The sequence below is a fragment of the Akkermansia sp. NBRC 115031 genome (genome assembly GCF_030268505.1).
GTDB classification, from domain to species: domain Bacteria; phylum Verrucomicrobiota; class Verrucomicrobiia; order Verrucomicrobiales; family Akkermansiaceae; genus Akkermansia; species Akkermansia massiliensis.
In genome coordinates this window covers 57,672-115,342 of sequence record NZ_BSQU01000001.1, presented here as the reverse complement: position 1 = coordinate 115,342, position 57,671 = coordinate 57,672, and the positions used below count along the sequence as shown (strand labels likewise).

Below are 57,671 nucleotides of genomic sequence, written 5' to 3'. Positions count from 1 at the left end.
TCCCGGCGCTTTTCCTGGTTGTTTCGTCATGCTGCATGATGAAGGCAAAAGAAACCCAGGGCAGCACTCTGATGCGCCCCCCCTGATGACTCGGACGGAGCCCCCTCCCTTGTCCTGCCGCGGGTCCGGCGCCTGCTTCGATTACTTCTCCACGCCGCTCTGCAAATACAAAATCCGCAGGGCGGAAGAAATCATGCCCGACTCCTGCCGGGCCCCTTCACTTCATGGAAGGAAGACGGAAAAAAGCGGAGACCGGGATTTTCCATCAACAAACAGGGAACCCCGGCCATCATGCTGTTCCCCGCAGCGGAACCTATTCCATCCCTGAAACACGCTCCCGGCAGGCAGCCGGGGCCGGGAAAAGTAAGCGGTTCCCCAGGCGGGGAAAAACAGGCCGTCCTTACGGATTCCCTTCCCCGCTCTCTTCCCGGGGAAACCTCAAATCATGGCGCAAAGGCAACGTATTAGGCTTGCCGCATTCCTCCCGGCAATGCTATTCTGCCACCTGCGGTTCCCACGTTTGGCACAGTTCCATCCGGGGGAACCGTTCAAGCATTTGTTCTGTTATGGATGAGAAGAGATTAGCCGGCGTAGTTCTGCCATTGTTCTCCCTGCGCCGCAACAACGACCACGGCATCGGGGATCTGACGGCTCTGCGCCAGTGGATTGACTGGGCGGCGGATGCCCATGTGGGATTTCTCCAATTGCTGCCCGTCAACGCCCTGGGCCGGGACGAAAACCCTTCCCCCTATTCCGCCATCAGCTCCGTGGCTCTGGAACCCCTGTACCTTTCCCTGGAACCCTGGACCATCCCCGGCCTGGAAGAACGCGTATTCAATGAAACCGGGGACACGCTCCCGTGGGAACAACCCTCCGGCCCGAATCTGGTAGACTACCCCAAGGTCAGGTTCTGGAAAATGTGGATTCTGCGGGGCGCATGGAACAACTTTAAAACCAAGCCGGAATATGAGGGCATCATGCCCAAGTTCAGGGAATGGGTGAAGGAACAGGGAAGCTGGCTGGAAGACTTTGTCTGCTTCCAGGTTCTCTGCGACCTGTTCGGCACGGAAATCTGGTGGCACTGGCCGGAGCAGGACCCGGCCCGGGCCAAAACCATCGCCGCCGATTACGAGGAAGAAAAGGACTTTGCCCGCTGGCTCCAGTGGCTCTGTGAAAAGCAATGGGAATTCATCCGGATTTATGCGGACGAACGCAACGTGAAACTGATGGGGGACATCCCCATCGGCGTTTCCCTGTGCAGTGCGGACGTCTTTTTTGAACGCTACCTGTTTGATACGGACTGGTGCGGAGGCGCTCCTGCGGAAGGCAACTACGCGGAAGACCCCTTCACGGGCAAATGGGGGCAAAACTGGGGCATTCCCCTGTACAAATGGGAAGTCATGGCCCAGGACAACTTCGCCTGGTGGCGGCGCCGGGTAAAATACTGCACCAAGATTTTCAGCATGTACAGGATTGACCATATCCTGGGCTTTTACCGCATTTACTCCTTCCCGTGGAAGCCTACGGAAAACGAGGTCTTCCTGCCGCTCACGCTGGAGCAGGCGGCCCAGAGAACGGGCGGCAGGCTGCCCGGCTTCAAGCCCCGCGGGGATGACAACGCCGTGGACCGCAACCTGAACCTGACGGACGGAGACCTGTACCTTCGCCTCCTGATCTCTGCCGCCCCCGGCGTCAGCGTGGTGGGGGAAGACCTGGGCTGTGTGCCGGAATACGTGCGCCCGAACATGCGCCAATTGGACATTCCCGGCTTCAAGATTCCCCATTGGGAAATCAAACCGGACGGCAACATCATCCCCGGAAAGGAATATCACGAATGCTCCTTCGCGGCATTCGGCACGCATGATTTTGAAACCATCATGCAGACCTGGAACGACAGCTACGCCAAAATCGAGCGTGCCCGCAAGCTGGGTCTGTGGGAGGGAATCTCTCCCAAAACGCCGTCCAACCCGGAACAGGAAAACATCGTGCGCCAGGCGGAGGACGGAGCGCGCCTGCTGAAATGGTTTGCGGACTTCGCCGGGATGCAGCCGGACACTTGGCTCTCCTACTGGAACCTGGAAATCAAGACGGCCATGTACAATGCCCTGTTCCGTTCCAACTCCCGTTACGCGGCCATTCTCTGGCCTGCCCTCTTTGACGTCAACAAGCGCCTGAACATCCCCGGCACCACGGGAGGCACCAACTGGAGGGAACGCATGCCCTTCAAGGCCGTGGAAGCTTATGACATGCCCCAGACCGCATGGCTGCGCACCGTCATCAGCGGTTCGGACCGCGCGCCGCTGCAGGGAGAAGACGCCATCAGGGCGCTCAAGGAATCCAGCAGGCGCCTCTTCCCGAAGGTCACCGTCAACAACGAACGCTTCCTGAAACGGATGCTGATGTGGCCCAACGGGAAAACATTGTAACGGCAACAAAGGAATGGCGAATTGAGCCGGGGCATGCCAACGCCTTTCTCCCGGGTGCGGTGATATTGCCATCATCAGGACTTGTCCAATTTATAGAATAAGCCTAGCAAGCCATTCTTTTTACCTGTGAAATTCGGGTACCAGTAATGTTCGGGATGATACATGGTATTTCCCCAGCCGTCTTGATACCTCATATGAGGAAAACACGTTTTCCCGCGAAGCAGCAATTTGACGGATGAATCGGGGAGAAAACCATACAGCCTGTCTTGAATACTTAAAAACAGGGGGGTGCATGAAGCGTAAATTCCCAGTGGGCAAGAGACAAGCGCTCCCCCAAAAATCAGACAGGCCATATACCATATTTTTTTGCGGGGACGGCGTACAACGCTCCTGAGAACGAACATCAATATAACGAATGTTCCAATGATGCTGCTCTTGCATGCAAAATCGTTGATATCATTTCCGATATAGAAACAAGGAAGCGCCAGAGACACCGCCAGTACGGTGTAAAACATAATATCCTTTTTGTATTCCTCCATACAGAACAGGCAGTAAAAAACAAAAGAAGTCATAATATAAATCCAAAAAACAACGTCGGAATAGGGAAACAAAAAATAACTTTTCCGGGAAACGGAAATATTACAGGACATAAATAAAACAATTAAAATGCCCGTCGCCCCGCTTATGATATTGCCATAGGAAAACAACTGTTTCCATTCTCCGGATTTGCCAATCTTCTCCTGAACCAGAAAGGCTAAAAATATAAACAACATAAAAAATGCGCACAAAGGGGAATACAAAGCGGTAGCCGCAAGCAGGAACACCGACTGTTCCACTTTCACTCTTCCCGCTACAATCAGGCAAAGAATCAGCATGACTGGCACTGCCTGATGCGCCGTTAAGGTAATTTGCTGAGCAATAGAAATAAACGGAAGCCCGTATTCCAGGCCTGGAAGGAACACTTTAAATAACAGCCGGACGGAAGTAAGGGAACCGAATAAGATTAATGAACTCAACACCATGAAGGAAAAAGAGCCGCAATATTCACACATCCACAACCATACCAGATACAATCCCAAGGAAAACCAAAGCACCAAAATTATCTTGGCTGCTGCCAAGCCGAATATTTTCCCGCACAGTGCCGCTGGCAAATAACTGGCAAAGTAATAGCAAAAATAGGTATCTTCCGAATATTTGACGGGCCAGGATTCCAACGAAAGGGCGCCCAGCATGGAATTCCGGACGATGAAATCAGGATGCTGCCACACCACTCCCCCCCAGCCGGATAATATAAGCCATAACAACAGAATGATTCCCGTTATAAGTCTTTTGACAGAACAATTTTCTTTTATAAATAAGCGCCAGCAGAAACAGCGCCTGCTTCTTCGATATTCTAAAAACTCTAAATAGCAATAGCTCCCCAACAGGGGCAGAGCGATATACCAATGCATCCATCCTGCAATGAATATCATGACGGGAATCATGAGATAGAGTATGGAAAGCCTGTAAAGAGGAGAATATTTTATGGACAAAGGTAAATCCATTTTTAAAAAGCTCAAATTGATTGGAAAATCATAATTTACGGATTGTTAATCCGTTATAAAATATAAGAAATATGCAGCCCATGACTCTCTTCCGGAACCGGCCAAACCGGAGCCATTGCATGAAAAAACGCAATGTTTCTGATAGCCGGCTGAAGATCCGCAGACCTCCGTAAAATTTAAGTAAAAAACTGATAATTAGGTAATTTACTCTTCTAAAATCCGGCATGTCCGAGGGACGCGGTGAATGCCGATTGCCACAGAGGCCTGCGGCGCTCCAGGTACCGGACAAGCCATTCCAGAAGGGAGAACAGCTTTTAATGATCCGGGAAGGTTTGGCACAAGTTCCTTGTCCTTAAAATCGAAGCTTGACCTCGGATTAACAATCCGCACAAAGGAAATTAACAGCTCATGAAAAATGAATTTCAACCATTTCCTATGGAACTTCATCTGCCTTTTTACTGATATTCCGGGCAGACGTTCCGGCCGATGAATCTTCTCGCCAAACAGGCATATCCATCCTTGCCTACCGCCGGAAAAGCAACCATACTCCCCGCATGATCTGGAGCTGGAACAAACTGTCCCCTGCCAAATGGGAAGACGCCTGGAGCGAACGCATTGCCGGAAATCCCAATGCCTCCATCACCATCATCAAGGGGGGCAAGACCATCAGAATCACCGTCTACTGCGACCATGAGGAAGACGCCCTGACCTTGAAGGAATATTTTGGGGGGACCGTCCGGGAAATCAAAACCCGGGACTGGGTGGCGGCGCAGAGCCGGGAAGAACGCGCTCCGCTTAAAATAAGGGATGCCCTGGTCATTACGGAGCAGAGTTCTCCGGAGAAGCTGGCCGCCCTGCGGAAGCAATTCCCCGCGCGCCATATCCTGAGCGTTCCTGCGGAAATGGCCTTCGGGACCGGAGACCATGCCACTACGTCCACCTGCCTGCGCTTCATCTGTGACGCTGCCAAATCCCGCAGGGGAACCGCCTGGAGCATGACGGACATCGGCTGCGGAACCGCCGTGCTGGCCATTGCGGCGCTGAAGCTGGGAGCGGAACACGCCACGGCCTTCGACTTTGACCCCATGGCCATTGAAGTGGCACGGCACAACATGGAACGCAATGACGTCACCGGCGAAGAGCTTGATTTATTCGTCGGGGACGTCTTTGAATGGACGCCCGCAGCCCGGCAGAAGGGGGATCTGGTCGTCGCCAACCTGTTTTCCACCATCCTTCAAAAAGCCTTCCCGCACATCATCGCCGCCATGAAGAAGGATGCCGTGCTGGTCATTTCCGGGATTCTGGCCTCCCAATGGGAAGAAACGAAATCCGCGGCCGAACGCAACGGACTTTCCTTTGACCGGGTCATCAAACGCGGCAAATGGGTCACAGCCAAGGGCGGCATGGTGAAGTAAGCATTCCTTCACGGGGCATGGAATAACACTTGCCCCGGCATGCCAATCAACATCCAACTGGGAACCAGGGCCTCCCGGCCCTGGTGTTCTTCATCACGGATACCCTCCCGTCATCCAGCGCGTACTCCTTGAACAAGGTTTTTTCAGGGCCGGAAAGCCCTGTTCCCGGCAGGAAGTACCTTCACAAGCCAGCGGAATGCACCGTCCGCCCTGCACAAGCATCAATGCGCCCCGCGGGTTTCACACTTTGCCTCACTCTCCGGAAAGCCTCACCCCGCCGCGTTTTCACGGGCAGTAAACAGCTTTTCCACATACTTGGCCAGCATATCCACTTCCAGATTCACCGGCTGGCCGGAAACGGCGCGCTGCAGGTTCGTGCGTCCGAAGGTATGGGGCGTGATCCAGAATTCAAGCAGGGAGCCGTTCAAATTCGCAATCGTCAAGGAAATGCCGTCAATGGTGATGGAGCCCTTGTCAATGCAGTAGCGGGCCAGTTCATCCGGAATGCGCACTTCCAGGCGGTGGTCCTGCCCCACGGGCTCCAGGGCCGTAATAGTTCCGGTATTGTCCACATGCCCCATCACGAAGTGGCCGCCGAAGCGGTCCATGGCGGACATGGCGCGTTCCAGGTTCACCAGCCCCCCCGGCTGGAGGTTTCCCAGGCTGGTGACGCGGAGGGTCTGGGAAAGCAGGTCAAAGGAGACGCGCTCACCGTCCAGGGCGTCCACCGTCAGGCAGCAGCCGTTGACGGCGACGGAATCCCCCAGGGAAAGTTCATGGCCGAATGGAATAATCAGCGTCAGTCTGGCTCCGCCGTTGATGGGCGTAAACCCTTCCACGGTTCCTGTTGTTTCAACGAGTCCGGTAAACATAAGAGTAAGCTCCGGTTCCGGCCCTTAATGGCCGAAGCAGGTGAAGAAGATGAACACGATGGCGGTGGGAAAAGCCGCCCAGGCAAACAGCCACAGGGGATTGATGCCCTTGAAGTACTTGCCCAGAATGGCCTGCCCCGCCGGGTTGGGGGCGTTGGCGATTACCGTCAGGCCGCCGCCCGTCACGGCGCCGGCCACCACGGAATACTTGACGGCTTCCGGCAGGTTGGGAACCGTGGACGCCAGGAAGGTGACGGCGGCATTGTCGTTGAACGCTGTCAGCAGCGTGGCCCCGATCATGGCGTAGTCCCCCAGCCGCGTCAGCACCGGTTCCAGCCACCAGGCCTGGACGCCGCCCAGAATGACCAGGCCCGCCAGGAAGAAGCCCACCATCATGGGAACGCGCAGGGACATCTGGTTCTGGTACTGCGGGGTAGCCACCGTAAAGCCAATGAAGAAGAGGAAGCTGCCGATGAACATGACCGGCTCATGGGCGAAGAGAACCGTCCAGGTCAGAAAGCAGACGTGCGCCAGCGTCACCCACGCCGGTATCTTGTCATTGCGGTCTTCCCAGGACTGGGGAACGGCGTCGTCAAACTCGTTGAACTCGCGTTGCTGGGCGGCCAGGCGGGCGAATTCCTTGCGGAAGAGGAAAAAGTAGGCCAGGTTGGAAATGATGATGGCTGAAACGGCCTTCCAGCCGAAGTGCTGGATCATGTGCGCAAGACCCCAGTCCCACTTTTCCGCCACCATCACCACGGGGGGGGCGGCAAAATGCGTCAGGGTGCCCCCGATGGAAATATTCACAAAAAGCAGCCCCAGCGTTGCATACATCAGGGTCTTCTTCGGCTTGAGGTCGTAAAACTTCTTGCTCAGGATCAGGGCGCCGATCGTCATGGCGGCAGGTTCCGTAATCAGGGAGCCGAGCAGGGGGGCAAGGGTCATCACGGAAATCCACCAGGCCCCGGGCGAAGATTTTCCAAGTTTGGCGCCGTAGTTGACTACGGATTCCGCCAGCTTGAAGATGGGGCGGGAAGAGGCGATGATCATGATAATCATCACGAACATGGGCTCCGTGAAGGAGCAGTCGTAATTCAAGTAGGCCGAGAAGTCCTCAAAGGAATAATACTTCCAGCACACGAACATGAAGGGGATGATCCAGATGCCGAACACGGCTTCCACTTCCCCCAGGAAATGGAAGATGGCGGACGCGAAGGAGACCGGAAGACGCTCCTCCGGGTGCATCACGCGGAAGTTGGTTTCCTTGAGCTTTTCCTTGTAGCGCAGGGCCAGCTTGTGGGAATAGCGTTCAAACCGCCCGGCCAGGAACGTATGGATAATGGCCCCCAGGAACACGAGCGTCACGGCCAGGTTGAACCCGCCGGACTGCTTGTTGCGCTCCGTGAGCACCTGGGACAGGCTGGCATCCGGCGGCGCGGGCTTGTACTGGTTCAGGGGAATGGGAAAATGGCTGTACTGTGATTCCCCCCCCACTTCCGTAGCGGGATAGGCAGGTTCCGCCGCGCGAGCCGAAGCTTCACCGGCAGGAGCCCCCAGGAAAAAGGCGGCGGCAGCCACGGTAGTGAGCAGACCCGCACGGCGCGCCAGAACTTTGAAGAAATGACAAATACAGCTCATGTCTGCGGACAGACTAAACACCTCCCCTTTCTTCCGCGAGCGGAAAATGAGTCTGTATGCTTTTTAACGGGAATGCGTTCAGGCGGGAAAAGCCCGCACGGACCTGAAAAGGAGCGCGCCCGGCAGGGAAAAGGCTGTCATGCCTGCCTGAGTTTAAGGTTGAACAGGAAACTTAAAAATAGTAGTTGCAGGTATGCGCTCCGCCCCAGGCCTCCTTTCCATTTTCTTGATTGCAGCCGGTGTCGCGTGCGCGGAGCTTCCGCCCGACCTGCCGCCCGCCACGCCCCTTCCCCTCGCGCCCGGACCGGTCATCGGCGGCACCATCAAGGGGGACCCTGCCGCCGGCATTGTCCCTGTCAGGGAACTGATTGAAGCCAACCGCAGGAATGAAAACATTCCCATGGCGGAACCCATTCCCGGAGAAACGGTTTCCTCCATCCCTCAGGCGGAGCCCATCCCGAATGCGGAGCCTATTCCCGGGGAAACGAACCTGCATGCTCCGGTGCAGCTCGCAGGCCTGGTCCCGGTCATTCCTCCCACGGCTTTCTCGCCCGTTCCGGTTCCCCAGCATGAAACCCGCGTAGCCATTCTGGGCTATCATGATTTCAGCCGTACCCTGCCCGCCACGGAAATGCGCATGAATACAGACGTGTTCCGCGCCCAGATGCAGGCCCTGAAGGCCAGCGGCGTGCCCGTCATTTCCATGAAGGAGTTCCTGGAATGGAAACTGGGAAGCAGGCAGCTCCCCGCCAAATGCGTGATGATCACCATTGACGACGGCTGGAAGAGCGTTTACACGGATGCCTACCCCATCCTGAAGGAAACGGGATTCCCGTTCACCGTTTTCCCCTATACCAAATTCATCACGGGCCGCGGCTCCGCCATGAGCCACGACCAGATCCAGGAAATGCTGGATAACGGCGCCACGCTGGGCAGCCACTCCGTCAGCCACCTGTACCCCAGATCATGGCGCGCCGCCCAGCGGAAGGGAACCCAGGCGGTTCTGGACCTGGCAACGGCGGAAATAAGCAATTCCCGGAAAATCCTTCAGGAAAAATTCCCCGGTTCCGCCGTGGAAGCCTACTGCTACCCGGGCGGATTCGTCCTGCCGGACATGATCACCAAGGCGGAGGAAGCCGGATTCCAGGCGGCCTTCACGGTGATTCCCAAGAAAGTAACCAAGGACACGGACCGCTGGCGGGTTCACCGTTACATGGTTTTTGGCAAGGATCCCAAGACATTCACCAGAGCCCTGAATTTCAACGTGCCCACGGCTCCGGAAACGCCGTCGGCCACTCCCGGCAACAATAGCAGCAGCGGGAACAGCCTGAATTCCTATCCGGCCCCGGCCCAGCCTGTCTACCCGGCGGCCAATACCGTGGTGAAAAACCAGAACCCGGACATCTCCATTTCCCTGGCCCGTGAACCAGCCTTCGATCCCAAACAGGTGGAAATGCGCGTTTCCGGCTTCGGCCTGGTGAATGCCCAGTATGACCCCAAGGAAAAAATCCTGAAATGGACGCCTTCCCGCCCCCTGCGCCTCAGCCCCGTAACCGTCCAGGTGCGCTGGAAAAACCTTGCCGCCAACCTGTGGCAGACAGCCACCTGGCAATTCGGCATCGCGGAGCAGGAAATGCACTTCATTCCCCAGAATGTAGTCAAATAATTCCGGCTGCTGTCGCAGCCATCGTCCCTCTGGAGCGCGGGTAAACGGGCAACCGGAAACTTCATACCCGTGTTTTCCGCCATAAACTCCTTCCTGGGAACAAGGGGCTCCGGCCCCTTGTAAAAACTCCGAACGGAAAAAGAGATGGCACTCTCCCTCCGCAATGTGGCGGAAAAAGCTCCTAAAAACCCGCAAGTCTCAAAACCCCTGAGAAACCAGGGCTCTTTCCAGCAAATTGAATGGAGCGCTGCAAGCTCTTGCGGCAGCTGAGAGCATATGCGGCCAGAAGCCGCATCTTTTGCAAAACGTGAGAAAATGGAGAAAATCATTAACACCCTCTCCGTTCTCCTGCGGAAAAGTTTTATGCCGGAAAGTCCGCCGCCCTCTCTTCCCGGACATAGAGTCCTCCGGACAGAAAAAATATCCCCGGTTCATGTTTTTCCTGCCGTTGCAGACGGCATGGGATTCCAAATGCATTCCTCCTCCCATTCCTCCTCTCCCACACGGGGGCTCAATGTTAGAATAGCCTAACATTCATAAGTTGAGGAGACTTCCGCATCAACACGGAAAGCTCCCCCGGAATGCCAAAAAAACTGACATTTGGCTTGCCCGCATGGTGTGAAGTGGCATAATCATTCGGCACCATTATCAGGTTCAGCCAGGCACGGACATCCACATGAAGACGAGCACTAAAACTTTCGCCATTGCAGATACAGCCGCTAACGCAGACTATCTCACCAATACTTCCGAACCGCTCGGAGAAACGATGACCCTGAACGTGGGCCCCTCCCACCCCGCCACCCACGGCGTGCTGCGGCTGGTGCTGGAACTCGATGGTGAAGAGATCATTAGCTGCGATCCGGTGGTGGGCCACCTGCACCGCGGCATGGAAAAGATCGGGGAGACCATCCAGTACAACCAGTTCGTCCCCTACACCGACCGCTTCGACTACCTGGCCCCTCTTTCCAACAACATCGCCTATGCCTGCGCGGTGGAAAAACTGCTGGGCTGGGAGCTGCCGCCCCGCGGGCAGGCCCTGCGCGTGCTGGCCCTGGAGCTTTCCCGTTTTTCCTCCCATATCCTGGGCGTCGGCGTGTACGGCATGGACGTAGGCGCCATGACCGTGTTCCTGTACTGTTATGAGGAACGCGAAAAAATCCATAACTTTTACGAACAGCTCACCGGAGCGCGCTTCACCTCCTCCTACACCCGCATCGGCGGACAGACGCGCGACGTCCCCAATGAAATGCTGAAGGAAGTGCTCGTCTTCTGTGACGAAGCGGGCAAGACCCTGGATGAAACGGAAGCCCTGCTGCTCAAGAACAAAATCTTCATCGACCGCCTTCAGGGCGTGGGCGTCATCAGCCGTGAAAAGGCGCTCTCCTGGGCCATTACCGGAGCCAACCTGCGCGCCAGCGGCGTCAAGCGCGACCTGCGCAAAACCAACCCCTACCTGGGCTACGAGAATTACGAATTCGACGTTCCCGTGGGTGAACACGGCGACTGCTACGACCGCTTTACCGTGCGCATCGAAGAAATGCGCCAGTCCCTGCGCATCATCCGCCAGGTCATTGAAACCATGCCGGACGGCCCCATCAACATGGTGGACACCAAGGGCACGCTGCCTGAAAAGAAAAAGGTCATGACGGACATGGAATCCCTGATCCGCCAGTTCATGGCCACCACCATGGGCGTGAACGCCCCCGCCGGGCAGGTTTACTTTGCCGCGGAAAACCCGAAGGGCGAGCTGGGCTTCTTCCTGGACTCCAAGGGCGGCGGCCTTCCCAACCGCCTGCGCATGCGCTCCCCCTCCTTCTGCAACCTGTCCATCCTGCCGGAACTGCTGAAAGGCCACCTGGTTTCCGACGTTCCGGCCATTCTCGGCTCCTTCGACTTCGTGATGGGCGAATGCGACCGCTAAACACACGCTCCTCTTTTCCTTTCCAACTCAAACACCAAATTTCCTCCCCATGTCCGATTACGCTGAAAACGCCATCGACGCGACTATCGCCCACCAGCCCAGCCCGGGCGAACGGTTCTACCCGGCCTTTGAAGTAACGCCGGAGCTTGACGCCGCCGCCAGCGAATACGTCACGCATTATCCGGAAGGCAAGCAGAAATCCGCCGTGCTCCCCATCCTGCATGAAATCCAGAAAAAATTCGGCTTCATCAGCGCAGACGCCATCACCTGGGTGGGTGAAAAACTGAACATCTCCGCCGCCCACGTGCTGGGCGTGGTCACCTTCTATCCCGGCCTGCGCCAGATGTGCCCCGGCAAGACCCACATCCGCGTGTGCCGCACCCTCTCCTGCGCCATGGCAGGGGCGGACAGCCTCTTTGACACCATCTGCACGCGCCTGGGCATTGACAAGAGCGGCATTGACCACCACCACCCCATCGGCGTCAGCCCGGACGGCCTGTGGAGCGTGGAGGGCGTGGAATGCCTGGCCAACTGCGGATTCGGCCCCAACATGATGGTCAACGATCTCCTGTATGAAAAAGTCACTCCGGAACTGCTGGAGGAAGTGATCGCCAAGCACCAGAACGCCTAACCCTTTCCACCCCGCACCAGATTTTCGCCATGAGCATCACCTATCTTCCCGGTAAAGAACCCCACCCCAGGGAAACGCGCCGCATCCTGAAAAACGTCAACCGCGAAGGATGGAACACTTCCATTGACTGCTATCTGGCCGACGGCGGCTATGAGGAACTGAAAAAGGCGCTCGGCATGGAGCCGAAGGCCGTCATTGACGAGGTGAAGAAATCCGGACTGCGCGGCCGCGGCGGCGCGGGCTTCCCCACCGGCGTGAAGTGGACCTTCATTCCGCCGAACAACACGAAGCCCGTTTATCTGGTCTGCAACTGCGACGAATCCGAACCCGGCACCTTCAAGGACCGCTACATCGTCCACCAGGACCCCCACCAGCTCATTGAAGGGATGGTCATCTCCAGCTACGCGGTAGGCGCACACCTGGCTTACATCTACATGCGGGAAGAATTCCCCATGGCCGCGGAAGTCATGCTCAAGGCCCTTCAGGAAGCGCGCGAACGCGGCTTCCTGGGCAGCAACATCCAGGGTTCCGGCTACGATCTGGAAATCCACGTGCACCGCGGCGCGGGCGCCTACATCTGCGGTGAGGAAACGGCCCTGCTCAACTCCCTGGAAGGCCAGCGCCCCTACCCGCGCATCAAGCCTCCCTTCTTCCCGGCCGCCATCGGCCTGTACGGCTGCCCCACCATCGTGAACAACGTGGAATCCCTCTGTCAGGTGAAGCACGTCATCGCCATGGGCGGAGAAGCCTACAGCCAGGAAGGTGCCCGGCGCTCCCCCGGCACCCGCATCATCGGCGTCTCCGGCGACGTGAAACGCCCGGGGTTCTATGAAATCGTTTCCGGCTCCATGACCTTCGGCGAACTGCTGTATGACGTCTGCGGAGGCCCGCGGGACGGCCGCGAGTTCAAGGCCGTCATTCCCGGCGGCTCCTCCTCCAAGGTCATGCGCACGGACGTGGAATACAAGGTGCAGAACCCGGACGGCACCATGGGCAAAATCTCCTTCTTCGACATTCCGCTGGACCTGGACAGCATCTCCCAGCACGGCTCCATGTCCGGATCCGGCGCGGTCATCGTCATGGACGACTCCCGCTCCATGCCCTGGGCCATGAACAACATCAACCGCTTTTACGCGCATGAATCCTGCGGCCAGTGCACCCCCTGCCGGGAAGGCTGCCCGTGGATGATGAAGCTCAGCACCCGCATTCTGGAAGGCAAGGCCGCCCCGTCAGACGTGGACCTGCTGATTGAAGTGGCCAACCAGATTGAAGGGAAAACGGTCTGCGCCTTCGGTGAAGCCGCCTCCTGGCCCACCCAGGCCATGGTCTCCAAGTTCAAGGAGGAATTCGTGGCCCTGACGAACCCCTTCAACGCCTGCCTGCCCCATACCAGGGAAGGCCGGGAACAAACCCGTTTCCTCACCCGCTAACAGCAGAACGCAACACCACTTTTCAATACCATTTCCCTCCCATCCGTCATCATGAGTGAAGAAGCTTCCAAACTCCCCAAAGACATTGCCGCCGCGGAAGGCAAGGTGAACGTCCAGATCAACGGAACGTGGCACCGGTTCCCGCGCGGCACGCGGATTGCAGACGCCTGCCGTTCCGTAGGCGTTCCCATCCCGTGCTTCTGCTACCACCCCAAGCTGGCCGTCGTCGGCTCCTGCCGCATGTGCATGGTGGAACAGGGGATGCCGCCCAGGCTGGCTCCGGGCCAGACTCCCTCCTATGATGAAAACGGCTACCAGCGCATCCAGTGGATGCCGCGCCCCATCATCTCCTGCGCGAACACGGTGGCGGAAAACATGGGCATCCGTACGGACAGCCCCCTCGCCAGCGAGGCGCGCCGCGGCGTGATGGAATTCCTGCTTACCAGCCATCCGCTGGACTGTCCCATCTGCGACCAGGCCGGGGAATGCAAGCTCCAGGAATACTCCAACGACTACGGCCAGGTGGAAGGCCGCTATGAGGAAAAGAAGACCAAGAAAGGCAAGAACCTGAGCATCGGCCCGCGCGTGAACCTGGACCAGGAGCGCTGCGTGCTCTGCGGCCGCTGCGTGCGTTTCATGCGCGACATCATGCATGACGAAGTGCTCACGATGGCCCAGCGCGGCACCTTCAACGCCATCACGGTCTATCCGGGCCGTGAGCTGGACAGCAACTACTCCCTGAACACCGTGGACCTCTGCCCGGTAGGCGCCCTTACCTCCAAGGACTTCCGCTTCAAGATGCGCGTCTGGTTCCTGAAAGAAACCAAGACCATTGACGTGGACTGCGGCACGGGCACCAACATCATCCTCTGGACGCGTGAAGAAAAGGTGTACCGCATCACCCCGCGCCCGAACGACGCCGTGAACTCCTGCTGGATGCCGGACTCCCACCGCCTGAATTACAAGTACATCAACGCGGAAACGCGCATTCCCCAGCCCGTCATACGCACGGACGCGGGAGCTCCGCACCGCCCGTCCACCTGGGAGCCCGCCCTGGCTTCCGTCACGGAAGCCGTCAAGCGCGTCGCCCCGCACCAGCTCGCCATCATCGCCTCCGGGCGCATGACCAACGAAGAACTTTACATGGTCCGCCACCTGGCCGCGCAAATCGGCACGGACATGGTGGACATCGTCCCCCGCATGGGTGAAAGCGACGGCATGCTGATTGCCGCGGACCGCAACCCGAACACGAACGGGGCCAAACTGGTGCTGGGCATTGAACCCGGCTCCAGGCTGGCCGCCATCCGCGACGGCGTGCGCAACGGCTCCATCAAGGGCATCCTCACGCTGGGGGAAGACCTCACCGCTCCGGAAGCCGGCTTCACCGCGGAAGACCTGAAAAAGCTGGATTACCTGTTCATGACCGCCCACAGCGTGAATGAAACGGCGCGCCACGCGGACCTGGTTCTGCCGGGCGTCACCTTTGCTGAGAAATTCGGCACCATGATCAACGTCACGGGCCGCATCCAGCGCCTGAACCGCGCCATCCAGCCCGTGGGCTACGCCCGGGATGACTGGCAGATTCTCCGGGACATCACCCTTTTGCTGGGCGGCAACCCCGCGCTGAAAGACTTCAACTCCGCCCTGGACATCCTCACCGTCATGAGCACGGAATATGACGCCCTCAACGGCATCACCTGGGGCTCCATCGGAGACGGGGGCCAGCCCATTCTGGAAACCGGCGTCACCATCCCCGTGGTGGAACGCGAAAAAAGCCAGGGCCGCTAATCACACTTCACACGCACACAACCTGTTAATCCGCCATGATTGATTCGATTCTAACCTTTTGCGACGAGGTGCTCAGCAACCCTGTGTGGTTCTACGTCATCACCCTGCTGATCAAAATCGTCATCTGCTTCGCCATTACCATCCTGTTCATTCCGGTCTGCGTGTACATTGAACGCCGAGTGGCCGCCTGGATTCAGGACCGCGTGGGGCCCAACCGCGCCGGCATCCCGCTGAGCATCTTCCGCCGCTTCGGGGCTAAGTCAGACCTGCCGTTCAAAAAGACGCTGGACTACTTCGGCCTTCCCCATGACGGCAAAATCGCCAACCTGTGCCGCTTCTTCCGCCTGGACCGCGACATTCCGATCTTCGGCCTCGTGCAGCCCATGGTGGACGGCGGCAAGCTGTTCCTCAAGCAGGACTTCACGCCTCCCTTCGTGCGCCGCGTGTACTTCTGGATCGCCCCCATCCTGGTGCTGGCCCCCCCGCTGATGACGGCGGCCGTGGTCCCCTTTGCCGGAGACCTCCACACCTCCTACGGCAACGTAAACATGGCGGTGGCCAACCTCAGCGTCGGGCCCCTGTGGATGTTCGCCATCTCCTCCCTCTCCGTATACGGCCTGGTGCTGGCCGGCTGGTCCTCCAACTCCAAATTCCCCTTTCTGGGCGGCGTGCGCTCCTCCGCCCAGATGATCTCCTATGAAATCAGCATGGGCCTGTCCATCATCCCCGTTCTGATGATTTACAGCACGCTGGACCTCTCCAACATCGTGGAATACCAGGCCGCCAACGGCTGGCTCATGCTCCCCGTGTGGGGCGAGGGCCTGAGCTGGCAGCGCTGGATCCTGCTGGTTCCCATCGCCATCAGCTTCATCATCTTCCTGACCTCCATCTTCGCGGAAGCCAACCGCACGCCCTTTGACATGTCCGAATGTGAAACGGACCTCGTGGGCGGCTACCACACGGAATACTCCTCCATGAAATTCGCGCAATTCTTCATGGGTGAATACGCCGCCATGGTGGTGGGCTCCTCCCTGGTCATCACGCTGTTCCTGGGCGGCTGGTCCATCGGCTTCGGCCTGGACGGCTGGCTCAACGAACACGTGGCCAACTGGGTGGCGGTCATCTGCCAGCTCATCGCGTACGTGCTCAAGCTCCTCTTCTTCGTCTTCTTCTTCGTCTGGGTGCGCTGGACGCTCCCCCGCTTCCGTTACGACCAGGTGATGAAGCTCGGCTGGATGGTCTTCTTTGAACTGGCCGTCATCAACATCTTCATCACGGCCGCCATCCTGTACTTCGTCAAGTAATCAACCTTCTTTATCCCGACAACATCACTATTATGGCCTTCAAAACGATCAAGCGCCCGAAGATTTCCCTCGGAGAGCGGTTCTACTTGCAATCCATCCTTGGCGGTCTCTGGATCACCATCAAGCACCTCGTTCTGGCTCTGCTGGGCAAATCCCGCAACAAGAAAGAGCTAGCCGGCTCCGGCATAGGCGTCACGATGCAGTACCCGGAATTCCGGTGGGACAAGCACCTGCCGGAATACTACCGCGGGGCTCCCGTCCTGGTGAAGGGGGAAGACGGCCGCGAACGCTGCGTGTCCTGCCAGCTCTGCGAATTCATCTGCCCTGCCCGCGCCATCACCATCACCCCCGGCGCCATCAAGGAAGGCCCCTGGGGCAAGGTGGAAAAAGCGCCCAAGGAATTCCAGATCGACATGCTCCGCTGCATCTACTGCGGCATGTGTGAGGAAGCCTGCCCGGAACAGGCCATCTTCATGAGCCAGGATTACCTGTTCACCCCCACGGACAAGGCCCAGGCCATCCACAACAAGGCCAAGCTCTACGAAATGGGCGGCACCCGCAAGGGACTGGTCAACAAGTGGAACCAATACAAATAACTTACCCCGAAACACTCACTCCAATTTCCGTACGTTATGAACATTTTTGCCAGTGACATACTCTTTTACATCTTCGGGGCCCTGGCCGTGCTCCTGTCCCTGATGGTCGTCTTCATGCGCAACCCCGTTTCCTCCGCCATGATGATGGCCCTCTCCTTCGGAGCCACGGCCGCCATTATGATCGGGCTGGGCGCCCACTTCCTGGGCATTCTCCAGATTCTGGTATACGCCGGAGCCATCATGGTGCTCTTCGCGTTCATCATCATGCTGCTGAACGTGAAGCGGGAAACCTCCCCCTTCCGGCGGCCCGTCTCCGTCGCCATCGGCGTCATCATTGCCGGCCTCTTCCTGGGCCAGCTCATCGGCATCATCTACTCCCTGCCCGGCGCGAAGGAAACGCACCGCTGCCCGATGGCCACCGCGGAACAGGCGTGGAACGATCTGAAGATCGGCCAGGACAGCGCCAATTCCGGGAAAACGGAAACCAACAACCTTTCCGGGGAATGCGCGCAGAAACCCTGCGTTGCTTCCGGCGGATGCACACGAGGATCGGACTATGCCATCACCAAGGCATCTCTTGACCAATTGCTCCATTCCACCTGCGGCATAGCACCGTCCATCACCCTCCCTCCCCTCTCCCCCCAATGTTCCGCACACCTCTATCCGGAAGGCACCACCATCCGCGCGGAAATAGACAACGGGGAATTCCCGGACACCGCCCTGCTGGGCCGCACCCTGTTTGACAAGTATAACCGCAGCCTGGTCATCGCCGGGCTGGCCCTGCTGGTGGCCTCCATCGGCGTCGTCGTGCTGAGCCGCCGCCCCTCCGGCAAATAACCCGAACCCCTTACCACAGCCATCATCATGATACCTCTTACGCATTACCTGATCCTCTCCGGCGTCCTGTTCGCCATCGGCCTGATGGGGGTGATTGTCCGGCGTGACATCATCGTCATCTTCATGTGCCTGGAAATGATGCTCAGCGCGGCCAACCTGTCACTGGTGGCGTTTTCACGCGCCCAGGGCACCATGGGGCTGCCCAATTACGACGGACAGGCCCTGTCTATCTTCATCCTGACCATCGCCGCGGCGGAAGTAGCCATCGGGCTGGCCCTCATCGTCTCCCTGTACCGGGCCAGGCGCACGGCCAGCACGCAGGACCTCAACACGCTGAAAGACTAAGAGCAACATACCACTTCAAGAACATGTTTAATATTGATATTCAATACACCTGGCTCCTGCTCTTCCTGCCGCTGGTCGTAGCCGCCTTCAACTGGTTCCTGCTGACCCGGCGCCCGAACGTCGCGGCCCTCACCTCCACCTTCTCCTGCCTGGCGACCTTCGTTCTTTCCCTGGGCCTGCTGGACCAGACCGGCTCCGCCTCCTTCTCCTGGCTTCCGATCTCCGACGTCTTTTCCGTTGACCTGGGCTTTGTGCTGGACCCCCTTTCCACCCGCATGATGCTGGTGGTCACGGGCATCGGCCTGCTGGTCCACATCTTCTCCCTGAGCTACATGGCGGACGACAAGGCGAAAACGCGCTACTTCGCGTGCCTGAGCCTCTTCATGTTCTCCATGACGGGCATCGTCCTGGCGAACAACATCGCCATGACCTTCATCTTCTGGGAGCTGGTAGGCCTTTCCTCCTACCTGCTCATCGGCCACTGGTACACCAGGGACGCCGCCGCAAACGCCGCCAAAAAGGCCTTCATCTGCAACCGCGTGGGGGACTTCGGCTTCCTGATCGGCATCCTGACCCTCTGGGCGCTGACCAACACGCTGGACTTCAGCCTGATGGAAATGCCCGCGGGCCTCAGTGAAACCCTGCTGAACATCACGGTGCTGTGCCTCTTCTGCGGGGCGGTGGGCAAATCCGCCCAGTTCCCGCTGCACGTGTGGCTTCCGGACGCCATGGAAGGCCCCACCCCCGTCTCCGCCCTGATCCATGCGGCCACCATGGTGGCCGCCGGGGTGTACATGATGGTGCGCGTCCAGTACTCCATCGGCGTGGAAGCCTTCCCCGCCCTAGCCTGCAACGTCATTGCCGTCATCGGCGCCGTCACGGCCGTCATCGCCGCCTTCATGGCCACCCAGCAGAATGACATCAAGCGCGTGCTGGCCTACTCCACCCTCTCCCAGCTGGGCTACATGGTCATGGCCCTGGGCCTGCTGGCCGGGGAAGCGGCCATGTTCCACCTCTTCACCCATGCCTGGTTCAAGGCCCTGCTCTTCCTGGGCGCGGGCGCCATCATCTTCGCCTGCCACCATGAACAGGACATCTGGAAAATGGGCGGCATCATGAAGCGCATGAAGCTGACCTCCCTTACCTTCATCATCGCGACCATGGCGCTGGTCGCCATTCCGTTCACGTCCGGCTTCTTCTCCAAGGAAGCCATTCTGGAAGCCGCCCTGCACAAAAACCCGGTCTTCTTCTGGATCGGCGCGGGCGTGGCCCTGCTGACCACCTTCTACATGATGCGCGTGATCTTCGTGGTCTTCTTCGGCAAGAGCCGCAGCCACAGCTCGGAACACGCCACGGAAGTGGGCGGCCTCATGCTGGTTCCCCTGCTGATTCTGGCCGTGCTGGCCCTCATCTCCGGCTACGGCTTCATGGCTGACAGGCTGGTGCCCTTCAACGGGTTCGTTTCCGAAAGCTTCCATATCGGCATGCCCTTCTACGTCTCCATGGGCGCGCTGGTGCTCGGCATCCTGCTGGCGGCCGTCTTCTATGCGGGCTCCCCGGCCTCCGACAAGCTCTCCGGCAATGCCGTCTCCCGCGCCCTCGCCAACCGCCTCTACATTGACTGGTTCTATGACAAGGTGCTGGTCAGGGGCATCCAGGGCTCCCTGGCCGCCATCATCGACTTCATGGACCAGTTCATCATCTCCGGCCTCATCGTGGGCGGCCTGGCGCGGCTGACCGCCGCCGTCGGGTCCCTGCTGCGCCGCCTCCAGTCCGGCAGCATGGCCGCCTACACGGCCCTCTTCGGCATCGGCCTGCTCCTGGTCATCTACTTCACCGTCTTCTATTCCTGCTAACCTACCAACCAATCACACACCATGCTTATCTGGCTTGTTCTCATTCCTCTGATTGCCACGGCCCTCATCGGTCTGTGCAAGGCGCCCGCACGCCCGACAGCCCTGCTCAGCGCCGCGCTGACGCTGGCCCTCGGCATCTGGGCCCTGGTTAGCTTTGACGGCTGCTCCTCCTGCTGGTCCCGCTTTGAAGGGATGGACCTCCAGCTCACCTTGGCCCCGGCCCTGGCCAAAGTGATGCTGCTGCTGACCATCCTGGTGACCTTCGCCACCGTGCTGGGAACCAACCCGCCCAAGGGAGGGGAAGCCTCCTGGTACAACTCCGCCCTGCTGATTTCCGCGGGCGCCACCGGGGCCTTCCTGTCCGACAACATCATCTCCTTCTTCGCCTTCCATGAGCTGGCCCTCATCCCCACCTTCGTGATGATCGGCCTGTACGGACGCGGCGACCGCCGCACCACGGCCTGGCGAGCCACGCTTTACCTGGGGCTTGCCTCCATGGTGCTGCTGGCCGCCCTGCTGATGATCGGCACGCAGGCGGGCTTCACCTTCTCCGGATTGAAAGACTTCATGGCCGGCGGCCGTGAGCTCGCCCACGCGGAACTCATCGGCGCCCTGCTGATCGCCGGGTTCGGCACGCTGATTTCCCTCTTCCCCTTCCACTCCTGGGCAGCCCCCGCGTATGCCTCCGCCCCCGCTCCGGTGGCGATGATGCATGCGGGCGTGCTCAAGAAGTTCGGCCTGTACGGACTCTTCATGTTCCAGCCGCTGATGGAAACTGGCTTCCTCCCCTGGACGAACATCCTCCTTGTCCTGCTCGTCTGCAACGTCATCTGGGTAGGCTACGTAACCGTCAACCAGAAGAGGCTGGATCTGCTCCTGGGCAACTCCTCCGTGATGCACATGGGCTACATCTTCCTGGCCTTCGCCGCCCTGGTGGCCTCCGGTTCCGCGGAAGCCAACCCCTGGGCGCTGAAAGGGGCCGCCCTGCTGATGCTGGCCCACGGCCTGACCATCGCCCTGCTCTTCCTGCTCTGCGGACAGATTGAAAAGCAGACCGGCACGCTGGAAATCAACTCCCTGGGCGGCCTGAGCACCAGACTGCCGCGCATGGCCTTCGTCTTCGGCCTGGCGGGCATGGCCTCCATCGGCCTCCCCGGCCTCGCCAACTTCCCGGGGGAATTCATGGTCTTCTTCTCCGGCTTCGCCGGATTTAACGACAGCTTTGGCCCTGTCCAGATCGCCACCATTCTGTGCCTCTGGGGCCTGGTCATCGGCGCGGTGTACATGCTGAGGGCCTACCGCAACATCTTCCAGGGGGACCTCTCCAAGGCCGCAGCCTACGCCACGGAACTGCTGCCTTCCGAACGGGCGGCCAACTACTTCCTGACGATCACCCTGGCGGTCTTCGGCTTCTTCCCCACGCTGGTGCTCCAGTTCTTCTCCTGATTCCCCTTCCGAATACAATCCAAGTTTAACCCGATCTTCTTTTACCCATGCAAGCGTATATTCCGGAATTCATCCTGGCCGGCCTGGCGATGCTTATGCTCCTGGCCGAGACCTTCTGCAAAAAGACGCCCAAATTCGTCTTCGGGCTGATTGGCGCGGCGGGTGCCCTGGCGATGCTCCCCTTCTACATGGGGGGACTCTATGACAACGTCTACATCATCCTGGCGCTTGTCGCCACGGCAGTCACCCTGCTGCTGTCCGTGGACTTCCGGGCCGTCATCAACCTCTCTTCCAACGACTCCAAGTCCCAGGACGGCACGGGGGAATTCTACATCCTTCCCCTGCTGGCCTGCGTGGGCATCACCTCCCTGTGCAAAGCCTCCAACCTGGTGGAACTGTTCGTCTCCCTAGAAGTGCTTACCCTGAGCTCCTTCATCATGGTGGGCTACTTCCGCCGGAACCTGGGCTCCACGGAAGCGGGCATCAAGTACCTGATTCTGGGCGCCGTCAGCACGGGCTTCCTCGTCTTCGGCCTGGCCTGGTACTTCGGCGTCACGGGAACCTTCATCTATGACGGAGCCATCGTCAGCCACGCGCTGGCGGGCCAGACGGCCCCCGCCATGTACCTGGCCCTCGCCATGCTGCTGCTCGGCACGGCCTTCAAAATCGGCGCGGTTCCCATGCAATTGTGGATTCCGGACGTATACCAGGGCGCACCCACTCCGGTGACGGCTTTCCTTTCCGTAGCCTCCAAGGTGGCCGGCTTCGCCCTGCTCAACATCATTCTGGCTCCCTTCGCCGCATTGCCCCCCGTTGAATTCGTCGTGGCCCTGATGGCTGCGGCTACGCTGCTGGTGGGCAACCTGGGCGCCATTCCGCAGACCAACCTGAAGCGCATGATGGGTTATTCCTCCATCGCGCAGGCCGGCTTCATCCTTCCCCTCTTCATCGGCACCGTGGATGGGCGGCTTGCCCCGAACGCCCCGTTCTACCTGGCCGTGTACCTGGTCATGACCTTCGGCGCCTTCTTCGCCCTCGCCATGATCCGCATCCAGCGCGGGAGCGAGGAAATCTCCACCTTCCGCGGCCTGGGCAAGACCAATCCCCGGCTGGCCCTGGCCATCACCATCATGTTCGCCTCCCTGGCGGGCGTGCCTCTGACGGCCGGCTTCTTCGCCAAAATGATCTCCTTCGTGCACGTCATCAACACGGGCCTGTACCTGAGCTGGATGCTCCCCGTCATGATCATCTGCGCGGCCTCCGGCTTCTATTACTACTTCAAGGTCATCCGCTCCATGTACTGGGACAAGCCCGCAGAAGACGCGGACCCCGTACAGGTTCCCGTCATTTCCGGAGTGATGCTGGCGGCCTTCTCCATCTTCATCGTGCTGGGAGGCCTGATGCCCCTCTTCCTGAACCCCATCCGGTAGAACGACACTTCCCGTTCATCATCCCGAAGGCCGTTCCCGCATCCGCGCGGGACGGCCTTCTTCATTCCGGAAGCGCCGCGGGCCTTTGCGGCAGTTAAAGGAATCAATCAGCCGCATTGAACGAAAGCAAACAAATGGAAGACCACATCATGGGGGCGTCCTTCCGGATATGCAATTCCGGTTGCCGTAAAGGCTTGCGGTTCTCCCCCAGTTTCATGAATTTCTCCGGAATGCTCATGCCGAAAAAATCTTGAAAAAAGTGCAGTTTCCATGCGAGATTTCCCACAGGGCAAACGTAATTAGCCCGTACTAATTATTTGCTAGCCTCCATCCCTCCGGACGGAGAGCGGCCAACCATCAATCAATCATTCAAAACCATGCGTCTTTTCTCCGCCACAGCCGTCGTTTGCGCCGCCCTGTTCTCCGGAACCACTCTCCTGCATGCCCAGGAAGACCCGGAACTGCTGGCAAAACGCCAGTGCCGTTCCGTCCATGTCATGCAGCAGGGCCACCCGGCCCAGGCGAGCGCCCTGTACAATGAAGTGAAAGCCAAGACATCCGTTCCGGGCACCTACTTCTGCGCCATGAATTTTGACGACGGCTACATCGGCTTTCAGGAACAGTCCAACGGTAAAAAAGTCATCATCTTTTCCATCTGGGACCCGGTGGCCCATGGGGACAACCCCAACAGCGTGCCGGAAGAAGAGCGCACTAAACTGGTAAAGCTGGGTGAAAACGCGCGCTCCGGCCGCTTCGGCGGCGAAGGAACGGGCGGCCAGAGCTTCGTGGACTATCCCTGGACCGTCGGGGAAAACATGCGTTTCCTCGTCTGCGTCAAAAAGATGGGGAAATTCAAGGAAATCAGCGGCTACTACTTCAACAACAAGGACAAGTCCTGGGACCTCATTTCCAAATGGAAAACGCATTCCTCGGAAAAGGAACTTTCCTTCTCCGTCGGATTCGTGGAAGACTTCATGCGCAACTTTGAATCCGCCAAGAAAGCCCGCGGCGCCTTCTTCGGTCCCAGCTTCGCGTACAAGGACGGCAAATGGCACCCCAACACCAGCGTGACGTTCACCGGCGATCCCACCCCCTCCACCAACGTCATGGCAGACATCCAGCCCAACGGTTCCGTTCTGCTCCAGACGGGCGGAGAAACAAAAATGACGGATTTCAAACTGTTCCAGAACCGTCCCCTGCCCCAGGATGCCAATCCTGTCCAGCCTGATGAAGTCGTCACCAGGCTCGTTCAGGAGAACATCAAATAATCATGTCCCTTACCGGCTGGCTAACCATGATCGTTTCCATCGGCGGCGTATTGACCGCCGCCGCATGGGCGTATTACAAGGTGCTCTCCACTCCCAAGGAGACGGAACACCTGGGCAGCCCCACCCCTCCCATGCCGGAGGACCCGGAGGAATAAGGCTCCGGCCCGGCGCATGAACAATTCCCGGTCCGCGGAAACTGCCCGGATTTGTCCTGCCCATCCGGGGATTGCCGCAGCCCCCCGCGGCCCCCAAGGTAAAACTGAGCGCCAGCGGACTTTTTATCCTGAAAACCAGTACCCCCTGCCGGACGTTTTTCATTTCAGCTGACGCAGGGCTTGCGGCGCTTCCGCAACGCGTGCCAGCCAAAAACCTGGAACAGGATAAATACGCCGTCCATCTGCTCAATAGCCACGCAAACGCACGACGCACGCGCCAGCCATCCCCAGCGCATCCACGCATGCAGTCCGGGCCGTCCGCCATTCAGGCAGTATCCGGTTCACGGATATTCCTTGAACAATTTTCCCTTTTAACCGTCCGACGGGGGAAGGATGAAACCCAGCCGGTCAATGCCGTACCTGGCGCATTCCTGCCACAGGGATTTTTCCAGGGCTTCCGCCGTCCGGCGGCGTTCCTCCTCCGGCATGCTTTCAAAGTACTCCGGCCCCAGGTGTTCGCTGATGGCCTTGTCCGCCATGCGCGTCACCAGGTCCGCCCAGAAAATGTTGTCCCGGTACTCGTCCAGGCAGTCCTGGAAAAAGGCGTTTTCCTCATATTCCCGGGTGAAGGCGTAACCGCCCAGATCGTCCGCGTAGGCAATGCGGCCCTTCAGTTTGGGCGTGGCGGATAGTTCCTCCATCAGCCGGGAGACCAGCTTTCCCCACGCCACCAGGCGTCCTTCCGCCCCATCCTGCTGGTTGGAGGCGGCCACCGTGGCGGCGGTGGAAAGCATTTCCGCCAGATCGCGCGCCTCGTCGTCGGATAATTTCAATGTCACCGGCATGGAGTCAGATCAATCCGAGTTTCATCCTGCCTTCCTCACTGACCATGTCCTGGTTCCAGGGGGGGTCCCACACCATTTCCACATCCGCGGCCTCCACGCCTTCCAGCGCTTCAATGCGGTCCTTGGCCTCCATCACCAGATGGGGTCCCATGCCGCAGCCGGGCGCCGTAAGAGTCATTTTGACCGCCACGTGATGCAGGCCGTTTTCCAGCTCGATGACGGTCACGTCGTAAATCAGGCCCAGGTTGACGATGTCCACGGGGATTTCCGGATCGTACACGCATTTCAGCGTATCCCATACCCGTTCTTCAAGCGTGGCGTTTTCATCCAGTTCAGCCGCCTCCGGGGAGGCTTCCGCCGCTTCCGCTCCCAGGGCGTCCGCATTTTCCCTGGAGATGCGGGCCAGGCCATGGTCCGTAGCCACGGTATAGGAGCCGCCCAGTATCTGGGTGATATACACGCGTTCCCCCTCCGGCAGCGTGAGCACATCCCCGCTGGGGATCTGGACCGCCGTCACTTCTCTTTTGAGTTCTACTACCTGGTTCAGCATAAATCCTTGCGATTAAAGGAACATCCGGCTACGGACATGCGCGGGAGGGAACAGGCCCCACGAGGCCGGACCGCCCTGCGGCATCCGGAACCTTCCGCGCAGGAGCAACATAAGGGGTATTTGCATCACCGTCGAGGTCAAAAACTGTTCTGCCGTGACCGGAAACGCCCTTCATGACAGGAAAGCGCATGCCGCAATGTTTTGGAAAAGCCGCCGGAAGCGGAAAGCTTCGTTCTTGCCTAGCGGCGGGAAAAGGTGTAAAAGGTCCGGGCTGTCCAGGCTGCCGTCAGTCCGGGACCGGCCACACGCGCATCTTCAACTTAACATTCCATGTTAGATTACTTACGTAAACATACAATCGTCATCATGGCAGCCATGGCCCTGGTGTTTGTGGGCCTCATGTTCATCGGCGGGGACGTAAGCGGCGGCTCCCTGACCGGCATGTTCAAGCAAACCTTCGTTTCCGTGGACGGCAAGTCTTACGGAGAAAAGGATTACAACAGCATGGGCAGAACCGGCCTGTCCGTGGCTTTCTCCTTCCCTTCCACCTTCGGCCCGCTGCTCCAGGACAATTTCAGCTCGGAAGAAAGCCTGCGGGAACTCTGCCACCTGCTGAAAACGAATAATCCCAACGCCGCTTTCCTGGCCTACCGCGGCATCATCCGCAGGGAGGCGAGCCGGCTGGGCCTGACGCCCAATACTACGGAGATTGACGACGCCATCTGCAACATTCCCGAATTCCAGGATGAGAAGGGCGTCTTCGACCCCCGGAAGTACGACAATTTCATTTCCATGCGCGGCAACATGGGCAAGAAGCTTCAGGAGGAACTGCTGCGCGGCCTGATGGAAGACACCATCAGCCTGGTGCGCATCAAGGATGTGCTGACCGGCGGCATTTCCGTGGAATCCGGCTTTGCCGAAGCCGTGGCGGAGTCCAACAGCCAGCAGATCACGGTCAACACCGCCTTCCTGGAAAAGAGCGCCTTCCGTCCCAAGACGGACCCGGGAGAAGAGGAAATCAAAACCTTCTGGGACAAGCACAAGGAAAATTACAAGAACGAGGAAGCCCGCTTCTTCACCGTGTACACCTTCACCCCCGCGGGCGATGCCCAGGCTCCCAAGCCCGGCGATATTTCCAACGCCACCATGGAAACCATGAACCTGGTGGAAAATGACATCTGGGAACCGCTGAACGCCACCAACGGCAGGAACATGGACCAGGCCATCAGTGAAGCCCTGGCCAAGACTCCCGACGTCTGCAAGATGGAGAAGAAGTCCTACACGGCCGTGACGCGCAAGAATGCGCCCCAGGAAATCAACCAGCCGATCAACCAGTCCGCCTCCGACGGACGCAGCGCCACCCTGCTGAACGTGGCCTTCTCCCTGACGGGAGCCCCCGCCCTGAATGCGGATGCGGATGCCAAGGCCATTGAAGAAGCGCGCGCCAAGACCGGAGCCGAACAGATCAGCACCATGCAGGTGCTGGAAAACGGACAGGTCGTCCTGGTCCGCCTGGAAGGCGTTACCCCGGTAAAGGCGCTGCCTTATGAAACCGCCCGCAACAGCGCCCGCGCCGACCTGCTGGAAAGCATGACCGTGGAATCCATGAACAAGGCCGCCGCCGAACTCAACACGGAATTGCAGAAGGCTGAAAAGCCCGTGGAACAGTTCAACGCCATCGCCGGGAAGGCCGGGGCCAAGACCGCCGCCTACGGTCCCTTCATCAATCCGAACGCCCTCCTGAGCAGCGTCAACCTCCAAAACGCCAAAAGCCAGGAAGAACTCCAGGCCCTTCTGGACCGCGCCATGAATTCCCGCCTGGCTCCGCCCAAGGAACTCCCGGTCCCTGAAGAAGTATTCCAGGCGGTTTCCGTCATTAACCCCGGCCGGATGGCCCAGCCCATCAACACGGGGGACGGCATCCTGCTGACCCAGCTCGTCAAGCGCGAACTGGAGGATACGCCGGAGTTCCAGATCAAGGCCACCCAGCAGATTGCCCCGGCCCTGACCGCCCAGGCCAAATCCATGATCATGCTGGACTGGCTGAAAGCGTGCATCGCCCAGTACAAGGTGGAGATCGCCCCCATCCTGAACCAGGAACGCTAACACCCTTCCTTTCCATGGCAGCCGTCATTACCCCCGTGTCCCGCCGCACAGGGGCGGAATGCCGCCAAAATACCTTCCTATGATGGCCCCCGCACCGGGGCCATCATTTTTATTGCCCTTGTTCCGCCATCCCTGACCCCCTCCCCCTTCATCATCCATGAGCGCCCTCCCCGCCCAGTCCAGGTACATCATCGGAACGGAAGCCTGCGAACGCTTCAGCTTCTACGGCATGAAGTCCATCCTCATGCTGTACATGACGGGCCACCTGCTGATGAGCGAAAACTGGGCCACCGCCACCCTCCACGTCTTCGCGGGAATGGTTTACCTGCTTCCCCTGGCGGGCGCATGGCTGGCGGACAAGGTATGGGGCCGGTACAAGACCATTCTTTACATTTCCCTGCTTTACTGCGTAGGGCACGGAGTCCTGGCCACGGCGGACCTCTTCCATACCATTGAAGCGCGCCGTTACATCCTGATGACGGGCCTGTTCATCATCGCGCTGGGCGCGGGAGGCATCAAGCCCTGCGTCTCCGCCTTCATGGGGGACCAGATTCCGGACAAATCCCCGCAGTTGATGACCAAGGCCTTCAATGCCTTTTACTGGGCTATCAACCTGGGCTCCTTCTTCTCCTTCCTGGTCATTCCGGCCATGGAACAGCATTACGGGTACAGTTGGGCGTTTGCCGTTCCGGGCATTTTCATGGGCATCGCCACCTTCGTCTTCTGGCTGGGCCGCAAGAAGTACCACAGAACGCCGCCTGAACGCAACAACGGCCGCGCCGGCTTCTGGAAAGTGCTCTTCATCGTCCTGTTCCACGGGGGCTGGAAGAATGCGGAGCAACGCTGCGGAGCTTCCGCCGTGGAGGACGCCCGGCACATCCTGAAAATCCTCTCCATCTTTGTCTTCATCATTCCCTTCTGGTCCATCTTTGAACAGACGGCCTCCTCCTGGGTGGCCCAGGGCAGCAGGATGATTCCCCTTTCCATCCCGCTCCCGGGCGGCGGAGACTGGTCCATCGGGCCGGCGCAAATCCAGGCGGCCAATCCCATTTTCGTGATGGTGTTCATTCCACTGATCACCGTATTCGTCTATCCGAAGGTGGTGACGCTGGCGCGGCCCCTGGTGCGCCTTGGAACGGGGCTGGCCCTGAGCTCTGTGACGTTCTTGATTGTCGCTTTCCTGCAATACAGGCTGGAGGGAGGCGCCTCCATGTCCATCGCGTGGCAATTGATCCCCTACTGCGTGCTCACCATTTCCGAGATCCTGCTCAGCACCACCGGCCTCGAATTCGCCTACACGCAGGCTCCGCTGCATTTGAAAAGCGTCATCACCAGCTTCTGGAACCTCACCATCTTTGCAGGCAACATGCTGGTGGCCGCCATCACCTTTTTCCTGTCCAACGGAGAATCCGCCAACGCCATCTCCACGGACCGCTTCATCCTGTACGCCATACTCGCCGCCGTGGTGGCGGTAGCCTATTCCTTCCGGGCGCGCAGGTACGGAAAGACGGAGTAGAGGAAGCATCCCCGACGCGCGGGAATGACGTTTTTTCCGGCTCCGGAGAACAGCAGACATAATAATGTCTTGAAAAAGACAGCCGGACCGTGCGAAATTCCGGCATGGCCCGCACATCCTGTCCGCGGGCATACTTTCGGGAAAGTATTGGAAATACAAATTACAGAGAAGATATGAGGCGAACGGGGATTTACCCCTGTTCCCCGCCGCACCGGAAAAGTTGCTTCTGAAACAATCTTATCGGCAGCGCATTTCCAGTCCGGCACAAGACGATATATCTTTGCTTCATGTTTAATACTTCATTTAAATCGGCCTCGGCCTTGTAAACAACCGGTACTTTCCGTAGCGGTTGTCCCCTTTTGTTTGCTCCCGGATGATCCCTTCCGGGAGGAAGTTCCGTATTATTGGAATTTCAACGTTAATCTATCTGCCACGATGACGGCGCCGCTGTGCCGTGCCCTCATGGCATACAACATTTACTAAATTAATGAGTAATAAAAACAAAACAATTCACGAATTCGATTTCAATTTCATCTGCGAATATTTCTCGCGCCTGGAACGGCAGGGCCCCGGCAGCCCGGAGGCTACCCTCAAGGCCCTCGGCTTCATTGACAATCTGACCGGACAATCCCGCATCGCCGACCTCGGCTGCGGCACGGGCGGACAGACCAGGACGCTTGCCGCACATGTTCAGGGAAGCGTTACGGGGCTTGACCTGTTCCCGGACTTCATCCGCATCTTCAACCGCCAGGCAACGCAGTCAGGCTTGCAGGACAGGGTAGAAGGCATCGTCGGTTCCATGGACAAACTCCCTTTTGCAGAAGAAGAACTGGACCTGATCTGGTCGGAAGGGGCCATTTACAACATCGGCTTTGAACGGGGGCTGAACGAATGGCGCAAGTTCCTGAAACCGGGAGGCTACCTGGCCGTTTCCGAAAGCTCGTGGTTTACCGCGGAACGTCCGGAAGAGATTCACCGCTTCTGGATGGACATGTATCCGGAGATAGACACCATACCCAATAAGATAGCCCAGATACAGAGGGCCGGGTACGTGCCTGTCGCTTCCTTCATTCTGCCGGAAAGCTGCTGGACGGAGCATTATTACGCCCCGCAGCTTCCCGTGCAGGAGGCCTTCCTCCATCAATATCCTGGAAATGAAGCCGCCGCGGAATTAGTCGCATCCCTGCGCCATGAAGAGGAATTATACCGCAGGTACAAGGAATTCTACGGCTACGTGTTTTACATCGCAAAAAAGACGGAACAATGATTCATTTAAATGCTTACGGCTGGAATGAGAAGTTAAGCCGGCTCAAACGGGAATCTACGTACAGCGCCCTGCCCCATGGCCGCATCGCCATCGTGCACAGGACGTGTTATGAGATCGTGGCGGAGAACGGAGTGTTCCAGTGCGAATTAAGGGGAAACATGATGTATGAAAAACCAGCTTTTGAACTGCCCTGCACGGGCGACTGGGTGATTTTCCAGCCTTTTGATGAAACGAAAGGGCTCATCGTGGATTTACTGCCCCATGAACGGACCCTGTACCGCAAGAAAAGCGGAACGGTTTCCGACAGGCAGGCCATCGCCTCTTACGTGGACAAGGCATTCATTGTCCAGAGCCTGGATGATAATTTCAATATCCGCAGGGCCGAGCGTTTCATGGTTCAGATATTGGAAGAGGGAATCAAACCCGTACTGGTGCTGAACAAGGCCGATCTAGGGTTTGACAGGCAGGGCATTGAAGAACGGATTGAACATCTGGGGCGCCGGATGCCTGTATTTTTTACAAGCATTCATGAACCCCAGTCGATTCTACGGCTGCGGGAGTCCATTCCGGAAGGGGAAACAGTGGTGTTTGTCGGTTCCTCAGGCGTCGGGAAAAGTTCCCTGGTGAATGCGCTGTGCGGAAAACCGGTCTTGTCCACTTCCCATATAAGCTCCTCCACGGGCAAAGGACGGCACACGTCCACCCGCCGGGAAATGGTATTGATGGACGGTTCGGGCGTTTTAATAGACACTCCGGGCGTCCGGGAATTCGGCCTGGCGATCGGCCAGCCCGGTTCCCTTGCAGAAGCGCTGGATATTTCCGACTTCGCGGCGGCATGCCATTTCAAGGATTGCGGGCATATCCATGAGCCCGGATGCGCCGTCCTGGAAGCAGTGAACACCGGCCTGCTGGACCGCGAGGTTTATGAAAGCTATCTGAAGCTCCGGCGGGAAGCGGAATACTTTTCCGCTTCGGAACATGATAAGCGCAAAAAGGGGAAATCCCTTTCCAAACTCGTAGAGGAAGTGAAGAAGCGGAATTCCAAATTCTAACCTGCGTTGAAACGGTGCGGGCATTCCTGAAACGGGAATGCCCGCATTCTTGTTTTACCCGCTATAACGGCCTATTCCGTATTCCAGTTAAACCGTGGCCGCGCTCCTATCCCCTGATGTCAATGTCCAGATGGGCGAGCAGCCCTTCCAGCCCGTGCCGGGAAAAGACCGCCTTTTTCAGCTTGCACATGGCGGGATTGATCGAAAAGTTGAAGGAGGTTGAAAAATCGGCTTTCTCCAAATTGGTTCCGACGAAAGAAACCCGTTCCAGGTCACAGCGGTCAAAAACGGATTCCGCCATGTCGGCGTCATTAAAGTACCCCTCATACATCTTGCAGCCGCGGAAAACAGTTTTCCGCAACCTGGCTTCTACAAAGCTGGCATAATCAAGATGCGAGTTTTCAAAGACCAGGCCGTCCGAAAACCTGTCGATGTCCGTAAAGTCTGCGCCAGTCATCTTGCAGTCGGCAAAGGCAACATCCCGGAGGGCTCCCTTGAAGCTGGCCAGCGTGAAATTGCACGCCCTGAACTCGCACTTCTCAAAATCGGTATTCCGGATGACCAGCTTTGAAAAATCACACGCGACGAATACGCAATCATAGTATTCATCATCCAGCTCCATTTCATGGAAATCCACTTTCTCAAAGGTCTCGTTTTCAGTCATATCATGTTGATGGGAGTTGCCGCTCCGTGTTTGCTTCAATGTTCCGGAATCACCGTTTTCCGGGAAGCAGAACGCAGGAGAAAACTTTCCTTCCATACCCGCCGAATTATTCTACTTTCCTTCCCTGCCTTTTAGCATGAAAGCTGGCTGTCTGCAAGCCGTCCCGCCTCCGCGCATGAATGCAGGTCCGGCTGACGCGCTGCGGAAAAAGGTAAAACCATTCCGGATGCTCCCTGCCGGCGCCAAAACACGCGTTGCCCCTCTCCATTTGCTATCTACCTGTTCCCATCCGTATAGTTCCAAACGAGCCAACGCTACGCCCCGAATCCTGAATACGGCGCCCTTTTTCAACATGGTTTAGGCGCCTTTTAAAAACCGGATGCCTCCTCCCGCCAAGCCAGCCTTTCCGGAATTTTCCTCCAGCCGTATATCTTCATTCACCGGCTCCATGAACCCCGGTAATCAAGATGACACGGAACCAAAATATACTCGCCTTCTCCTCAGCCCATTACGCAGGCTACGTCATGTGTACCGTTCCCAATACCTATCGGGAGGAGATGGACCGGCAGACGTCCCACCCCTCCTGCGGCTTTTACGCAGCCTCCTATGTCCTCAATTGCTTCAATCCTGATGCCGCATGGACGAATATGGAGCTTTTAAAATTGGCCGTTCAATATCCCCTCACCAATCGTGCAGAGGGCTGTTTAAGCGAGGTAGGGGAAGTTTTCCATCCCCACGATTTTGCCCGTTTCATCCATGCGAGAGCCAACGGAAGCTGCTCCGCCGCCTGCCAGTTATTTCATGAACAAACCATCCGGGACACCATTGATCAGGGAGGGTATGCCCTCGTTCCTTTTCAAGTTATCAATGATAAGCAAAACGAAAAACACGGTTTCCCCCGGACTGGCGTCCAGTGGACGGACCTTCCGCATGCACATTGGTGCGTTATTGCCGGATATGCAACAACGGATAACTCCAAACTGCTCGCCAAGCACTGGGGAGAAAACCGGTTATTTGATATAGATGAGCTCGGTAACAGCAATCAAGGGTGTTATCCCCTCCAGCAAACCAATAACATCACAGCACAGCGCGCCTCCAAAGTGCAGTTGCTGCAGAACCAAATCATCACCATCCTGCCCGCGCAAGCTTCGCCGGGCCGCCGGAGAGGCTGCGCCTGCTGACCTGCAAGGCATCTTCATCGGTCTCCCGCTCTAAAAAAGCCAGCCCATGGAAACGGATTTTCCGTCCAGTGAAGCAGGGAGGCACGCAGGCTCGGATAGAGGGACCGTTTCATGAGGAAGGAGCCCTGGGAAACGGTCCCGGTTTAAAAAAATGCCACGGAGCCTGCCTTCGTGAACAGCGTTCTGGATTCCAGACAAGTTGCCGAAGTCCATTTCCGGAAACCGTCCTCCCTTTTTTAAGGATGTGAATGAAGCTCAGGAGATACGGCAGTCGTTGAGCAGCTCGTCCATGTAGAAGGTCATTTCCGCCAGGGCCTCACGGTATTCCGTCTGGGGAAGGAGCCACAGGATTTCACGGGCAGCCTCGTTTTTCTCCAGAGCCACCTGGATCGACTTGTCCAGGGCCTCCGCAAAAACGGGGTTGTCCTGAAAGGCGGAGTAATCCACCACTTCACGGTTTTCAATGGCGTCCCTGAGCGTGGCTTCCACGTTCCTGTCCCCGCATTCCAGCAGGTTGAAGATGGGGAGGGTCAGCTTGCCCTTGGTGGCGTCCGTGTGGAGCGTTTTGCCGGCATCGTCTTCATCGCCCACCATGTCCAGGCAGTCGTCGTAAATCTGGTAGGCCACCCCCAGCAGGTCTCCCAGCTGGTAAAGGGATTCCTCCACTTCCGGGGCCACTCCGGAGATCCACGCCGCGCCGCCCGTAGCGGCGGAGAACAGGGAGGCGGTTTTTTTCCGAATGATTTCAAAGTATTCCTCGCGGGTCATGCTCAGGTCATACAGGCGGCTGGACTGGGCCACTTCCCCCTGGCATACGTCCCTGACGGTGTTCGCCAGCCTGCGGCAGAATTCCGTGCTGCCGAACTCGGTACCAAGCACCATGGCATGGGAAAAGAGAACATCCCCCAGCAGTACGGCCAGGCTGTTGCCCCACAGGGCGTTCGCGGTGGCCTCGTCACGGCGCTTGTCGGCCTCGTCAATCACGTCATCATGCACGAGGGAGGCCAGATGCACCATTTCCAGCAGGGCTCCCAGCCGGATGTGGGCTTCCTTGATGCCGCCCGTGGCGCCGGCTACCAGCAGAACCAGGGCCGGCCGGAGCATTTTCCCCTTGGACTGGCACACTGTTTCCATGTAGTCGGTGACTTCCGGGTCAAAACAGGATGCCTGGGCTTCCACAAACTCAGAAACTTGCTTCAATTCCGGCTTGACCAGTTGAAGATAGTGCTTCTGGGATCGTAATTTCGAAAAGAACGGGATGGACATGATATGGACGAGGGCCGGCGCTGGTCAGCGCCGCAGGAATTGTGGCATATTTGAAGTTCTCTAGCAATGTATTTCACAGGCCATCTTTGCATGGCCGGGCGGCAATGAGCCAAACCCGCGCTGCCGGACGCCGGGAACCCTGCGGAGATAAGGCTCACTTTGACCTTGAGCCGGGATGTTTTCCTTCTACACTGGCCTATCATGAGAGCCTTGGTCTATGATTGCAGCGCGGGCATCAGCGGAGACATGAATCTGGCCGCCCTGATTGATTTGGGCGTGGACAGGGAAAGCCTGGAACGGGAGCTGTCCAAACTGCACGTGCACGGGGAATGGAAGCTGGAATGCCGCCGTGCGCAGCAGTCCGGCATCCAGGGAACGCGGATTGACGTACTGACGGTGGAAGAAGGCCATTCCGGCCACGGCCATGCACACCATCACCGGACCATGGCGGATATCCGCAGGCTTATTGGGGCAAGCGGCCTTTCAGACGCCGTAAAGCGGACGGCCCTTTCCATTTTCTCCCTGCTGGCGGAGGCGGAGGCCCAGGTGCACGGCACCACGCCGGAGGAAGTCCATTTCCATGAAGTGGGAGCGGTGGACTCCATCATTGACATCACGGGGGCCGCCATCTGCCTGGAGCTGCTCCGGGCGGACGCCGTTTTCACTGGACCGGTGGAACTGGGCTCAGGCACCGTGACCTGCCAGCACGGAACGATGCCCGTTCCGGCCCCGGCCACGGCCCTGCTGGCGAGCCGCTTCCAGTCCACCCTGAACGGAACCACCCATGAGGCCACCACTCCCACCGGAGCAGCTTATATTGCCGCCCTGGCGCGGCCTGTCCCGGCCCCGCTGGCGGGCCGCATCACCGGAACCGGCTACGGCATCGGCCACCGCCAGGGGCTTCCCCTGCCTAATATCCTCCGGGTGATGCTGGTGGAAACGGAGGAACAGGAGAGTTCCCCGGAATTGCTGACGGAGCTGTGCGCCAATATAGACGACATGACGCCGGAACAGACCGCCTACCTGGCGGAAAAGCTGATGGAGGCCGGCGCGCTGGACGCCTGGCAGGAGTCCATCTGCATGAAGAAGGGGCGCCTGGCGGTCAAGGTCTGCGCCCTGTGCCTGCCGGAACAGGCGGACCGCGTGAGGGAAGCGTTTTTCCTGCACAGCAGCACGCCGGGGATACGCCAGCATGATACGTGCCGCCACATCCTGCGCCGGGAGAGCGCCTCCGTATGCACTCCCCACGGAACGGTGCATGTAAAAACCTCTTTCATGAACGGACGCCCCCATCACCGGAAGGCGGAATTTGAAGATTGCAGAACCCTGGCGGAAAACACCGGACTGCCGCTGGAACAGTGCCAGTTGATGGGGCTTTTCCCTACCCCCTCCCATGACGACGCCCCCACAGACTCCGTTTGAACGGCTGCGCGCCGTCCTGCTCCCCAGGGAGCGCATCGCCGTCGCCCTGTCCGGCGGGCTGGACAGCAGCGTGCTGCTGGCTGCCGCCGCCAAGGTTCTGGGGCCGGAACACTGCCTGGCCCTGACCGCGCAAACGCCCTATGTAATGGAGGAGGAAGTGCGGGACAGCGCGGAGCTGTGCCGCCGCCTGGGCATCCGCCAGGAGACACTGGCGTTCCCCATCCTGCCTTCCCTTGCGGATAATCCGCCACTGCGCTGCTACCTGTGCAAGCATGCCCTGTTTTCCGCCCTGGCTGCCAGAGCCGCGGAAGCGGGCTTTCCCCTGCTGGCGGACGGCTCCAACACGGATGACCTGGGCGACTACCGCCCCGGGCGCAAAGCCTTGCAGGAACTCGGCATTCTGAGTCCTTTTCTGGAAGCCGCCATGGACAAGGCGGACATCCGCAGCGTGGCCCGCGGACTTGGCCTGCCGGAGTCCGTCAGCGGCAAGCCGGCCTATGCCTGCCTGCTGACCCGGCTGGAGCACAACCGCCCCGTGACGGAATCCCTGCTGCGGCGCGTGGATGCGGCGGAGGCCTTCCTGCGCTCCCTGGGGCTGAAAGGCTGCCGCGTCCGGGTTCACGGGGACGACCTGGCCCGCATTGAACTGCCGGAGGAGGAACGCGGACTGTTGCGGAGCGGGGAGCTTGCCGCTCCCGTAGCGCACCGCCTGCGGGAGCTGGGCTTCCGCTACATCACCCTGGACCTGGAAGGATATTCCAGAGGCAGCATGAACGAACCATCATGAATGACATTACCGCCATCCTGCATCAGCTTGAGGAAGGCCGCCTTTCCACGGAGGAAGCGGCGGAAAAAATCCGGGCCGCCACTGCGCCCGCATCTTCCCATACGGATATTGATTACGGCCGCCTGGAGCGCACCGGATGCCCGGAAGTGATTTACGGCGCAGGAAAAACCCCGGACCAGATTGAAGAGATAGCCCGCGGCCTGCTTGCCGCCGGACAGAATGTGCTGGCCACGCGCCTGAACGTGGAGGCGCTGGACCACCTGAACCGCGCCTTTCCGGAGGCGGACATGCACCCGGAAGCGCGCCTCATGCGCATCATGGCGAACCCCGTTCCGCAGACGGAGGGCTTCGTCGGCATCGTCAGCGCGGGCACCTCGGACCAGTCCGTAGCGGAGGAAGCCGCCCTGACGGCGGAATTCCTGGGCAGCCGGGTGCTCCGGTACCGGGATTGCGGCGTGGCGGGCCTGCACCGCCTGGTTTCCCATCTGGATTCCATCCGCCGGGCCACCGTGCTGGTGGCTGTGGCAGGCATGGAAGGAGCGCTTCCCAGCGTGCTGGCCGGGCTGGTAAAAGCCCCCGTGATCGCCGTACCCACCAGCGTGGGCTACGGAGCCAATTTCCGCGGAGTAACCACGCTGCTCGCCATGATGAACTCCTGCGCCAACGGCGTCTCCGTCGTCAATATAGACAACGGCTTCGGGGCCGGATTCAACGCTCATCTGGTCAACAGCCTGGCGTCCCGGCCCCGCTGAATGCCGCGGCCGCCGCCCTTCCATGACGGAACCGCCGGCATCCGCCATGGACAGATTCACCGAATGGGCGTTAAATGTCCCGGAAGCATTCCTCACCATCCCATCATGACCAGATTTCCCTTTTTCCATGCCCTTTCCTGCTCCCTGCTGGCCCTGGCCTCCCAGGCGCTGGGGTGGCAGCCCTCCGGAGAATCCGTCCCCGCCGCCCCGCAGGAATTCCGCGCGGCGTGGATTTCCACCGTCCATAACATTGACTGGCCCTCCCGTTCCGGCCTTTCCGGCGCTGCCCAGCGTGCGGAGCTGCTGACGATCCTGAATACCTGCGCTCAGTTGAAGCTGAATGCCGTCTTTCTCCAGGTGCGCCCGAACGCGGACGCCCTGTACCAGTCCTCCCTGGAGCCGTGGAGCCAGTGGCTCTCCGGGCCCGGCGTCAATCCGGGGTATGACCCCCTGGCCTTCGCCATTCAGGAGGCCCACCGCCGCGGCATTGAACTGCACGCCTGGTTCAACCCCTTCCGGGCAAAGGCGAACGTAAAGCACGCCGTGGGCCGCAACCATATTTCCCTCACCCGTCCGGACCTGATGAAGCGCAACGGCTCCGTTCTGCTGATGAATCCCAGCGCCTCCGCCTCCCGTGACCACGCGATGAGGGTTATCCTGGACGTCGTGCGCCGCTACGATATTGACGGCGTGCACCTGGACGACTATTTCTACCCCTACCCCACGCCCGGCCGCACCTGGTCCCCCGCCAGCTTCAGCGACGGAAAGTCGCCCTCCCAGCGCCGGGCCTGCATTGACGACTTCGTGCATGACATGTACAAGTCCGTCAAATCCTCCAAACCCTGGGTGCGCGTGGGCATCAGCCCGTTCGGCATCTGGCGTCCGGGCGTTCCCGGCGGCATTGAAGCGGGAGTGGACGCTTACGAGCACCTGGCCTGCGACGCCCGCAAGTGGCTTTCCCGCGGATGGGTGGATTACCTGGCCCCGCAGCTTTACTGGCGCTGCAGCCCGGCCAAGCAGAGCTTTCCGGTCCTGATGCAGTGGTGGGCCGCCCAGAACACCAGCCGCCCGGTGTGGCCGGGCATCGCCACGGCGCGCATCATGAGCAGCGAGGATCCGGGGCGCCCCGCCTCTGAAATAGCCGCGCAGGTCAATTATTCCCGTTCCCTGGCCAGAACCGCCCCCGGGCAGTGTTTCTGGAGCGTCAAATCCATCATGAGGAATGCCGGAGGCATCCAGAAATACCTGAACAGGCTGTATCCCTCCATGGCCGTCCCTCCCGCCATGCCCTGGTGCGGAACCGGAACGCCGGGCCTGCCGCAGAATTTTTACGTGGCGGACAACGGTTCCACCGTAACCCTTTCCTGGCAGCCGTCCGGCAATCCCTCCCGGAAATGGGCCGTCCAGGCGCGCTACGGCAGCCAGTGGGCCACGCGCATCCTTCTGCCGGGCAGCCAGACCCGCGTGACGCTGCCCAAATCCTTCCTGGGGGATGCCGGGTCTGTCGCCGTCAGGGGCGTCAGCGCCTACGGAGCCCAGGGCCCCGCCGCGGCGGCCAGAAGGTAGGAAGCTTTTTCCAGCAGCCTCCGGCGGGAAAGGAAAAAAATGCCCGATGTTCTAAGTTTTTTGAACAACTCCAAATCCATCCATGTCCAAACTTCCATGAATTCCCGTGGCGCGGACATGAACAGAAGGCGTTTCATCGCCCTTTCCTCATTGGCGGCGCTGGGAACAATCAGCCAGGCCCGGGCAACAGGGCCGTCTATACAACCACAGCACAAGATGACTAAAAAGCAAGATCCCTCCACGGTCGGCTATGCCGACGGCAAGTACGTGTTACCGCCCCTTCCGTACGCCTACGACGCGCTTGAACCCATGCTGGATGAAAAAACCGTGCGCATCCACCACGACAAGCACCATGCGGCCTATGTCGCCGGCGCCAACGCCGCGGCTGAAAAGCTCCGTGAAATCGCGGACGGCAAGCTGGACGCCTCCGCCACCACCAACTGGGTGCGCAACCTGTCCTTCAATGTTTCCGGCCACGTCCTCCACACCATTTACTGGACCAACATGACGCCCGATCCCAAGAAGGAACCGCAGGGCCCCCTGGTGGACGCCATCAAGGAAAAATTCGGTTCCCTGGAAGCCATGATGAAGGAATTCAAGGCCGCCTCCCAGGGCGTGGAAGGTTCCGGCTGGGGCATTCTGGGAGTGGACCCCATGAGCAAGACGCTGGTGATCTGCGGCGCGGAAAAGCACCAGAACCTGGAAATTCCCGGTCTCGTCCCCATCCTCGTCTGCGACGTCTGGGAACACGCCTATTACCTGAAGCACCAGAACCTCCGGGCGGATTATATTGAAGATTTCTGCCGCCTCATCAACTGGGACGACGTGGAACGCCGCTACCAGGAAGCCATGGCGTCCTGACCGGTTCCGGGAGACATTGATTTTTCTTTTTCTTCAACGGCACGGGCCTTCTGCGGTCCGTGCCGTTTTTTGGCGTACTTCCACCCGGCTCTTGCATCCGGCGGAGCAATAGGGCATACTGCCGTGGACTAATTATCTATCACCACGCGCATGAAAAAAGTTTTCGTTTCAGGCTGCTATGACATCGTCCACGCCGGTCACATCCAGTTTTTTGAAGAAGCCCGGGCCCTGGGCGACTATCTGATCGTCTCCTTTGCCTCGGAACCCGTGCTGTGGCACCACAAGCAGCGCAAACCGTCCATCCCGGACGAACACAAGAAAGTGCTGCTGGAAAGCCTGCGCATGGTGGACAAGGTCATTCTGGGCACCGGCATGAAGAAGGGCCTGGACTTTGAAGAGGAATTTCTTCAGGAAAGGCCCGATGTCCTGGCCGTGACGGAGGACGACCTTTACAGCGGCATCAAGAAGGAGCTGTGCTCCCGTGTGGGCGCGAGTTATGTGGTGCTTCCCAAGACGCCTCCCAAATTCGCCCCCGTTTCCACCACCATGCTGGTGAACCGGATCAAGGCCCCGTCCACCGTGCCGCTCCGCGTGGACTTTGCCGGAGGATGGCTGGACGTTCCCCGCTACGCCAGAAAAGGCTCCTATGTGGTCAACTGCGCCATCACCCCCATGGTGTCCCTCTGCGAATGGCCGTATGAAAAGCGGTCCGGACTGGGCGGCAGCGGCGCGTGGGCCATGCTGGAAGGACGCGACCCGGTCGCTTCCGAACTCGCCCTGGGCGTCGGCTGGCAGGACCCCGCCGTCATTGCGGAAACGGGGCTGTGCGTCTGGCGTTCCGGCAGTTCCCCCGTGCTGGACGTCAAGGGCACGGGCGACTTCCTGGAAGGAAGAATGGCCATTCTGTACACGGGGGAGGAACACGACACTCCCAGAATGGCGGACGAACAGCGCGATTACGTGCGCATCTCCCAATCCTCCCTCATTGCCCGCACCGGCGTGCTGGAACGCAACATCAATACCCTGGCCGCTGGCGTGGCCCTGTATTACAGCGTTCAGCTTGACGAAGGAATGCAGCCCCTGCCGGACATCCCGAACGCCCTTGCCAAAAAATACCTGGGCGGCGGCTACGGAGGGTACGCCCTGTATCTCTTCCCCTGCCGGGACGACCGCGACCAGGCCGTCAAGGACAATCCGGCCATGAAGCGCGTGGAACCGTACTGCCGCCAACTGTTCAAGTAAGCCCTTCTCTTTCATGTCCCTGATGCGGAACAGCCTGGTAGCCTCCGGCGCCATTTTCGCCTGCCGCCTGACAGGCATGGCCAGGGAAATCGTGTACACTTCCCTGTTCGGCGCTACGGGAGTGCTGGACGCCTTTTATACGGCCTTCCGAATCCCCAACCTGTTGAGGGACCTGTTTGCGGAAGGGGCTCTCTCCCAGTCCTACACCAGCGTAGCCTCCAAAACACGGGAGGCGGAAGGCGACGCGGCCGCCTGGGAGCTGACCAACAAGGTAGCCACCCAGCTTTCCACGCTGATGGTCGCCATCGTGACGCTGGGAATTCTTTTTGCCGGCCCCGTCATGGAGGCCCTGTACAGCGGGGACCATTCCCTGACGGACCAGTTGTTCGCCACGGACCTGAGCCGCATCATGTGGCCTTTCATCGGCTTCGCCTCCCTGTCCGCCCTCGTCATGGGGGCCCTGAACATGGTGGGGATCTTCGGGCTGCCCATGCTGGCCTCCGCCGCCTTTAACGTCACCTCCATCCTGTTCGGCCTGCTGATCGGATACTTCATTGACCCCACTTTCGGCCCCAGGGCTTTGTACGGCTTTGCCTGCGGCGTCACGATCGGAGGGGCGGCCCAGATTGCCGTGCAGCTCCCCAAGCTGCGCAAAACCGGCTTCCGGTGGAAGCCCAACTTCCATTGGGACGATCCCCGCGTGCGCAAAATCTGGGGGCTGATGCTTCCCTCCGTGCTGGCTTCCGGCGTCACGCAGTTCACCATCTTCATCAATACGGGTTTCGCCCTGGACCTCCAGAAAGGCTCCGTCACCGCCCTGACCACGGCGTTCCGCCTCTGGCAGCTTCCCGTGGGTCTCTTCGGCGTGGCGACGGGCATGGTGGTCCTCCCCGCGGTTTCCCGCATGATGGTGGGAGACGGCAGGAAGGAAGTGGCTGCCCACATCGCCAAAGGGCTGCGGCTGGTGGCGTTTTTTGCGGTGCCCGCGTTCCTGATCCTTTTCATCCTGGGAACGGAATTCGTCTCCTCCGTGTACCAGTGGGGCCGCTTCAACCAGGAGGCGGTGCGCTATACCGGGGAGGTGCTGGGCGCCTACTCCCTGGGCCTGCTGGGCTACGCCGGGACCAAGGTGGTGCAGCCCGTCTTCCTGGCCCTGGAAAAACGCTGGGTTCCCCTGATCGCCGCCGCCGTGGCGCTGGCCATCAGCATCGGCCTCAACTACTACTTTGTCTACGGGCTGCATAAAAATGCGGCGTGGCTGGCGCTGACCACCTCCGTGGTCACCACCTTCAACTTCCTCTTCTACTTCCTTTACCTGCGCCGCCAGCTGGGCGGCGTGGACGGACGGACGCTGTTCTCTGGCCTGGGCCGCATTCTGGCGGCGGGAGTCCTGCTGGGAGCCGTGTGCTGGGCGGGTAAAACGTGGTTCCTCCAGGACTTCCTGAACTGGTCCTTCCCGGCCAGGCTCCTGGGCATCTCCCTGGTCTGCGGCTGCGCCGGGATCGTTTACCTGGCGGCGGCCTTCCTGTTCAAGACGCCGGAACTGGACGCGGTACGGGCCAAATTCATGAAACGCTGACATTGAAACTTCCCTTCCGCGAGGGGAGGCGCGCTCTCCGCAAGAAAAAGAATGGCCTTCACAAGCATTCTCCTTGCCAGGGGTGCGCTCAGTGAGTAAAGTTTTTCCGCCTGTGCGGGGAATAGCCTGTTTTCCGCCAGGGCATCAAAATTCTACGATCGCACCACAACAATGGACATGATTTCCCCCAGCATTGCTGCATTGACCCCTTCCCTGACCCTCAAGGTGACCAACCGGGCCAAGGCTATGAAGGCCGCCGGTGAAGAAGTTTACGGTTTGGCAGGCGGTGAGCCGGAAATGGACACTCCTGACAACATCAAGCAGGCAGCCATCACGGCCCTGAATAACGGAGCTACCAAGTACACCCCTTCCGCCGGTCTGCCCGCACTCCGCCAGGCCATTGCCGACAAGCTCAAGAGGGAAAACAATCTGGAATATGATCCCAGCCAGATCACCGTGGGCGCCGGCGCCAAGCACGCCTGCTTCAACGCCATCATGGCGACCGTCTCCGAGGGGGACGAAGTCATCATCCCCTCCCCGTACTGGGTCAGCTATCCGGAAATGGTCCGCATGTGCGGCGGCATTCCCGTCATTGTGGAAACCACGCCGGAAAACGGCTGGAAGCTCACTGCGGAACAGTTTGAGGAAGCCATGACCCCCCGCACCAAGATGGTGATCCTCACCACGCCGAACAACCCGACCGGAGCCGTTTATTCAGAAGAAGAACTGCGCGCCCTGGGAGAAGTGGCCCTGAGCGAAGACATCCTCATCCTGGCTGACGAAATCTACGAACACCTCGTGTACGGAGACACCAGGCACGTCAGCATCGCCTCCCTGAGCCCGGAACTGTACGACCTGACCATCACCATCAACGGCTTCTCCAAGGGCTACGCCATGACCGGCTGGCGCATGGGCTACTCCGCCGCTCCGGCCCCCATTGCCAAGGCCATCCAGATGATTCAGGACCACACCACCTCCAACGTCTGCACCTTCGCGCAGTACGGCGGCATTGAGGCCCTCACGGGGGACCAGAGCTTCATCAGCGACATGCGTGACGAATACGACATGCGCCGCCAGTATGTCCTGTCCCGCCTCAACGCCATCCCGAACGTCAGCGTCGTGGAACCGCAGGGAGCCTTCTACTTCTTCGTAGACACCAGCAAGCTGGGCCTCACCTCCCTGAACCTGTGCGACAAGCTTCTGGAACGCTACAAGGTGGCGGCCGTTCCCGGCATCGCCTTCGGCAATGACAAGGCCATCCGCATCAGCTACTGCACCACGCTGGACATTCTGAAGGAAGCGCTGGACCGCTTTGAAGAATTCTGCAAGGCGCACTAAGCGTCGAATACTGATTTTTCCAATCTCAGGGCCGCTTCATTCATGAAGCGGTCTTTTTTATTCCTCATGAGAAGACTTTCCGGCAGGACCGCCAGAAACAAAACACCCGGCAAGAGTGAACTTGCCGGGTGGAGGAAGAGACATGATTTCCTTCGTGCCTAAAAGCTCCGCGTATACCCCAAATTGATCGTCCAGGGACGATCGTATTTGTCTCCGTAGACATATTCGTAGTCCAGGTGCACCTGATCGCGGGCGCTGAGCTGCCATGCCACCCCGCAGCCAACCATGCCGCGGGTTCCATCCGTATTCGGACGCCACTGGTTGCCGGCGGCCTTTACTTCACCGCCATTGCTTGCCTGCTGCGTAACACCGATTTTCACGTAGCCCTGCACCAGCTGCCTGCCTCCGTTGACGCTCCATGTGCGTCCGGCTCGCAGGCGTCCGGCAAATTGCCAGATGTCGGCTGCGCTTCCCGCCACTTCCAGGCCCTGGTTCGTGACGATATGCGTGGAACCGGAATGAAGCCATGCGATTTGCACGGAGGGTTCCAGGAACCATCCTCCGGCGCTACTCCACTGCCGCCCGGCTTCCATGCTCATTCCCAATCCCCAGTTGTCATAGCTGCCCCGTTCCGTGCCCCCGGGCTGGACCGCGGTCCATGCGGCATTGTAGCTCATTCCCTTGAGAACCGCGTCCGCAAACCACCCCCTGCTGTGCAGCCATGAGGCGTAAAGGCCTCCGTAACCGCTGTCCGTGCTGCCCTTGCTTCCCCAGCCGTCATGGAAGCGCCGGTCACTCCGGCGGTATCCTCCGAAGAGGCCGGCAGCCAGCATGCTGTTTCTCCCGGATGCAACAATCCAGTCCGCGCCGCTGTCCGCCCCATACTGGTATTCCGTAAAGCCGCATACTCCGGCGATGCCCAGGTCCGTGTCCGTGCGTCCGGAAGCCGTGCGCGCCCAGTAGTGCCCCCTGGGCGCCTCTCCGGCGTTCCTGGCCTGTTGGTCCTGCTGCCTGTAAAAGTCCGCTCCCATGCGCAGCTCTCCCATGCGTTTGGAGAGAGTGTCAAGCTGTTCAAACCATCCCGTACTCATGCAGCCAAGCACATTGAGCAGTACGCCGCCCAGGTTGTTGTAGCCCTCCGGCGACAGGTCGTATCCATTGCCTGCGGCGTTGAGTTTAAGGCCGTAGGAGTAAAAACCCGCATCAAGCGTTCCGGTAAAGAGCGTTGCCGCATTACTGTCTTCCGCCAGACTGTCCCATGTGATCATGTCGTGTATGAAGGACGGGGAGGAGGGAATGCCGCCTTGCAGGATGAAATGAACCGTGTGCGTGCCGGAAGCCTCCCCGGCGATGGCGATGCGGTCGCTTGTTCCGGCGGCCAGGTTGATGTTCATTGTAAAGGCCTGCGATCCGGAGAGGGAGCCGAGCTTCAATGTGTCACGGCCGCTTCCTTCAAAGGCTACATGCCCTCCGTCGCCCTTCAGGCCTCCTGAAAACTGGAAGTCCTGCCCTGTGCCCGTTGTATTGGCCAATAGGAGCGTTCCGGTGTTGGCAAGGGCCGATTCCACCTGTGCGCTGGTGAAGACATACATGGCGCCCGTGTTGGAGAATGCCTGGCCGCCCTTGAGCAAGCCTTGCAGAATAAACCCTTTGCTGTTGGTTTGCGTAGTGGCGGCCGTGTCAAATGTTGCACCTTCCTTGACCTCCAGGATTCCGGCGCTGAAGAGGTTGTCCGCTCCGGCAGTGACCAGGCCGGAGTTGATGAGGGTTCCCCCCGTGTGGTTCGCAGCGGAGGTGATGGTGATGCCGGCCGCATCGCTGTTCAGCTGCAGCGCGCCGCCGCCTGTAATCCGGGCAACGAGCGTCCGGTCGCTGTCCGGATCGGCCGGAGCGTCCAGAACCCAGGTTTTCCCATCATGGATGTTCAATTCCTTGAGTCCGTAGGTGAGGTGGATCCCCGTCTGGCCGCTGTGCTCATTGGTGCCGGCTACGGCAATATAGCTGTAGGTCGCGGTAACGGTATCCTGGTAGGTAACTTCGCGTTCCTCGCCGCCGGTGATGGCCTCGCCCGTATCGGCGTCCACCAAGTCCAGAAGAGTTGTATTCGCGACGTTTCCGGCTTGTACCACCAGCAGGGCGTCCGCATTGATGGTGCCGTCCAGAGCCAGTTCCTGAAGATCGCGGTCCAGGAAGCCCGGCTGGGGAGCTATGTGGTCCAGACTGTCTTTCAGACCGGAGACGGCCAGCGTGGATGCCGACGTGATGTCAAGACTGCCGGAGACGGAGAGCTGGTGTTCCAGCCGGGAGGCGTCACCGTCCACCTGGACGGTAAGCGTTCCTCCGGCCAGATGCAGCTTGCTGATGGAAAAATTTTCCGTGACGGAGAGTTCGGAGCCGTTTCCGAGCCGCAGGGTTGCGGTGCCGAGCACGGTTTGTCCTGTGGCGTCCGGACGGAGCCGGGTATCGGTCAGGGCAATGGTTCCGCCAAATCCGGCCAGCGAATCCGGGAGGGTTACGGTGCCTGCGGACCGGATGTCCAGTGTGCCGGAACCTGTGATGTACGCGCCTGAGCCGGTCCGAATCTGTTCCATGTCGTTAATCAGGATGCTGCCTTCGTTGAGCGCAACTCCGTTCGTGAACAGATTGGTTCCGGTATTCCTCAGGTCAAGGGCTCCCTGTCCGGTTTTGAGCATTGCGTCGGAGGCTGTGACGTTTCCGTTCAGCAGGAGCGTGCCTTCGGTGTCTACCGTGCCGTTGAGGACGATCGAGGCGGCATTGATCTCGCTGACGGCGCCTTTGCTTCGAAGAGTGGCTCCGGCATTAAGCGTAAAGGAGGTTCCCGTGTCCGTCATGCTCCCCGTGCGGCCGAAAACGACCCCGTCCCTGAGTTCCAGCGTACCTCCGTATACAGTGGTTTTTCCCCGGAAGTTGTTGTAACGGCTGGCAACCAGATGGGCGTCCGTACCCTGATAGCGTGTTCCGCTGAAGACGACCGTGCCGGAGGTGTCGTGATCAGTCCCATTGTCATCCATATACCGGTTGATCGCGAGCGTTATTGCGTAGTCCGTTCCTGAGGTGATCGGGTCGTCAAACTGGATGTTCCGTCCTTCTCCGGCCGCCAACTGCAAAGAGCCTAACCTTTCAACATGGATGGCGTTGGCTGTTCCCCCGTCTACGGTAAACGTTCCGTTATCGTTGCGCGTGAAGGTTCCCCCTGTCATATTGCCGCTGAAAAGAACGTCGTGGGTCTGCGCCAGGAATTGCTGGGCGGCGTTGGTGCCGAAATTGTTGATCAGGATGGCTCCCCCTGCCGTGGGCGCGTAATTGTTCGTGAAATTCGCCCCGTCCTGAATGGTCAGCTGCTGATTCTTCAGGTAAATCGCCCCGCCGCTGCCGGAAGACGCCTGAATGTAATTTCCGGTGAAGGAAACGTTGGCTCCCAGAGTGCAGGCCCCCCCTGAAGACATCCAGATGGCACCTCCGTCACCGGATGACGCGGAGATATAGTTGCCCGTGAAGCTTGCACCCGCCCCAACGGTGAGGGATGCAGGGCCTCCATTTGCCCGCACCGCAACCGCCCCGCCGGCCCCTTTTCCCGTTCCGGCGGCCAGGATGTAATTCCCGGTGAAGACGGCTCTGTCTCCCAGTGTGACGGAGGCGTCTCCAATCGTGATGTAGGTGCTGATCGCCCCCCCTTCACTGGCTGCTCCGTCTGCCGAGGTTGAAATATGGTTGCCGCTGAAAGTCGCGCGGTCTCCCAGGGTAATGGAGGTGGCGTTTCTATCGGCGCCTATCGCTCCTCCGTAGCTGGACTTGCCAGCCTGGACATAGTTGTCCGTGAACGTGGCGTCATCGCCTATTTCAATGGAGGAGGAACCGCCCTTGGTAAACATTGCGCCACCCCCGCCGCCTGCTTTGTCTGACGCCAAAACATAGTTGGCATGGAAAACGGCGCCGTTGCCCAGAGTGATCCGGGCATCGTTGGAGAACGCCAGAACTGCGCCTCCTCTAACCTCTCCGCTTGCGGAAGACGCGTAATTTCCGATGAAAACGGCATTGTCATCCAGCGAGACTGAAGCGAGACCTTGACCCTGAATGGCAATCGCGCCGCCGCCCGGAGCGGTGGAATCATCATAGATTCCCGTATTGTTGCGGAACGTGACCGCTCCGGTAAGATTCAGAGTGGCATTGCTGCCGAATCCCTCCACACGCAGGACCCGGTTGCCCGCATTCTCCCAGATGATGGAATTCATGTCAGCGCCATGGTCTCCTTTCTTCAGGAAAAACATGGGAGTTGTCCCCAGCCCAGCCAGATCCAGCGTGCGCGCTGCCGCCGTGTTGTCAGACTGAACGTTAATGAGAAGATTCAGGCCTCCGGTCAGCGTGGAGTCGTCGTTATGCAGGACTACCGTGTCGTTGGCACGCAGCAAACCGGACGCCCTCAATTCTTCCAATGTGCCGTACAGGTTGCTGCCCGGCATGGTGGACTGGGTGTTGTTCACAGTGTAGTCCGCACCGGATGCGGCCGGAAAGGTGCCGATGAACAGGCCGGCAAGCACGTAGCGGAGCAAAGGAGAAGGAAGATGTAGTCTCATGGTATTGAATGGATTTGGAAGCGAATTAATCTATTTGGAGCAATTTTCAGAAGTTATACGCCTGAAAGGCTATATTAGGCTATGACTGGGGAATCGGCAGCTGCACGCGGCGAGGAAGTAGTCATGGAGGATGAATATTCTTCAGGAAGGGGAACTGCATGCGCAGCAAAACAGGATAAGTTTAGCAGGAGATAAAATCTTGACGCTGAATGGTTCATGGATATAAATGTCATGTTTTCCAGTAGGGAATGAATGCAAATTAGCGGATTTCCAATCCGGAGACAGGGCCCATGCGCCAACAGCCTGAAAGGAGGCTCCATCCCTGGAACGGGAAATAATATCAGTGCAACTAACCTATAACATTTTGACGACAAGCTTTTTGGTTCCTTGAAAAATCCTGATGGCAACAGGAAGAATAGAAAAATTCCCATCTGTTTCTTTCCCGGATGCACGTCTTCCGTCCATTCAAATTTTCTGTCTATGGTCCAAATAATTTTGTATTAAATGCTTTTTTTCAAATTTATAGCTTGTCTCCGGATTGGAAATCCGATTTTGATACAAATAATTGATTGTGAGATTCATAGAAATCGCTTTAACACTGAGGCAGAAAGAAACAATGAAAATGAAAGCAAAAGGGAAAAAAGGACTTACAGCGCAAACCCGGCGGCCGCGCCATAGCCCCAAGCGTAAAATCAACGAAGAACTCATCAAACTGGTTATGGAGCTCCGAAAGGTTCGCAACATTGGAATCCGGCGGCTCACTGTGAACTTCTTTTGAAGCAGGGGAAGAAAAGTCATTCCCCATTCAGCCTATTCAGACAGACCGTTCTTTGCAGAACCGGAGCTTCCCCGGCTCAAAAAACTGATGGATTGAAGGACAAATTATCCCGTTCTACCAGAATGCAGACAAGATACGGAAAGAAGCCGGACGTGCTGAAGGAAGCGCTGGACCGCTTCGAATAATTCTGCAAGGCGCACTAATCGCCGACTCAGCTACTTCTCACTTTCCAGGGACCGCCTCATTCATGGAGCGGTCCTTTTATTCTTCGGGGGAAGGCTCGCCGTCCCCCTGTGACACCCGGCACCAGAATCCCCCGTCCAGCTCCGGCATCAAAGGCTTATAGCCGTGCTGCCGCAGAAAAGAATCATCATCCCGTGAACTGGTGTGGATGATGTCCGGTATGCCCTGCTCAATGTAATCATACTGCTCCCTGACCATTTCCTCCGACGGGAAGTTTTGAAGGAACCAGTATCTTCCGCACGGCTTCCAGTCCCAGGTAATGCCGAAGCCCCTGTCCAGCCAGCCCAGATACAGGACGGAGGCTTCGGAAAAAGAGGCCAGCCGTTCCCGGACGGCGGGGGAATAAAACTCCCTGCCATTCCAGACAAAGTCTCCTTTCCGGACGGCGCCCGTCAACCCGGCAGCCACTCCGGCCCCGGTGAGGCAGGCGATTGCCAGCGTTGCGGCCGCCATCCGCGGCATGCACAGGGAAAAGCGCCGTTCCGCCCGGGCCACAAAGAAGATAGTCACCCAGATCATCATGGGTGAAAGGATGGAATTGTAATAGTAGTTGTACACGCTGAACATCTCCACCTTGAAGAAGATATACAGCAGGGCCGTAAAGAGGAGCGCCTTTTGCGTTTTTAATTGACGCCAGCCCGCTATCGCCAGAGCCCAGATGACGGCCACCCACATCAGTACGTCGGACAGGCAGCGGACCGGAGCCGGCCTGAGCAGCCTGGCCCACCATGTGGTATCCTGGGACACCGTTCCATAACGCACGGAGCACAACAGGTACTCATTCATCGCTTCTTTCCAAACACCGTTGGATACCAGCCAGGCCGAACAGGGGACAACCACGGCCAGGAAGCCGGCTAGCGCCACCCCTAAAGCCACCGCCGCTTCTTTTCTCCGCCCGTTCCACCACAGCCACAGGCACAGAACCCCGCCTAAAGCGCACACGGGAAAGGCTATGGAGAACTTCATCATGGAGGCTGCCCCGGCAAATACCCCGGCCGTGCCGAACAGAAACAGCAGGCTGCGCCTGTCCCGCATCCGGAAATACCGGACCAGCCCGTAAACCACGGCCGCCATCCCCGGCCAGCACAATTCCTCCACCCCTCCCCCGCGCTGGAAGGGAAACGAATCAAACAGAAACAGGCACAACAGCATGGAAGCCAGCAGGCTGCCGCGTTGTGACAGATAAAAACGCGCCGTCCCGCAAGCCAGCAGAAGCGTCGTAAAAAGGGTTACGCACTGAATGAGGAATATTCCGGCAAATGAATGCCCGTCAATCCACGCGGCGGCATAATAAATCCAAACCAGCAGGGGCCCCTTGCTGTCCGCCATTTCCACATAGGGGAGAAGCCCGTGAAGCAGCCCCCGCCCGAACATGAAAAAAATGGAAGGGTCCGGAGATGGATAAAAGGAGTACAAGGGAGAGGTATCCGAACACGCTCCAATCACGATAACGGACCAGATAAGAAGCGTCAGCGGGATTTTCCACCCCAGCATAGCCATGGAATCATTTTTCCCTGTCATAGGTTGGGTAGCAACAAGTGGGATTGTGCGGATTACAAATCCGAACTAGATAGGCAACAATGCGAATGTAAGAAGAATATTCATCATATTCAAGCATATATGACAATTTCTAACAAATATTCTTCTTGTTAAGAATATCCGGGGAAATAATGGGTAGAGTTGGAGAAATGCATTTGATATGAAAAAGTAGTATTGACTTCGGATTTGTAATCCGCAACAGGCCGTGACACGGAAATGTACGCCATGCCTCGCAACCGGGTTGCCCTGTCCGGAAAGGCATGATTAAATGAACCTTATATGAATACCCCCGTTCTCAATGACAACCTGCGCGCCGCCACGGAAGCCCTTTGCAACCTGCTTGCCAAGGAAGACCAGGTTGTGGCCTCCAAGGCAAAAATCGGCCTCTTTTTCCAGAATCCGGAGGCAACCAAGCTTTTTGAAGAAGTAAACGCCTACGGAGAAGAACTGCGCAACAAGCACCTGGCCGGCATGCCCCCCACGGAAGAGGAAATCTCCAAGTTCGATACCCTGCGTGAAAACGTGGTCAAGAACGATGCCGCCCGCGGCTTCCTGGAAGCCCGCCAGACCATCGATGAACTCCTGAACACCATCAATCATTATCTGGGCATGTCCATCGACCTTGGCCGTGCGCCCACTCCGGAAGAAATCGAGGAAGCCCGGCAGCGCGCCATGAGCGCCCAGACTTCCTGCTCCTGTGGCGGCAGCTGCGACAAGGAAAGCTGCGATTGCGACGGCAATTGCGACCACGACCACGATCACAAGGACGGGGGCTGCGGCTGCGGCAACCACTAAAAAAGCGATCTTTCAACCTTTCGTCAAACGGCTTCACTCCCAGGTGAAGCCGTTTTTCATTGACGGCATGCGTCAACGCCGCCCTTCCAGGACATGTACGTATCCAGTCCGGCACACGCCCTGGCCTGAAAACCGTCAGGGGCTTCACAAGCCTTTGCGGCAACCGGAAAAACTGAGCGCCAGCGAACCAATATCAAAAATTGCGGCCCATGACCGCATATTCTCTCAGATGCCGCAGAAGCCTGCGGCGTTCCATAAAGGCTTTTTCAAAAGAGGGCCGCATTTGCACGCCGCCTGCATTTTCCCCACCCCGCTTTCTTCATCAGGACGGGCAAGACGCTTGAACGGGAGATGGGCCCATGTTAGCCTCATTCTAAGGAATCATGACTTTTTCCAACCGCCCAGCTTCCGCTTCCCTGCCGTTTATCAAAACGGATTTCCCGTTGTTCCTGGCTCCGATGGCCGGAGTAACGGACCCCATTTTCCGCACCATCTGCAAGGAACTGGGGGTTGACGTCATGGTGACGGAGTTCGTCTCTGCGGAAGGCATTCTCCAGGCATGGGAGAGAAACCGGAGGTACACGAAGATAGAAGACGCGCACCGCCCCATAGGCATTCAGCTTTTCGGCGCGGACGGGAACCACATGGGAGAGGCCGCCAGAATAATCCTGGACCATGAGAAACCGGATTTCATCGATATCAACTTCGGCTGTCCGGTCCCCAAAGTGGTGGGCAAAAATGGAGGGTCCTCCCTGCTGAAAGACCTTCCCCTGCTGGCCTCCGTGGCCGGAGGCGTGGTGAAAGCCGTGGGCGACCGCATCCCCGTCACGGCCAAAATACGCATTGGCTGGGATTTCCAGAGCCTGTGCGCCATGGACGCGTGCCGCCTGCTGGAGGATGAGGGAATTTCCATGATTACCATTCACGGGCGTACCCGTTCCCAGCAGTATTCCGGCACGGCCAACTGGGACATCATTGACGAATGCGCACGGGCCATGTCCGTGCCGGTCATCGGGAACGGGGATATTTCCACCCCGCAGGCGGTAGCGTACGTGAAGGAAAACACAGCCGTCAGCGGCGTCATGATCGGCCGGGCGGCCATGGAGAATCCATGGATTTTCGGAGACGCCAAATATTATCTGCTGCACGGAGCCATGCCTCCGGCCAGGGATCCGCAGGAAAAGACGGACCTGATCCTGCGTCATGCCCGGATGGCCCTGGAGTCCCGCCATTACGGGGACGAACTCCACACCATGCGCCACATGAGGTCCCGCATTCTGGCTTACACGAAGGGGTTTCCGGGAGCCAAGGAAATGCGCTCCCTCCTGGCTCGCGTCTCCAGCATGGCGGAACTGGAAGACCTGCTTTCCACCCTTCCCCGCCGGCGCTCCTGAGAGCGGGAAAAATCCCGCCCTCCGGGAGATTCCGCAGGCCCGGCAAGCGGCATGGGAGGAAGGCCGTCTTCCCCTTCCCCCTCCGCACCTGAAAAAAAATGCCCTTTTGAGGGAAGCTAAGTTGACTTTACGCCTCGAACCTGTCAGAAATAGGGGAGTATCCTGCCGTCCCGTTTCGGCAGACTTCCAACCATAGACTCCAGAGATCGACGTGTACTCCAACGAATCATATCTCATCGAACTTCTTACGCAGGCCGGCTATCTGAATGAAGAGATTCTTCAATACGCGCGCAGTCAAAAATCTCCCACCCAGGACCTGGTCGATTTCCTGATCCAGGCCAATTATCTTACAGAAGACGTCATCGCGCAGGTGGCGGCTTCCACATCCCTGCTGCCCGTCGTGGACCTGGGCTCCATGCACATTCCCCAGGAGGTGCGCGAACTCATCACGCCGGAGCTCGCCAGGCGCTTCCGGGCCATCCCCATTTCCGACGACGGCTTTTCCGTCAACATCGCCATTGACGACCCGCTGAATCTGGAAACCATGGACAGCCTGCCCCAACTGATGGGGCGCGACGTGATTTTCAGCGTCGCCACCCACAGCGCGGTGGAAAGCCGCCTGAAAGAATTTTACCGTGACCTGACCGTTCCGGCAGACGCCGCCGGCCTGGACGGGGACGACGGAGACGCGCCCATCATCCGCCTGGTGCAGCAGATGCTGACGGACGCCTTCAAGATGCGGGCGTCCGACATTCACATTGAGCCCATGGAAAACCGGCTCCGCATCCGCTACCGCGTGGACGGCAAGCTGGTGGAGGTGGCCACCCATCCCAAGAAGCTGCTCAGCCCCATCATCGCGCGCCTCAAAGTGATGAGCACCACCATGAGCATCGCGGAAAAGCGCATGCCCCAGGACGGCCGAATCCAGATGAACATCGGCGGCAAGCAGATTGACCTCCGCGTGTCTTCCGTGCCCAGCAACCATGGGGAAAGCATCGTCATGCGTATTCTGGACAAGTCAGCCCTGGTGCTGGGCCTCCCCCAGCTCGGGTTCTTCTCGGATGACGAAGCCGTGTTCGACCGCCTCATCACTCTTCCGGACGGCATCATCCTGGTAACGGGCCCCACCGGTTCCGGTAAGACCACCACCCTTTACGCGTGCTTGAACCACATCAACCGCCCGGATAAAAAGATCATCACGGTGGAAGACCCCGTGGAATACGAACTTTCCGGCATCAACCAGGTGATGGTAAAGGCGGACATCGGCATGACCTTTGCCGCCGCCCTGCGCGCCATGCTCCGCCAGGCCCCCAACATCATCATGATCGGGGAAATTCGAGACATGGAGACGGCCAGCATCGCCATCAACGCCTCCCTGACGGGTCACCTGGTATTCTCCACCCTCCACACCAATGACGCCCCCAGCGCCGTGGCCCGTCTGGCGGACATCGGCATCAAACGCTTCCTGATCGCCTCTTCTGTCCGGGCCATCATGGCCCAGCGTCTTGTCCGCAAGCTGTGCGACCGCTGCAAGGTGGACGGCGTGCTGACGGAAAAGCAGGCGCATACGCTGAACATTGACATGTCCCGTCTCACTCCGGGCCAGATCAAGGCCCCCCACGGCTGCGACTTCTGCCGCGGCGGCGGGTTCAAGGGACGGATGGGCCTGTTTGAAATTTTCGAGATCGACGACGAAGTGCGACGCATGATCAACGAGAACCTGACCTCCCCCCAGCTGCGCCAGCGCGCCCGGGAACTGGGCATGAGAACCCTGAGAGAGGACGGCGTGCGCAAGGTGCTGGCCGGCCTCACCTCTCCGGAAGAAGTGCTGAACGTCACCATGGGAGACGCCAACTGATTTTCCCCCGCAATTCATTCTGATTATTATGGACACCAATCTTACACTGGAACTTTTTATCGGCCGGGGAATGATCGACAAATCCCTGGCGAAGGACATCAAGGAGGAAATGACCGTCTCCGGCAAGGAGCTGCCGGAAGTGCTGGCAGACTTCGGCATCATCGGCAGCAAGGACGATATCTGGCAGATGATCGCCAGCGACCTGGGGACGGAATTCATTACGCTGGACAACTTCCAGCCGGACCCGAACGTGCAGAACATGATGCCGGCCACGCTCGTGCGCCTGCACGGCGCCCTGCCCGTGCGGCACGGCCCGGAAGGCCTGTACGTCTGCCTGGTGGACCCCCTGAATCCGCAGACGGTGGAGGACCTGCGCTTCGCCCTCGGCCAAGACATCCACGTCCTCATCGCTCCGGATTACCAGATTTCCGAACGCATCAACGAACTGTACGGCGGGGAATCCGCCGCCATGACGGACCTGATGCAGGAGCTCAACAACATGCAGGTCAACAATGAAACGGAAGATTCCGCCGCCGCGCCCGTCATTCGCTTTGTGGACCTGGTCATCACGCAGGCCATTAAGGAAAAAGCATCCGACATTCACTTTGAACCCTTTGAAAAGGAATTCAAAATCCGCTACCGCGTGGACGGCTCCCTTTATGAAATGCAGCCGCCGCCCGTTCACCTGTCCGTCCCGGTTATTTCCCGCGTCAAGGTCATGGCGAACATGAACATCGCGGAACGCCGCGTTCCGCAGGACGGCCGAATCGTCAAGCAGATAGGGAACCGGGCGGTGGACATGCGTGTTTCCTCCCTGCCCACCCAGTACGGTGAATCCGTGGTGCTCCGCGTGCTGGACCGCTCTTCCGTCAACCTGAACCTGGACAACCTGGGGCTCCCCCCGCATATTCATGAATATATTCTGGATACGGTCCACAAACCCAACGGCATTTTCATCGTCACCGGTCCCACCGGCGCCGGCAAGACCACCACGCTGTATGCCGCCCTGCGGGAAATCAATACCATTGATTCCAAGGTGCTGACGGCGGAGGACCCCGTGGAATACGACATCGACGGCATTATCCAGATCCCGATCAATGAAGCTATTGGCCTGGATTTCCCGATGGTGCTCCGCGCCTTCCTGCGACAGGACCCGGACCGCATTCTGGTGGGGGAAATGCGAGACATGGCGACCGCCCAGATCGCCATCCAGGCATCCCTGACGGGCCACCTGGTGCTCTCCACCCTGCACACGAACGACTCCGCCGGCGCCATTACGCGACTGGTGGACATGGGCTGCGAACCTTTCCTGGTGGCAGCCTCCCTGGAAGGGGTGCTGGCCCAGCGCCTGGTGCGCACCATCTGCCCGGACTGCCGCACGCCGTATGAACCCTCCTCCACCATCCTCTCCCAGCTTGGCGTGTCTCCCTATGAACTGGGAGACAAGCATTTCTTCACGGGCCGCGGTTGCGACAAATGCTCCAACTCCGGCTACAAGGGCCGCAAGGGGATCTACGAGCTTCTGGATATCAACGATACCCTGCGGGACATGATTACGGACCGCGCGCCCTCCGTGGTGCTGAAGCAGAAGGCCATTGAAATGGGCATGTCCACCCTGCGTGAAGACGGCCTGAGAAATATTTACGACGGCAATACCACCATTGAAGAAGTGCTGAAGTATACTTAATGGACAGCCGGATACCGCACCCACCATTTCAACCACCAAGCAGAAAACACTTAAAATACCACATATATGCCTAAATATCAATATACAGCACTTGACCATAAAGGCGACCAGAAAACGGGTACCCTGGAGGCCAATTCCGAAGCGGAGGCCATGGAATCCATCCGGGCGCATGGCCTGTACCCCACCCAGATCGTAGAAGCGGGAAAAGGCAAGATTCAGC

Annotated in this window: 44 protein-coding genes (1 of these 44 only partly in view); 34 read left to right on the top strand and 10 right to left on the bottom strand. The window is 58.8% G+C overall.

What is annotated here, in order from left to right; translation table 11 throughout:
- Nucleotides 1-566: 566 nt before the first annotated feature.
- The gene (locus QSJ36_RS00465; protein WP_285466058.1) at nt 567-2,426 is read left to right on the top strand and encodes a 4-alpha-glucanotransferase; all 1,860 of its coding nucleotides are present in this window, start codon (nt 567-569) and stop codon (nt 2,424-2,426) included.
- A gap of 74 nt (nt 2,427-2,500) precedes the next feature.
- Here the strand turns inward: QSJ36_RS00465 and QSJ36_RS00460 are convergent, their stop codons facing one another.
- Nucleotides 2,501-3,898 (bottom strand): hypothetical protein, encoded by a 1,398-nt coding sequence (locus QSJ36_RS00460; RefSeq protein WP_285466057.1) that lies wholly within the window; start codon nt 3,896-3,898, stop codon nt 2,501-2,503.
- A 626-nt stretch (nt 3,899-4,524) separates the two neighbouring features.
- On the opposite strand from QSJ36_RS00460, the gene QSJ36_RS00455 reads away from it, so the two are divergent.
- Nucleotides 4,525-5,385, top strand: coding sequence for a 50S ribosomal protein L11 methyltransferase (locus QSJ36_RS00455; RefSeq protein ID WP_285466056.1), 861 nt, complete (start codon nt 4,525-4,527; stop codon nt 5,383-5,385).
- Between the two features lie 269 nt (nt 5,386-5,654).
- Here the strand turns inward: QSJ36_RS00455 and QSJ36_RS00450 are convergent, their stop codons facing one another.
- Together QSJ36_RS00450 and QSJ36_RS00445 are read right to left on the bottom strand one after the other, a co-directional pair.
- Nucleotides 5,655-6,257 carry a riboflavin synthase gene (locus QSJ36_RS00450; protein ID WP_102736305.1) on the bottom strand — a complete coding sequence of 201 codons (603 nt, stop codon included), beginning with the start codon at nt 6,255-6,257 and terminating at the stop codon, nt 5,655-5,657.
- A 24-nt stretch (nt 6,258-6,281) separates the two neighbouring features.
- A complete protein-coding gene (locus tag QSJ36_RS00445) occupies nt 6,282-7,895 on the bottom strand; it encodes a putative Na+/H+ antiporter (RefSeq protein ID WP_022396674.1) in 1,614 nt (537 codons plus the stop codon).
- 226 nt (nt 7,896-8,121) lie between these two features.
- Between QSJ36_RS00445 and QSJ36_RS00440 the strand changes: the two genes are divergently transcribed.
- The 12 genes from QSJ36_RS00440 to QSJ36_RS00385 all read left to right on the top strand — a co-directional run bounded on the left by QSJ36_RS00440 (nt 8,122) and on the right by QSJ36_RS00385 (nt 23,145).
- The gene (locus QSJ36_RS00440) at nt 8,122-9,561 is read left to right on the top strand and encodes a polysaccharide deacetylase family protein (protein ID WP_285466053.1); all 1,440 of its coding nucleotides are present in this window, start codon (nt 8,122-8,124) and stop codon (nt 9,559-9,561) included.
- 676 nt (nt 9,562-10,237) lie between these two features.
- On the top strand, nt 10,238-11,482 hold the full coding sequence (gene nuoD / locus QSJ36_RS00435; protein WP_102722830.1) for an NADH dehydrogenase (quinone) subunit D: 1,245 nt from the start codon (nt 10,238-10,240) through the stop codon (nt 11,480-11,482).
- Nucleotides 11,483-11,531: 49 nt separating this feature from the next.
- A complete protein-coding gene (locus tag QSJ36_RS00430; protein WP_102731145.1) occupies nt 11,532-12,113 on the top strand; it encodes an NAD(P)H-dependent oxidoreductase subunit E in 582 nt (193 codons plus the stop codon).
- Between the two features lie 29 nt (nt 12,114-12,142).
- Complete coding sequence (nuoF, locus tag QSJ36_RS00425; RefSeq protein ID WP_285466047.1) at nt 12,143-13,543, top strand: NADH-quinone oxidoreductase subunit NuoF; 1,401 nt, start codon at nt 12,143-12,145, stop codon at nt 13,541-13,543.
- Between the two features lie 51 nt (nt 13,544-13,594).
- Nucleotides 13,595-15,331, top strand: a complete 1,737-nt coding sequence (locus QSJ36_RS00420; RefSeq protein WP_285466044.1) for a molybdopterin-dependent oxidoreductase — start codon at nt 13,595-13,597, stop codon at nt 15,329-15,331.
- 35 nt (nt 15,332-15,366) lie between these two features.
- Nucleotides 15,367-16,635, top strand: a complete 1,269-nt coding sequence (locus tag QSJ36_RS00415; RefSeq protein ID WP_102729434.1) for a complex I subunit 1 family protein — start codon at nt 15,367-15,369, stop codon at nt 16,633-16,635.
- A 32-nt stretch (nt 16,636-16,667) separates the two neighbouring features.
- Nucleotides 16,668-17,231 (top strand): NADH-quinone oxidoreductase subunit I, encoded by a 564-nt coding sequence (locus tag QSJ36_RS00410; protein ID WP_102731147.1) that lies wholly within the window; start codon nt 16,668-16,670, stop codon nt 17,229-17,231.
- A gap of 36 nt (nt 17,232-17,267) precedes the next feature.
- Nucleotides 17,268-18,068: an NADH-quinone oxidoreductase subunit J gene (locus QSJ36_RS00405; RefSeq protein WP_102731148.1), complete on the top strand. Its 801-nt coding sequence runs from the start codon at nt 17,268-17,270 to the stop codon at nt 18,066-18,068.
- A 27-nt stretch (nt 18,069-18,095) separates the two neighbouring features.
- On the top strand, nt 18,096-18,413 hold the full coding sequence (nuoK, locus tag QSJ36_RS00400) for an NADH-quinone oxidoreductase subunit NuoK (RefSeq protein WP_012420642.1): 318 nt from the start codon (nt 18,096-18,098) through the stop codon (nt 18,411-18,413).
- Between the two features lie 23 nt (nt 18,414-18,436).
- The gene (gene nuoL / locus QSJ36_RS00395; RefSeq protein ID WP_285466021.1) at nt 18,437-20,269 is read left to right on the top strand and encodes an NADH-quinone oxidoreductase subunit L; all 1,833 of its coding nucleotides are present in this window, start codon (nt 18,437-18,439) and stop codon (nt 20,267-20,269) included.
- Nucleotides 20,270-20,290: 21 nt separating this feature from the next.
- Nucleotides 20,291-21,715, top strand: a complete 1,425-nt coding sequence (locus QSJ36_RS00390; RefSeq protein ID WP_102726993.1) for a proton-conducting transporter membrane subunit — start codon at nt 20,291-20,293, stop codon at nt 21,713-21,715.
- A 47-nt stretch (nt 21,716-21,762) separates the two neighbouring features.
- The gene (locus QSJ36_RS00385) at nt 21,763-23,145 is read left to right on the top strand and encodes an NADH-quinone oxidoreductase subunit N (RefSeq protein WP_285466017.1); all 1,383 of its coding nucleotides are present in this window, start codon (nt 21,763-21,765) and stop codon (nt 23,143-23,145) included.
- A 107-nt stretch (nt 23,146-23,252) separates the two neighbouring features.
- Here the strand turns inward: QSJ36_RS00385 and QSJ36_RS00380 are convergent, their stop codons facing one another.
- On the bottom strand, nt 23,253-23,417 hold the full coding sequence (locus QSJ36_RS00380; RefSeq protein WP_180973742.1) for a hypothetical protein: 165 nt from the start codon (nt 23,415-23,417) through the stop codon (nt 23,253-23,255).
- 105 nt (nt 23,418-23,522) lie between these two features.
- On the opposite strand from QSJ36_RS00380, the gene QSJ36_RS00375 reads away from it, so the two are divergent.
- Nucleotides 23,523-24,413 carry a DUF3472 domain-containing protein gene (locus QSJ36_RS00375; protein ID WP_022396661.1) on the top strand — a complete coding sequence of 297 codons (891 nt, stop codon included), beginning with the start codon at nt 23,523-23,525 and terminating at the stop codon, nt 24,411-24,413.
- 2 nt (nt 24,414-24,415) lie between these two features.
- Nucleotides 24,416-24,568: a hypothetical protein gene (locus tag QSJ36_RS00370; protein ID WP_022396660.1), complete on the top strand. Its 153-nt coding sequence runs from the start codon at nt 24,416-24,418 to the stop codon at nt 24,566-24,568.
- 371 nt (nt 24,569-24,939) lie between these two features.
- Here QSJ36_RS00370 and QSJ36_RS00365 read toward each other — a convergent pair whose 3' ends face one another.
- The gene (locus QSJ36_RS00365; protein ID WP_022396659.1) at nt 24,940-25,413 is read right to left on the bottom strand and encodes a hypothetical protein; all 474 of its coding nucleotides are present in this window, start codon (nt 25,411-25,413) and stop codon (nt 24,940-24,942) included.
- A gap of 4 nt (nt 25,414-25,417) precedes the next feature.
- Nucleotides 25,418-25,963 (bottom strand): putative Fe-S cluster assembly protein SufT, encoded by a 546-nt coding sequence (sufT, locus tag QSJ36_RS00360; protein ID WP_102722545.1) that lies wholly within the window; start codon nt 25,961-25,963, stop codon nt 25,418-25,420.
- Between the two features lie 330 nt (nt 25,964-26,293).
- Between sufT and QSJ36_RS00355 the strand changes: the two genes are divergently transcribed.
- The 4 genes from QSJ36_RS00355 (at nt 26,294) to rsgA (ending at nt 31,904) form a co-directional block, all read left to right on the top strand.
- Nucleotides 26,294-28,069, top strand: coding sequence for a SurA N-terminal domain-containing protein (locus tag QSJ36_RS00355; protein ID WP_285466010.1), 1,776 nt, complete (start codon nt 26,294-26,296; stop codon nt 28,067-28,069).
- Nucleotides 28,070-28,226: 157 nt separating this feature from the next.
- Nucleotides 28,227-29,585, top strand: a complete 1,359-nt coding sequence (locus tag QSJ36_RS00350) for an MFS transporter (RefSeq protein ID WP_102722543.1) — start codon at nt 28,227-28,229, stop codon at nt 29,583-29,585.
- Between the two features lie 487 nt (nt 29,586-30,072).
- On the top strand, nt 30,073-30,852 hold the full coding sequence (locus QSJ36_RS00345; RefSeq protein ID WP_102729436.1) for a class I SAM-dependent methyltransferase: 780 nt from the start codon (nt 30,073-30,075) through the stop codon (nt 30,850-30,852).
- Nucleotides 30,849-31,904: a ribosome small subunit-dependent GTPase A gene (gene rsgA / locus QSJ36_RS00340; protein WP_285466004.1), complete on the top strand. Its 1,056-nt coding sequence runs from the start codon at nt 30,849-30,851 to the stop codon at nt 31,902-31,904. Before QSJ36_RS00345 ends, rsgA begins: the two co-directional genes overlap by 4 nt.
- A 106-nt stretch (nt 31,905-32,010) precedes the next feature.
- On the opposite strand, the gene QSJ36_RS00335 is transcribed toward rsgA, so the two are convergent.
- A complete protein-coding gene (locus QSJ36_RS00335) occupies nt 32,011-32,568 on the bottom strand; it encodes a pentapeptide repeat-containing protein (RefSeq protein WP_022396653.1) in 558 nt (185 codons plus the stop codon).
- 524 nt (nt 32,569-33,092) lie between these two features.
- Between QSJ36_RS00335 and QSJ36_RS00330 the strand changes: the two genes are divergently transcribed.
- Nucleotides 33,093-33,749 (top strand): hypothetical protein, encoded by a 657-nt coding sequence (locus QSJ36_RS00330; RefSeq protein WP_022396652.1) that lies wholly within the window; start codon nt 33,093-33,095, stop codon nt 33,747-33,749.
- A 255-nt stretch (nt 33,750-34,004) separates the two neighbouring features.
- On the opposite strand, the gene QSJ36_RS00325 is transcribed toward QSJ36_RS00330, so the two are convergent.
- Nucleotides 34,005-35,015, bottom strand: coding sequence for a polyprenyl synthetase family protein (locus QSJ36_RS00325; protein WP_102722541.1), 1,011 nt, complete (start codon nt 35,013-35,015; stop codon nt 34,005-34,007).
- 201 nt (nt 35,016-35,216) lie between these two features.
- On the opposite strand from QSJ36_RS00325, the gene larC reads away from it, so the two are divergent.
- The 8 genes from larC (at nt 35,217) to QSJ36_RS00285 (ending at nt 44,562) form a co-directional block, all read left to right on the top strand.
- A complete protein-coding gene (larC, locus tag QSJ36_RS00320) occupies nt 35,217-36,437 on the top strand; it encodes a nickel pincer cofactor biosynthesis protein LarC (protein WP_285465999.1) in 1,221 nt (406 codons plus the stop codon).
- Nucleotides 36,409-37,224 (top strand): ATP-dependent sacrificial sulfur transferase LarE, encoded by an 816-nt coding sequence (gene larE / locus QSJ36_RS00315; RefSeq protein ID WP_285465997.1) that lies wholly within the window; start codon nt 36,409-36,411, stop codon nt 37,222-37,224. Before larC ends, larE begins: the two co-directional genes overlap by 29 nt.
- Entirely contained in the window at nt 37,221-37,976 is a 756-nt protein-coding gene (gene larB / locus QSJ36_RS00310; RefSeq protein ID WP_102726981.1) for a nickel pincer cofactor biosynthesis protein LarB, read from the top strand. Before larE ends, larB begins: the two co-directional genes overlap by 4 nt.
- 105 nt (nt 37,977-38,081) lie before the next feature.
- The gene (locus QSJ36_RS00305) at nt 38,082-39,542 is read left to right on the top strand and encodes a family 10 glycosylhydrolase (RefSeq protein ID WP_285465993.1); all 1,461 of its coding nucleotides are present in this window, start codon (nt 38,082-38,084) and stop codon (nt 39,540-39,542) included.
- A gap of 216 nt (nt 39,543-39,758) precedes the next feature.
- On the top strand, nt 39,759-40,403 hold the full coding sequence (locus QSJ36_RS00300; RefSeq protein WP_102728264.1) for a superoxide dismutase: 645 nt from the start codon (nt 39,759-39,761) through the stop codon (nt 40,401-40,403).
- A 150-nt stretch (nt 40,404-40,553) separates the two neighbouring features.
- Nucleotides 40,554-41,645: an adenylyltransferase/cytidyltransferase family protein gene (locus QSJ36_RS00295; protein ID WP_022396645.1), complete on the top strand. Its 1,092-nt coding sequence runs from the start codon at nt 40,554-40,556 to the stop codon at nt 41,643-41,645.
- 13 nt (nt 41,646-41,658) lie between these two features.
- The gene (gene murJ / locus QSJ36_RS00290; protein WP_102726979.1) at nt 41,659-43,224 is read left to right on the top strand and encodes a murein biosynthesis integral membrane protein MurJ; all 1,566 of its coding nucleotides are present in this window, start codon (nt 41,659-41,661) and stop codon (nt 43,222-43,224) included.
- A 171-nt stretch (nt 43,225-43,395) separates the two neighbouring features.
- A complete protein-coding gene (locus QSJ36_RS00285; RefSeq protein ID WP_102722538.1) occupies nt 43,396-44,562 on the top strand; it encodes a pyridoxal phosphate-dependent aminotransferase in 1,167 nt (388 codons plus the stop codon).
- A gap of 158 nt (nt 44,563-44,720) precedes the next feature.
- Here QSJ36_RS00285 and QSJ36_RS00280 read toward each other — a convergent pair whose 3' ends face one another.
- Nucleotides 44,721-49,157: an autotransporter outer membrane beta-barrel domain-containing protein gene (locus QSJ36_RS00280; RefSeq protein WP_285465978.1), complete on the bottom strand. Its 4,437-nt coding sequence runs from the start codon at nt 49,155-49,157 to the stop codon at nt 44,721-44,723.
- A 1,039-nt stretch (nt 49,158-50,196) separates the two neighbouring features.
- Entirely contained in the window at nt 50,197-51,699 is a 1,503-nt protein-coding gene (locus tag QSJ36_RS00275) for a glycosyltransferase family 39 protein (RefSeq protein ID WP_102726975.1), read from the bottom strand.
- Nucleotides 51,700-51,996: 297 nt separating this feature from the next.
- On the opposite strand from QSJ36_RS00275, the gene QSJ36_RS00270 reads away from it, so the two are divergent.
- From QSJ36_RS00270 to QSJ36_RS00250, 5 genes are all read left to right on the top strand, one after another.
- Complete coding sequence (locus QSJ36_RS00270) at nt 51,997-52,512, top strand: YlbF family regulator (protein WP_022396637.1); 516 nt, start codon at nt 51,997-51,999, stop codon at nt 52,510-52,512.
- Nucleotides 52,513-52,895: 383 nt separating this feature from the next.
- On the top strand, nt 52,896-53,906 hold the full coding sequence (gene dusB, locus QSJ36_RS00265) for a tRNA dihydrouridine synthase DusB (RefSeq protein WP_285465976.1): 1,011 nt from the start codon (nt 52,896-52,898) through the stop codon (nt 53,904-53,906).
- A gap of 211 nt (nt 53,907-54,117) precedes the next feature.
- Nucleotides 54,118-55,764 (top strand): GspE/PulE family protein, encoded by a 1,647-nt coding sequence (locus tag QSJ36_RS00260; RefSeq protein WP_022396635.1) that lies wholly within the window; start codon nt 54,118-54,120, stop codon nt 55,762-55,764.
- A gap of 28 nt (nt 55,765-55,792) precedes the next feature.
- Entirely contained in the window at nt 55,793-57,451 is a 1,659-nt protein-coding gene (locus tag QSJ36_RS00255) for a GspE/PulE family protein (RefSeq protein ID WP_022396634.1), read from the top strand.
- 66 nt (nt 57,452-57,517) lie between these two features.
- Nucleotides 57,518-57,671, top strand: partial view of a type II secretion system F family protein gene (locus tag QSJ36_RS00250; RefSeq protein WP_022396633.1) — the 5' end (the start) only. It continues 1,115 nt past the right edge of the window; 154 of the gene's 1,269 nt are visible here — the first part of the coding sequence; it begins with the start codon at nt 57,518-57,520; the stop codon falls past the right edge of the window.

What these genes read in the sequence shown, in the direction of transcription:
- QSJ36_RS00405 (WP_102731148.1), top strand. Translation starts at nt 17,268, where the DNA reads ATGAACATTTTTGCCAGTGACATACTCTTTTACATCTTCGGGGCCCTG.
- murJ (WP_102726979.1), top strand. Translation starts at nt 41,659, where the DNA reads ATGTCCCTGATGCGGAACAGCCTGGTAGCCTCCGGCGCCATTTTCGCC.
- QSJ36_RS00465 (WP_285466058.1), top strand. Translation starts at nt 567, where the DNA reads ATGGATGAGAAGAGATTAGCCGGCGTAGTTCTGCCATTGTTCTCCCTG.
- QSJ36_RS00335 (WP_022396653.1), bottom strand. Translation starts at nt 32,568, where the DNA reads ATGACTGAAAACGAGACCTTTGAGAAAGTGGATTTCCATGAAATGGAG.
- QSJ36_RS00410 (WP_102731147.1), top strand. Translation starts at nt 16,668, where the DNA reads ATGGCCTTCAAAACGATCAAGCGCCCGAAGATTTCCCTCGGAGAGCGG.
- QSJ36_RS00445 (WP_022396674.1), bottom strand. Translation starts at nt 7,895, where the DNA reads ATGAGCTGTATTTGTCATTTCTTCAAAGTTCTGGCGCGCCGTGCGGGT.
- QSJ36_RS00285 (WP_102722538.1), top strand. Translation starts at nt 43,396, where the DNA reads ATGGACATGATTTCCCCCAGCATTGCTGCATTGACCCCTTCCCTGACC.
- QSJ36_RS00350 (WP_102722543.1), top strand. Translation starts at nt 28,227, where the DNA reads ATGAGCGCCCTCCCCGCCCAGTCCAGGTACATCATCGGAACGGAAGCC.
- dusB (WP_285465976.1), top strand. Translation starts at nt 52,896, where the DNA reads ATGACTTTTTCCAACCGCCCAGCTTCCGCTTCCCTGCCGTTTATCAAA.
- QSJ36_RS00380 (WP_180973742.1), bottom strand. Translation starts at nt 23,417, where the DNA reads ATGGAAACTGCACTTTTTTCAAGATTTTTTCGGCATGAGCATTCCGGA.
- larC (WP_285465999.1), top strand. Translation starts at nt 35,217, where the DNA reads ATGAGAGCCTTGGTCTATGATTGCAGCGCGGGCATCAGCGGAGACATG.
- QSJ36_RS00345 (WP_102729436.1), top strand. Translation starts at nt 30,073, where the DNA reads ATGAGTAATAAAAACAAAACAATTCACGAATTCGATTTCAATTTCATC.
- QSJ36_RS00300 (WP_102728264.1), top strand. Translation starts at nt 39,759, where the DNA reads ATGACTAAAAAGCAAGATCCCTCCACGGTCGGCTATGCCGACGGCAAG.
- QSJ36_RS00455 (WP_285466056.1), top strand. Translation starts at nt 4,525, where the DNA reads ATGATCTGGAGCTGGAACAAACTGTCCCCTGCCAAATGGGAAGACGCC.
- rsgA (WP_285466004.1), top strand. Translation starts at nt 30,849, where the DNA reads ATGATTCATTTAAATGCTTACGGCTGGAATGAGAAGTTAAGCCGGCTC.
- nuoF (WP_285466047.1), top strand. Translation starts at nt 12,143, where the DNA reads ATGAGCATCACCTATCTTCCCGGTAAAGAACCCCACCCCAGGGAAACG.
- QSJ36_RS00305 (WP_285465993.1), top strand. Translation starts at nt 38,082, where the DNA reads ATGACCAGATTTCCCTTTTTCCATGCCCTTTCCTGCTCCCTGCTGGCC.
- QSJ36_RS00330 (WP_022396652.1), top strand. Translation starts at nt 33,093, where the DNA reads ATGTGTACCGTTCCCAATACCTATCGGGAGGAGATGGACCGGCAGACG.
- QSJ36_RS00325 (WP_102722541.1), bottom strand. Translation starts at nt 35,015, where the DNA reads ATGTCCATCCCGTTCTTTTCGAAATTACGATCCCAGAAGCACTATCTT.
- nuoD (WP_102722830.1), top strand. Translation starts at nt 10,238, where the DNA reads ATGAAGACGAGCACTAAAACTTTCGCCATTGCAGATACAGCCGCTAAC.
- QSJ36_RS00430 (WP_102731145.1), top strand. Translation starts at nt 11,532, where the DNA reads ATGTCCGATTACGCTGAAAACGCCATCGACGCGACTATCGCCCACCAG.
- nuoK (WP_012420642.1), top strand. Translation starts at nt 18,096, where the DNA reads ATGATACCTCTTACGCATTACCTGATCCTCTCCGGCGTCCTGTTCGCC.
- QSJ36_RS00415 (WP_102729434.1), top strand. Translation starts at nt 15,367, where the DNA reads ATGATTGATTCGATTCTAACCTTTTGCGACGAGGTGCTCAGCAACCCT.
- QSJ36_RS00295 (WP_022396645.1), top strand. Translation starts at nt 40,554, where the DNA reads ATGAAAAAAGTTTTCGTTTCAGGCTGCTATGACATCGTCCACGCCGGT.
- QSJ36_RS00390 (WP_102726993.1), top strand. Translation starts at nt 20,291, where the DNA reads ATGCTTATCTGGCTTGTTCTCATTCCTCTGATTGCCACGGCCCTCATC.
- QSJ36_RS00460 (WP_285466057.1), bottom strand. Translation starts at nt 3,898, where the DNA reads ATGATATTCATTGCAGGATGGATGCATTGGTATATCGCTCTGCCCCTG.
- QSJ36_RS00355 (WP_285466010.1), top strand. Translation starts at nt 26,294, where the DNA reads ATGTTAGATTACTTACGTAAACATACAATCGTCATCATGGCAGCCATG.
- QSJ36_RS00255 (WP_022396634.1), top strand. Translation starts at nt 55,793, where the DNA reads ATGGACACCAATCTTACACTGGAACTTTTTATCGGCCGGGGAATGATC.
- QSJ36_RS00270 (WP_022396637.1), top strand. Translation starts at nt 51,997, where the DNA reads ATGAATACCCCCGTTCTCAATGACAACCTGCGCGCCGCCACGGAAGCC.
- QSJ36_RS00375 (WP_022396661.1), top strand. Translation starts at nt 23,523, where the DNA reads ATGCGTCTTTTCTCCGCCACAGCCGTCGTTTGCGCCGCCCTGTTCTCC.
- QSJ36_RS00385 (WP_285466017.1), top strand. Translation starts at nt 21,763, where the DNA reads ATGCAAGCGTATATTCCGGAATTCATCCTGGCCGGCCTGGCGATGCTT.
- QSJ36_RS00370 (WP_022396660.1), top strand. Translation starts at nt 24,416, where the DNA reads ATGTCCCTTACCGGCTGGCTAACCATGATCGTTTCCATCGGCGGCGTA.
- QSJ36_RS00275 (WP_102726975.1), bottom strand. Translation starts at nt 51,699, where the DNA reads ATGACAGGGAAAAATGATTCCATGGCTATGCTGGGGTGGAAAATCCCG.
- QSJ36_RS00450 (WP_102736305.1), bottom strand. Translation starts at nt 6,257, where the DNA reads ATGTTTACCGGACTCGTTGAAACAACAGGAACCGTGGAAGGGTTTACG.
- larE (WP_285465997.1), top strand. Translation starts at nt 36,409, where the DNA reads ATGACGACGCCCCCACAGACTCCGTTTGAACGGCTGCGCGCCGTCCTG.
- QSJ36_RS00420 (WP_285466044.1), top strand. Translation starts at nt 13,595, where the DNA reads ATGAGTGAAGAAGCTTCCAAACTCCCCAAAGACATTGCCGCCGCGGAA.
- QSJ36_RS00365 (WP_022396659.1), bottom strand. Translation starts at nt 25,413, where the DNA reads ATGCCGGTGACATTGAAATTATCCGACGACGAGGCGCGCGATCTGGCG.
- sufT (WP_102722545.1), bottom strand. Translation starts at nt 25,963, where the DNA reads ATGCTGAACCAGGTAGTAGAACTCAAAAGAGAAGTGACGGCGGTCCAG.
- larB (WP_102726981.1), top strand. Translation starts at nt 37,221, where the DNA reads ATGAATGACATTACCGCCATCCTGCATCAGCTTGAGGAAGGCCGCCTT.
- QSJ36_RS00280 (WP_285465978.1), bottom strand. Translation starts at nt 49,157, where the DNA reads ATGAGACTACATCTTCCTTCTCCTTTGCTCCGCTACGTGCTTGCCGGC.
- nuoL (WP_285466021.1), top strand. Translation starts at nt 18,437, where the DNA reads ATGTTTAATATTGATATTCAATACACCTGGCTCCTGCTCTTCCTGCCG.